This window comes from Rhodococcus sp. OAS809 (genome assembly GCF_040546695.1).
Taxonomy (GTDB): Bacteria; Actinomycetota; Actinomycetes; order Mycobacteriales; family Mycobacteriaceae; genus Rhodococcus_F; species Rhodococcus_F qingshengii.
In genome coordinates, this window is the sequence record NZ_JBEPOI010000003.1 from 57,672 (window position 1) to 113,256 (window position 55,585).

The window sequence follows — 55,585 nt, forward strand, 5'->3', positions numbered from 1 at the left end:
CCTTGGCTGCGGCTGCTGCCAGCAACGACGGCAGCCTGCCACTCGAGCGCACCTTTGCGGCTCGTTCCCGCATCGACGCGATATCGGTGATCGCCGCGCCCAACTCTCCCGCTATTTCCTCACTCTGGCCCGACGCGATCATCCACTCTTCCGCGGCCTCTACGGCTTCGGTGCGAGAACGAGCGACCTCCACGAATCGCGCGGCCGTGCGTGGCCCAACTTTCTGGTCCTTGTCCCAGTCCAAACCGAGCTCGTGCATGTCCACGCCCTTGACCAGTTCGAACGAATGCTCTGGCAGTGCCGAGACCACCACATGCGCTCCAGGCTCGTGTATGTCGAGAATCGGCCCGTCTCCGCGACCTCCCGGGAGCAGCATCTGGCCTGCCGCCATCTCGCTCCCCGGTTCGATCGTGGCCACCCGTACCGCGGATCCACTTCGCCGCCATGACTCCACAAGGTCGTCGACCATCGTCGAGTAGCGGCGGGTCATCATTTCCAGACGCCCGTCGATGACGGCGCGGCCTGCTCGTCCTTCGGGGCCGGTCTGTGCCAACCTTCCGCCGCCGCCCTGCCCGTACAACTCCTTGCCCAACAGCTCGGCTGCGTTCGGATCCTTCATCTTCGGTATCGACTTGTCGGCGCGCAGTGCGCGCAGCCCGGTCAGGCGCCGTCCGTAGTCTTCTACCTTCTGCCATTGCTGAGACCATTCGGAGAACCGTGCGCCGCCCATGTCCAGGTAGTGCTGGTACTTGCTGACACACCGGCTGTGGTAGTCCGCTTCGCTGAGATAGAACCGGTGCATCGTCTCCGATCCCGGTGCGGTCCTGCCGATTGCATCGGCGTCTTCCCAGCTGCGCGCCTTCAGCATCATTTGTTCACGCAGGGTCTGATGCCGATCAAGCCTCTCGGTGTACGAGCGCAGTCGTAAAGCGAAATGCCCCGTACTCATCCCGACCTGTCGGCCGGCTGCGGTCGCAGAGAGTTGATCCGCGGAGACCTGTTCGATCAGCTGCCCCAGATCCTCGCTCATCGACGACATCATCGGTGTGCGAACGCTGAGCTCGTCGTCGGCGACCGCCGAGAGCACCGAATACACGCCGTTCATCGCCTGCAGCACAATGCGTTCGCGGCCGTCGGTGACCAACTTTTCGTGCTCAGTCTTGCTCAGACCCTCTTTCGCCTTCCGCTGCGCGGCATACTCGTGAACTTGCGCCACCGCCTCTGGCATCGGCGATCCAGGTTGGTGCAAGTGTTCCTCAACCAGCTCGCGCACCAGACGATTGGCCTTCGCCATCTCCTTGTTATTGCTCGACGCTCGCCAGAGTGCTCGATCTTCGGGCAGACATGCCAGCACAAACTGTGCACGTGCGCTCACGCCGAGTGATTCGTAGGCCCAGCGACGGACGTACGCGCTGACGCTGCGACGTTGGTACCCCACAGCGCTGGAGAGATGTTCGATCTTGCGATGACGATCGAGCGAGGAATCAAGCCCTCTCCGCAACAAACCCATCTCTCGTGCACTGAGTTTGCCCTTCTGGGTTCCATCGATTGCGCGCCGCCCGAATCCGGCATCCACCATCGCCAGGTGCACGTGCACATGGGAAGTGTCGACCTGGATTACCCCCACGTACTTCAGCTCACCGAAGTCGGCGACTCGGCACATTCGACTGAGCCCGTCCATCACTGCAAGTCTGAGCTTGAGTTGATCGAGTTGCCCTCGGTAGGCCCCTCGACGCACCGTTCCGGTGTCAGGATCTAGTTCCATTCCCGCCGGGATCAGCCCCATCGACAGCAGGTAGTCGTGGTCGAAGCTGAGCACCGTCTTCATCACAGTGTGCCCGCTGTCGAATAGTTCCTGGATCTGCCGGGCATCGCGGTGCAGGCATTCGTGGCTCAACGAGACGCCGTTGTGGCCGAACGCCACTCCTCCATCGCCCTGCGCTGCAGCGAATTCCGATTTCAGTTCGGTCGGGCCGACTTGTTCGCGTTCGTTCCCTCTGACAGCCCGTCGCGCCTTCTCCAAGGCCCTGCGCGCGCTGCGTTGAATGCGCCTGCCGGACAGGGTCGGAGCGTCGTAACCCGAGGTGCGCCCGGCCCCTGCGATCTCGGCCGCACCCGTGCGGTGTTCTGCGAGCATGGATTCCACGGCATCGGCCCGGGCCATGTATTTGGTGACGAAATTGTCTACATCGGTCCGTTTCACAGGTGCAATCGGCTCGGTCGCCAACTCCCGGGCCATGTACCGCGTGACGTACGCGCCAGGACTACCGCCGCGAGAACCACCGGTCTTCCCGGTGTCGGTTTTGATCGTGTATTCGTTCACCACGATGATCGACTGTTTGAGGGTCATCACCATTTCCTTTGCTACTGGAACGAGGCTGCGACCGAGATGGTCGCAGCCTCGTCACGATTCTCAGCCTCCTAGTTGCGGGCCGTCGTTGTCCGTTGTCGGAGCTGCATTTCCGCTGGGAAGATGCCGTGTGGCGCTCAGTTGTTGGTTCTGCCTGGTGCGCCGCGCAGCAGCTTCGCGGGCCACCCGCGCCTTGCGGGCTCTTGTCTTGTCATCGTCTTCTGTGTCTGCGGCGCTGACCTCGTCGTCTTCGGCTATCACGGATGCCACGATCGGTTCCGGTGTCGAGATCGTCATCGTCGGTATGAGATTTTCGTCGGTATCACCGGGCGTCTCGTCGTCGCCGAACGAGAATCCACTCAAGTCCAAGTCCTCGAGATCGATGTCGTCGAGTTGTTCTGCGGCTCTGCTCAGTTCGTCGATACTGGGCTGTGCGGGCGGTGCCTGGTGCACACTTCCGGTGGTCTGGTCGTAGAGTTCCGACAGTCCCGGTGAGGCCAGGTTCGCCCGAGCGCGTTCTGCGCGGGTTTCCTCTCCGCGCAGATCTTCACGTAGCCCGCGCAAGGCCTTGGGTGCGGTAAGCGGAACATCCATCAGCGTCGACAGCCGCTCGGCTATGCTCTTGCCGTCCTGCCCGATGACCGAGCTCAGGTCGATCTCGTCGCGGCCGGCGCCGAACGAGAATCCGCTCAGATCGGCCTGTCCCTGTAAATGCGAAGGTTCGACGCCCAGTGGCTCGTTACCTGTGATCGCACCCGCTTCGATTTGTGCTGCTCGATAGTCCGGGAAATATCCGGCCAATTCGTATTGTGAGGATTCGAGACTCATATCGAAGTAGCGCATGGGTGAGAGGTCTGCGATGGCCAGCGGCGGTGCGCCGTCACGATGTGGCGGCATGACTCGCAGGTCGATGTTCGTGTCTACCTCGAAAGGGAGGTTCACCCAGTCTTCGGACGGACCGAATCCGTCCATGTACAGCCCCTTCTTCACCAGCACTCCGAGTTGGTCGGTGTTGAAGGGATAGTCGCCCACGACCCGAATCGATTCTTCTTCGCTGAGCGCGATCTCACCGATGCGATAGGGCATCTCTTCCGGATTCTCCGGAATCAACCTGGCTAGGCGACCCACGAGACGCAATTGGGGCACATGTCGGGAACCGACGAAATTGAACGTGGTGGATTCGAGAATGAATACCGCCAGCATTGGTACCTGCTCCATGCTGATCATGCCGGTGGGTTTTGACGCGATCAGCTGCCTCGCCAGCGGTGTCGTCGCCGAGAATCCTGCGAGTTTGATGGGCTTGTCCATGCTGTGTGCTCCTTGTGGTGCCGGTTCAGAAGGCTCTCGGGTAAGTCTGTGTCACCTGAATGTGGCCGCGAGACTTCTGCTCACAGTCGTTCGTCGGCGGCTGCGGCGTTGATCCTGTCGGTTTCTCGTGAGGCCTTACCTCGCACCTGTTCCTGACGGGCGGCGTTGCGAACGCTCTTGCTGCTGATTCGTTCGGCTTGACGCTCACGGCGGTCCACCAGCACATTCGTGCCGTATCCGGCGAAGAGGCCAAGGGCCAGACGTTTCGTCCATGTCAGCGCCCAGATCGCCAGCCGTCGCAACGCCATGCAGGTGAGTCCGGCCAGCACCAGTACAAAGAACACGACTGGGATCACCCAGGTGAACAGGAATCGGTCTGTGGTGCTCGCCGCGAGTTCCACAGGTACGTCCAATTCGCCCAGTACGGCGGCGGGAATTCTTGTCACCACATTGACGCCGAGGATCCGAATCAGCGTCGTCACCAGGGCGATCAGCACCGTCCAGCCGACCGCTGCCAGGCTCGCGAACAGAACGAAACCACCGATGTGGCCGAGAACTGCATGTGCCCGTACCGTCCATGCGGGGACGCCGGCATCGACCAGGTCGCGGCCGGTCGACCCCAGTTCGTCCCTGCGTTCGGCGGCTTTCACCGCCAGATTCGCTCTGATGTCCTTCACGGCAGAACTGACCTCGTCGCGGGCCGTCGATGCCCCGTTCGTGCTCTTTTCCAACGAAGTGCCGGTCTTGCGGCGTCCATTCTTGGCAGCCATGTCTTCACCTTGTCTTCCGCCGGCACAGGCGCCGACTCCGGTTTCTCGTCGACTGGCCACGACCGTTCCATAAACAACTCAGACTATTGTCTGGAATAAATCGTACCATCAAGAAAGCCGCAGGATGAACTATAGTTCACCTGCGGCTTTGCTAGTTTTTTTCGGTGTCGACTTTCTCTCGACAGTATATTTATCCGGAGCGCTGAACCCCTCCCGGAATTGTGTAAGCGTCCAAATTTCCCGGCTTTCCGTCGATCATGTCGTAGCTCAGGGACACGTAGGCCGTCGAACTGGCCGCACCCGAACCCGATGCCACACGCATCTCCACGATCGAGAAATAGCTGTAGACGTCGCCAGCTGCGTTGGTGACCGAGCTGTTCAGCGAGACGAATTCACTCTTCATGTCCTTCTCGAACGCCTCGTACGTCTTTCCCGACGGCGCGGTGCGCCGCACGCCCTCGGTGTCGCCGGGCATGAACACCTCCATGAACTGGCTGTCCGCAGCAAAGCCGTAGGTCTTCATGACCTTTTCGCGCTGGTCGAGATAGTCGCTGAGACCGTTCCACGTCAGCGCGACCTTCATCAAGTCTGTGATCGTCTTGTCGTCGTCGTCCTTGTGGTCGATGTCCATCCCACCGGTCGCCTCTTCGACTGCTGCGCCCTGCTCGCTGTGTAACTCGTCCTGGCTCATCGACAGCTGCCCTTTGAGACTCAGAATCTCCGCTCGCTGACTCGACAGGTCCGCCTCTCTGTCCGATGAAATCCCACCCAACACCAAATACGTCATCACGAACACGATGGCGGTGACGATCACAAGCAGGTTGCGCATGACGAACTTGCGCGCGCGTTCTTTCTTCGTATCCGCCGCGGTGGCATGAAAACTTCCCGACGTCGTGCTCTTCTGTGTGCCCATGTCAGTTCGCTCCGTTCAAACCTGGATCGGCCATCCCTGGATCCTGGGTATCGGTGCCCGGCGGCGCTGCGGTGGGTCCTCCGGTCGGGGTGGAAGTGGGTGTCGACTGAGGTGTCGTCGTGCTCGTACCGGTGCTCGGAGTCCGACGTGATGCGGAATCGATCAATTCTTTTTCGTTCGGGGCAGGTACGAGGGTTTTCTCCGAGCTGCCCTCGGGTGGGCTGGTCGTCGCGCCCAGCCGATCGTTTCCTTCGACGGTCCGGCCCCTTTTCATGTCGAAGAACTCGCCACGTTGGGGGTCGTACTTCCCTGCCACCCAAGCCAGTAGCATTCCGTCGTTCTCTCCGCCGATGAAGCGGGCTTCCCAGATCGCGGTGATGTTTCCTGCGCTGTCCACCGTCTTCGTCGGGATGGCCTGCCATCCCCAGTCCTTACCGGATACGCGGATCCACGCCGCTTGGCCCTTCTCGTTCTTTCCTGGCTCGTGCGGCTGGTACCACTGCCCGTGCGGCAGGAACGCGCCTCCGCTCAATGTGCCGGTTGTGAAGAATTTCTTTGCCTCGTCGACCATGCCGCCGTACTCCGCGAGAACACCGCTGCGGTCGCGAACCTCGAAGTTCAGCCCGGCCATCCTGTTCTGCAGTGCGGAGAGATCCTCGGCTTTGGCGGCTGCGGCACTGAATGCCGGCCGCAACTGCTCGGAGTCGGGCACGTTCTTGGCGTTTGCCTCTGACTCCGCCAGCGCCTTCTCGAGTTCCTTGATTTCCGAGAGATTCGATCGCACAGCGCTCTCATGGGCCGAACTCGTCCCCGTGAAGTACACGATCATGCCCAAGCTGGCCACAGCGAACAACACCACTGCGGCGTAACGCAACACCGACGCCTTCGGTGCCCGACGCCGTGCATTGTCGATCCGGCTGCGCTGCGAAGCCTCCTTGGCCTTGCTCATCCGCTCGGCCATTCCGGACTCGCGGCGTTGCTCGGCGCTCGGGGGTGGTTCCGCTCCCTGCGCTCCTGTCGACATGTCCTCATCCATGGAGAACATCCTCTCATCCAGTATCTTTGGAATAAACTCTGATTAGTTTTACAGTTCAAGATAGATGCAGGTACGAGCACCTTTTTGTCATTGTACGGATATTAACACGAGAAACTTCCGGGGCATCTGGGCTATGTACCGCGATCACGGGCCGGGCGTAGTCGTTGCCGCGTGCTTGTCGCCCTTCCCCGGCTTCATCGCAGCCGGCGCCATCACGTCGGTGAAACCGGAGTTCTTCTCCTTGCTCGTGGACCGGTAAGCGACAAAGCTGCGGCCGTCGTCGCTGATGGCCCCGAAGCTGTCCAGTGCCGGAGATCTGTCGTTGAGCGACGCATGTCCGATCACAGCGTTGGGTTCGTGCTCGGCGGCGTTGGGCCACACCTTCTTGACCGCGTCTTCACCGACATACATCTCGACGTGATTAGGCGCTATCAGTACGTCACCGGGCTTGAGATCGGCTTCGTTCATAGCTGATCCGACCTTTTCCCACTTGTCTCTACCTTCGCCGTTGACGTACTGCTCTTGCGCGCTGACCGGACCGGCAGGGAACGAGTCGTCGGTTCCACTCCACCGCACAGCGCTGCCCACACCCCGGTCACAGCTCGCGTAGTACGGATCGCCGCTGTAAACCTGGTCGTGAACGTACTTGTACAGATCTGTGCCGTCATTGCCGCGGCTGTCGTCGAGGAACGGCCAGGCGAACGTGACCATGGCTTCGGCTGCGGAACTGTTTCCACCCCCGACGCTGCCACTCTCACTGAGTCCCGGGCAGTCCAGTAGTTCCGCTACCAACGCTTTGTTGTCGGCTGTGCGTTTGGTTTCACCTGCAAGAGCGAGCACTGAGGAGCCGAGTTTGCTCTCGACCGTCCAGCTCGTCATTTTCACGTACCACTGTTCGGCCTGCTTGCGGCGCGTGACGTCGTTCGGCCCGCCTGGCGCCTGCTCGGCCGGGTTCTCCCATTGATCGAGGTAGTAGTACGCGGCGTCCCCCGGATCGTCCGATCCCGGACTCGTCCCCGCGATCATGTCCTTGAAGATTGGTGCGCCCGAGTCCTCGCTCATCGCGAACGCCAGCTGGATTTCGAGGTCATGCCAATCGCCGCCCTTGGACTTGGCGTAGTCGAGTAGGTGCTGTGCTCGCGGACCTGTCCACTGCCCCAACCCGAGGCCGGTCGAGTTTCCACCCATTCCGCCTGCGGCGATTTTTGCTTCCTTCTTCGGTCCGACCTTGTAGGGCTCATCGAAGATGTTCTGAATCGAGGTCGGGTCAATGCCGGACTCGGTCTGGAAGTTTCCCAGGACGCCGGCAATGTTCTGGTCGTTCATCCCGGCGTAGCTGAGCACCGAGTACACCCTCTTGGCCTGTTCCTCCATCCCGGCGTCGATGCTGCCTGCATCACCGTTGCTCGATCGAGTCTTCGGTGACTCGGTGAGTTCCTGGCACAGCTCGATCAGCGCATCGCGGCGCTGACCTTTCGGCTCGATGGCCTGACCTCCGAGCGAGACCACGAGGGCCAGGATCAATCCGCTGCCTCCCACAGCGACACCCGTGCCGGCACCGACCGAGAGTGCGCCACCAGTCAGTCCTGAGACTTTCGCGCCTGCCTGCACTCCCATCGCGGCGAGTTTGCGGAAACCTGCGCCCATCCACCGGGAACCACCGCGTGCGGCGTTCATTGCCAACCCGGCGCTGGTGAAGGCCATGTTGCCGGTCGCCGCCCCCATCTTGCTCAGTGCGCTTTCGCCGGCCTTCGATCCCGAGTCGTCCTTGTCTGGCCCCTGTTCATCCCGCCGCGGTTGAACCGGCCCCATTGCTCCACCGCTCATGACCGAAAACTCACCGCACTCGGCCCCGACGCCTTCGTCGAACCCGCGGCTACGGAGTCCAGGGTCTGCTCCATCACGAGCAGTTCGAGCAGATCCACTGTCTGATACGAGCGCTTGAGCGCAAAGTAGGTGTCATACGCGGCCATCGCGTTGTTGCGCAGTTCGATCAGCGGTTTGGCCGCGGTGTCGCCCGGGCGAAGGTCGGTGATCGTCTGGCCGTTACTCAATGGCCACCGCAGCTCGCGTGCGCTCATCGACGGCACCGGCTGAGTGGACAGTTTCGCCAGGTATGCGCTGATGGACGGCTCACCGGTTCCCAGAGTCTTGAAATAGCCCTCCGCGACCGAGCGCTGCCGCCAGTTGAAATCTGTACCACCCGACATCGGCCCGGCCGAGTTCAGCACGTACGTGTTGACCATGTATCCGTCGGAGAAGCTGTCGAGGCTCCTGGCTCGTGGGGTCTTGTCCCCGATCCCCTCGATCTGGTCTGCTGGGGTTCTGTCGAGAGCGCTGCGTAATGCCGCCGAGTCCATGCCTGTGATCGAGTCGCCATCGATCGCACTGGGGAGTGCGGGCGGCAACAATCGCACGCTCGGGTCATCACCTACCCGCACAGCGGTCTGGGCCATTGTCGAGGTGAAGTTCGAGATCCGAGTCAGCTGCGTCTTCATCGCAGCGAGCCTGCCGTCGAGTACCTTGCGCTTCGCCTGTTCCTCACGCCAGGTCACTGCGTACGCAAAAACCGCCTCAGGTTCCGGTATGCGTTCGGAATCGAGTGCGGGTAGATGTTGCGCCCCGCTCGCCGCGGGGTTGACGACAATCCGCCATTGATCGTGTTCGGCGAAACTGCTGTCCAGCCCTGCCGATCCCGGCTGATTGCGCGGGGTCATCAACTCTTTACATGCGCGGACCGTGAGATTGATCAACTGAGAAGCGAATCCGTCAGGCGCTTCGAGGATGATGCCGAGATAGCCGGTGTTCGCGAACGAATAGATCGCGCCGGCCAACGGCTTCTCGAGCTTGGTGGGTCCTCCTCCGGGCCCGCCATCTATACCGGTTCCGTACACGTAGTAGTCCGCCGCGTCCGAGCTCATTTGTGAAGGGGTGTCGAACTTCATCAGAACCAGTGCGCGGTCACGATTCTCGTTCACGTAAACCGGGCTCACCGTGCCTTTGACGCCGGTTCGCGAGGCGACGAAAGTGCTGTTGTAAAGCGCGGTTTGGCCGATGACGGCGTTGCCTGCATTGTAGGCAGTCCACACGGTCAGTCCGATCACCAGCACACCCGATAGCGACAGTGCAGCGACGATGATCGCGAACCGTTCGATCGTGTAATGCGACCCGAGTTTGAATCTGCGATAGAAGTGCTGCCATGCAGCTTTCGCACGTTCCGTCCACAACTTCACCTGCTCGGTTCGAGATCGCTCCACCGTTTTCGCCATCGTTCGCCCCTCGAATCTTCGTTCGTCTCGTTCGTCACCACCTCCAGGGATGGCTGTCACAAAGAACAAACCCCCGCTCTTGAACCCGATACGGGAAAGTGCAGGGGTTTGTTGCTCGCCGCAGACCTACAGCTGCACGTGAGCTCCGTTGCCTATTTCGATCACATTCGAGACGCCGACACCCTGCGAGACGACAATCGCTCCGCCTCCGTTGTCGCCGAAGTTGTCCACCGTGTCTTTTCCGCCCTCGGCCAGATCGCTGAGCATCTGATATCCACCGAAGAGAAAGACACCACCGAGCGCGAACAGTGCGATGACCTTGCCCCAGCTCTCGCGACTCTGCTCGTTGGTGAGCTTCTGGAATGCTTTCCAGCCTCCGAAGAGCAGGCAAATGACGCCAATCAGGCCGAGAAATGCTCCACCGGCCTTTTCTGCGTAACTCTGTCCGTTCGTGAAGAACTCGATGAGGTCCCAGCCACCGCCGCTGTCGGTATTCCCGACGTTCCCGCTCGGCTGAGCTAACACTGTCGACACTGCGCTCCCGGCCGAGGCCGCAATCTGAATCCAGCTCATCAGCCGTCTCTCCTTGACTCATCGGCTTCGCCGACGTTGTCGTCGTGTGAATCTTCCGTGACGTCTCCAACAAACTCTCGCCGGAAACTCGAACCCTACGTATATAAAGTCAATCTCGATAATACATTAGCGCCTCTGTCCAGGTTGAGCCAACATGAGCGCACTTTTGAATAACTCGGTTTGACTATTTTTGTCCGCCAAATACTTACTCCGGCGGCTTTCAGTGGTGACGGCGGTGAACCTGTGAAGGCCCACCGCCATGGCCTCTGATCGTGACCTGTTCGCGGATCAGTTCTGCCGAGGAGGTTGCGCCGGCGGGTTGTCCCCACGCTCACCAGTTGCCGGTCGCTGAGGACGCGGATCCTCGTTCTCATTCCTGCGATTGTTGATTGCGGCCGCCGTGGCGGCGGACTGTATTGCAGTCCCTCCGGTGCTGCTGCGCCGCTGCGGTGCGGACCCGCCCATCGGGCTACTGCCGCCGCCACCTTGTTGTCCGCCGCCGCCTGTTTGAGCACCTCTTCCGGACGGCCCCATCGCCTCAGGAGGTCGGCGTCTCTGAGGCCCGGCCAGTCGTTGCGTGACCATCGACGACGCAGTCAGCGCCGCCGTGTGACCGAGCATCGATCGGTCTCCGTTGTCTCCGCCGTTGGCGATGACGTCGGAGCGCAAAGGTCCGCCCACCTGACGCGTAGTCGGGGTCTGGTCGGAAACCGACCCACTTTGCTCCGAGGTCGGCACGGTCGTGCCCATCGGCGCCATCATCGGAGCGCCGAGCGGTGCACCATTCGGGAAATCAGTGAGTCCTCGGGTAAGTACTCCCGACGCCACTTCTCGGTCACCTGCCAGCCGAGACGCGGCTGCCGCTGCCGGTTGGCTGGTCAACTCCTGTCCCTCGGCGTCGGTGAGGACGTTGCCGTTCTCGTCGAGCATCCGCCCCTGTCCGTCGAAGCCCGCCACATCACTCGCTCCCAACGGAGATCCGTCCTCGCCGAGAATCGGCGCACCAGTGCCGTCATGAACATTTCCGGTCATGGCGTCGATGGGCATCATCTCCCCCGCCGTCAACGGCTTGCCCGCAGCGTCGGTCACCGGGTTGCCCGCCTTGTCTGTGAGCTGACCATCCTTGCCCACACTCATCGAACCGTCACCGGCTCCGGGTGCTCCGGCGACGCCGAGCCCACCGCCATCCGGTCCGGTGCCGTCGGCATCCCCCGCGAGATCTGCCCCCGCGGCGCCGTCGTCTCCGCCGCCAAACCCGCCACCGACCACTGCCGAGGTAGTAGCCATACCGATGCCACGGGTAAGCCCCGTGCGCAGAGCGCTGGGTTGACCGGGATCCATACCGCCTGATGCCTGCGTGTCCATGAACTTGTTGACCAGCCGGGTAACCGCCTGATCCACGCCGTCGAGCAGCGACCGGCGAATCTTCAGGGCCATCATGGTGAACATGATCAGTCCCGCCGAACTGAGCGCAGTGATGATCAATACCACTGTGTGCAGGTTGTTTTCGCCTGCCAAGCTCACCACGCCCGCGGCGCCGACGCCGGCTGCCACCTTGGTTCCTTCAGAGACTCCGTCACTGAACGCTTCGGCCAACGGCCGTTCCAAGAGGCTGGGTATCACTACGATGAGTTCCTGGACGACCTTGTAGATGAAGAGTGTGCCCAGGATCTCCAAAAACATTGCGGCAGTGTAGATCACACACTTTGCAATACCTGCGACGAAACCTAACGTCGCGAACGGCACTGCGCTGATCAACTGAATCCCACGCTTGATCGTCGAGAACATCATCATCATCGCGTACGCCAAACCGATGATCGTGAAGGAGACGAGCATCGTCAGAGCGGAGAACCAGTACATGAATTGAGCTGGACCCGAGCCGATCGCTGTGACACTTGCGTGCGCCTCTCGCGCCCACGAGCTGGTGGTCTGACCAGGGGTGTAGATGTTCATGCTGCTCGGGCCGAACGAGGTGTTCAGGTAGTTGAACATCGCCAGGGGGCTCATGTTGCAGTTCGTCCGAGGCTCACTGTCAGCGGTGCCATTCCAGTTCGGATTGACCGCTGTTGTATTCAGGCACGCTTCGGTACTCAACCCCTTGCTGAATGTCATCACCGAATACTCGGTGTTGGGGTCGCGCAAGGACTGAAAACTCGCGTCGTCGGCTACCTGGATCAAGGGGTTCCGGAGATCTTTGACATCACTCTCCGACATCGAAGCCAGCGTCTCGGCGGAAGACAGGTCCTGGAACCACGATGCAATGGTTGCCTTCGCCTCCTGTTCCTCCGGAGTACCCCGGTACTTGTCCATCTCCTTGATCAGTCCGGCCTTGATGCTCGACTCGAATCCACCGGCGCTCACCGTGGCCCCGCTGCGAAACTTGTTGAGCAGTTCCATCGTCGTCGTGAAAACGCTGGGGTCGCTGGCCCCGTCACTGTCAGTGGTACCGCCCGAAGGATCGCGCCCACTGACCGAGGACGCCCAGCTGGTGTCACTACCGTTCGTTGCGCTCTTGTCGATGTTGGGATCCGTGAAACTCGACCACACAGCTCTGTTATTCGAGTTGATGTTCAGGGCGAGTTTTCGGGCGACTGCCGCGGTTGCACCGTTGGGGGCATCGTTGTCCTCGTTCCACCAGAACTCGCCTTTGCTCTGCCCTGTGGTCGGCGGTTGTAGTCGTGGTCCGTTCACCCAGGCTTCGAAGTCGACGTAGGTACTCAACACCACCTTGGTCGAGTGCGCGCTCGCCGCGTCGCCGGAGGCCCCTTTCATCGCATCAAGGCCTGCTGTGTAGCTCGTTCCCAGCAGAGGCAACCCCACCACCAGGAACGCAATTCGTATCATCAGCGCTTTCATCTTGCTGCTGGTGTCGAACTTGCGCAGCAACAACATTCCCGCCACCGTCATTGCGATGAACATCGGGATGGTGACCATCCACCCGAGCTTCACCATGTGTTCGTACACCGTGCCGAAGAACTCGCGAATACCGTCGAACGCCCCGGGAGGCTCCTCCGCGCTGCCCTCCATCCCGGTCGTGAACGTAGGGTCGGTATTTTTGCTGACCGCGTCGACCATGAACCTGAACGGGTTGCTCCACTGCAGCACCGAGACGACTGAATCGAAAGCGACGTCGACGGCGCCCGAGCCGGCGTATCCCGCCATCATCAACAGGCCGGACAGGTTGCGTCCTGCGGCCGAACCGCCGTCGGCGGCCATTACGGTGTCGAAACCCATCCCCGAGAGAAGAGCGCCGTAGAGCAGATACCCCTCGACTCCGCCGTCCACCGTGTTGGTGTTCTGCTGGCCAGGGTCTCCGGCAACGGATTTGGTGTCCCTGTTGAACGCCGAGTAGTTCACGCTCGACACGTTCGCGGCATCCGCCGCACTGAAAAGCCAGTCGGTGCTTTGTTTCTTGGTTCGGTCCGGGCTCCCGACGAACGATCCGGCGCTGCCAGGTTGGTTCAACACCGAACTCCACGCCTGCAGACCCGACTTCGTCGTGGTCGCTTCCGCGCCACCGCTCTCACTCGCGGTATCGGACTTGTTCTCGGAGTTGTCCAACGGTGACAGGGCGTTGACGTAAAAACTTGTCAGTGTCGAACTCAGCTGGGCGAGTGACAGATTCGCTACAGCTGGGTCCGTCGTCTCCTTCTCGTCCTGCTTCTTCTCCTGCTCGCCGAATCCCTTGGTGGCCATGCACTTGAGGAACGCTGCACTGTCCAGCTTCGCCGGGTCCGGTTCGGACTTCTTGTCCTTGTCCATGCAGACCTCAACCGCTTCCCAGAGCGCTGGGTCGTCGAGACCGCACTTGCCACCCCCGACGATCGGGCCGTCGAGTCCTGGGTCGTCGGTGCCCTCTGGTGGCTCCGACCCTCCGGTTCCTGCAGCTCCGCCGTCTCGGCAGAGCTTGTCTATATTTTCCGTGGTGAGGTCGACGTACCCGCGGCCGTACTTGGCGCTCGCGTCGGCGGGAACCGTCGGTTGCGCACCTGCCGGGCTCGCGGAGGCGATCAGACCCGCTGCGACCATCAGCATCAACAGTGTTGTGAGAACAACCCCTATCAGTCTGTGGCCGAAGGGCCTTGCCGTCATCGTCACCCCCATCTGATAACCCCGCCTTCGCCTCGTCGTTTCGACAATGTCACTGACACACCAATCTTCGTGATCTTGCGGGACTCTCATCTCTTCGACCCGGTAGCCTTCGAGGCCTCCGGTCTGCTCCCGTCGTCTCGATCAGGAGTCTCGGTAAGAGCGGCTCGACGGGCCTGCGCCCGTTCCAGTTCGGCCTGCTCCAACGCAGCGACTTCACTGTTGGCGGCGATCTTGTTCGCCCGGTCGATCTCGCGGACCCGCGCAGCCACCCCTTCCCCACTCTCGCCGGCCGCGGCTCCGCGCAAGATCTTCAGCCCCAGGCTCAACTGTGTCGAAAAAACTACGTTGACCGACCCTCGTCGCAGATAACTTATCCCGAGATCCGTGGCTGCCAGCAGTGTCTTCAGTTCCCGAGGCACCGCGGTGTGCAAGGCCGCCTCGTAATGGGTGATCGTTTCTTTCGCCATCGGTCCGAGCACTGTGTAGTCCGCCCGCTCGAATCTGTTGAAACGCTGATTGGCAAGCATGGAATCCGGATTCTCATAGAGATATCCGACGCGGGCTCCCAGGCGAAAGAGTCGTTCGAACTGCGAATCCAGATATGCCTGAACCTGGTCGTCAGTGATCTGGTCGGCGCCGTGGATCAGCAATACGTCGCCCTCGCTCAACGAGGCCACAGCAAACCCGACGACGTTGACCAACTGGGCCATCGCCAGGCCCTTACTCCGATTCACAAGTCCGGAGAAGTCGTAGATCACTCGACGTGCGGAGGTCGCCGAGTTGATCGCATCCGACGTCGGCTGGTTGAACAGGTCCGAGTTGGCCGAGAGCATGTCCTTGAACACGCCTTGCAGCGTCTTGATCGCTTTCTGAGCCTCGACATCCTGATTGCCCTGTTGGAGCAGCCGCTTGTACATCGTGTCCAGGTATGGAACGAAGTGTTGCAGCAAGGGCACTTCGTTGTGGTCGAGTCCGACCAGCCGCAACTTTTCCTGGTTCTTCTCAGCTGACCGAGCCCACATCTTCTGATCGACGTAGAACTCCGTGAGTCGATCTTTGAGTTCGCTGCGGATGATCGAGATCGCAGCCGGGTCGGCTGCGCCCAAGGCTTGTTCGGCCATCAGAACCAGCTTGGTGAGATGAATCCCGTAGAGGCTCAACTGGTCCTTACGTGAGCCGAACAGCTCGAACATGTTCACATCGCCGCGAGTCATGTCCAATCGCGCGGTGAGATTGGTAAGCGGTGGTCCCAGCTTGTCGAGGTCGGCACCATTGAGCACCAGATGGACGACCCGGTGGTTGTTGAGCAGTGCAGCTTGACTGATCTTGCTCCCCCACATGTCAACCACGCGGGCTCGGTCGAGTGCATGGTTGAGTGCCTGATCGGCCAGCACGACATGGTGTTTCCACCTGTCGACCTCGAACAAGATCGCCGAGTTGTTGTAGTCGCCGCCCATCTTGCCGACGAACTCACCGGCTGGGTCGCTCAGTCCGTTGGTCACCAAGGAGTACGAGCCGGCGAACTCCGTCGACGTCATATGAAAGCCATTACCGCGTTTTTCGTCGTTCTTCGCGAACAAGCCGGCCAATTCCTGACGCTGTTCGCCGTGATACGGCGCGGCGTGCAGCGAGGAGAACGCGTCGATGTACTGACGGGCTAGTTTGTCGATGGTCGAATCGAGCATTTCCAAGCTCGGAGCATGAAACAGAATCCTGTTGTGTACCGACAGGTACGCTGCGCCGTCGTGCAACTCCGCGACTGTGGTGAACAGATCGTCCGCCGCCTTGGCGGCGGTGCGCTTGGTGCTCATCGTCCCGCCGTCGTTCTGCTCGCGTTCTTCGAGGCGGTCGAGCTTGTCGGCCTTCTTGAGTGCGTTCTCCACCCACTTTTCGTCTTTGCGCTCTACCTGCTCGAAGACGATGGCTGAGACGCCTTCGGGCAGGCCGTCCGGGATCCGGCTCACTCCCCAGAAGTTCGGGAACTCGTCGCGGGCCTCGTCGCGATGGAACAGCGCCAGAATGCACGCCACCGCTCCGGATCCGTCGATCTCGTAATAGTCCGAGCGGAAGACGTATCGCTCACGCGGCTTGATCGCCACCAGGTGCGGATAAAGCTCGAGGGATTCCCCCAGAGCTTCGATGTAGAGCTTTTTCTGCTCCTTCGACATCTTCTCGACGTCGAAGGATTCCTGTTCGGATATGGCGGCTTGTTCAGCCGCGATCCGGGCCGTGACCTCGTCCAGTCGGCTGGTGCTGAACCTGCCCGACCGCTTGCTGGCAGGGGTGCCGATCGTCGGCGGCTCGCCGCGGCGCAGGCTCTCCACCCGCGAGGCCACATCCTCGGTGACAACGTTGAAGATGCTGTCACCGAGGGCTTCCTCGAAATTGATCTCGTCGGGATCTTCGACGGAAGGATCCCAGTCGGATCGGGTATCGATTTGCTCGAGCGGGCCAGTACCGGCGACCTCCCTGGGACTCGCCACCTCCGCCCACAGATCTGCGTCGATGCTCTCGTCGACAGGGTCGGGTTCGATACCGAAGATGTCGTAGATCTCGGCATCATTCCCTCGGTTGAACAGCCCCATATTTGCAATCCCGCCCTTGTCTCCGCATTTGCGTCGAGTCTAACACGGGGAATTACTCACAGGCCGAGTCGATTCTGTGTGTCTTCCCTGTTCAAGGCGTAGATACTGAATGCTCATACTTTCCGGCGGGAGTTCTCGCGAACATAGAATTCGCGCCGATTTCTTCAGCCCGAGCACGGTGGACACCTGGCAAAACCCAGAGCCTCGATGCAGGCGCGCTGCATCGAGGCTCTGGGCGGGACGGCGGCGTGGACAGCCGAAGATCACTCGTTCCAGTCGCAGTAACCGACGATCTGGGACGGAACCCCGTTACTGGCGAGTATTCCGTTCACTTTCTCCAATTCGGCTTCGTCGTCGGCGTAGACCATCCAGCTTCCGTTCGTCAGTACCTTGGTCGAGCGGGAGGCCTGCCCTTGATTGCATTCTCGCTCGCGTTCGCCGGCTTGGCGGATCCACGTTCCCTCTGCCAGCTGGAAACCGACTCCCTCAAGCGTGCAGTTTCTCTTGTCGATCGCGCCCGAGGCCTCGCAACTACCGCCCGCTGCGGTGATGCCTTCGGTGACTGGGCGACCTTCGAGCATCGCGTGGACATCGACGTCCTCGCTTGCCGAGTCCGCACCGCGCCCGAGGAGCCAGAGCAGTGTGACAATCGCGAGAACGGCGACGAAAACCGCACCTGCCAGTGTCAGTACCAATGTTCGGCGGCCGGTCCACAACTCTCGCACCGTGGTTTTCGTCATTGTGTGCTCCGACTCTCGTGGTCTGCGGGTAACTGGATATCCACGTTTTCGTTCCGTCCCGTCTATATCGAAATGTTGTATGTTACTTCGTTCCCTGTGCCCCAACAGATTTCCTCCGATGGGGCATTACGGCGGGATCGATCTGGTGATGACTCTCCGCGTCCCCGCGTATTCTCACCGACATGGCCAAGCGAAAGATGAACAGCAATCTCGACCCCTATCGCCTGGTCGGCGACAAGCAGGTTCGCAAGACGATGCGCCTGCTCATAGACGACGGCTGGACCTTTGTTCGGTTGTCGAGTTCACAGCACCCGATCCTCCAATGGCCAAAAACCGGCGACCAGATATCCCTGCCATTGACCCCGAGCGATCATCGAGGCCTACGCAACGCACTCTCGACCGCCAGGCATATCAGCGGCATTGATCACCGGCCGTGACAGCTCGCCGATCTCGAACGACGAATAACTCTGTTTGGTCACGCACACGACCACTGCATTGAGAAAACGTGCCAGATCCGGCACCTGTACCGACCACCTCTCGCCGGTGCGTGTATTCCACAACACGCCCGATTCGACGTCGGCGCCGGCATAGCGAGCCATCACGACGTTCAGCGCGGTCTGCAGGAACATCTCGTGATCGAGCGCACTGGTGAACTTGAGTTCGAAAATCTGGCGGCCGTGGATCACGTCGGCAATGCCCGAGAACGTAATCGGGCTCCAGTGGTGCTGTCCTTCGAATGCGGTTCCCGTCAGCGCTAGACCCACCTGCACCTGGCAATCTCGGGGTAGGAATGTTCCCAGCCGTTGCTCGAGTGCCGCTGTGACCTCGAACGGGATCGTCGCACTGACTTGGTTGTGGTAGCGCATCTGATGGGTTTCGATCGCGGCCAGCACCAGCGAGTCCTTCCAGGGATCGCCTGTGATCTCCGAAAGAAGCGTCTTTGCCAGAGTCGACGTCTGCAGCATCATCACCGCCTTCGCCTGCGCATCATGGCGCTCGAAGAACAATGCCTCCTGGTAGGCGCCGATTGCAGGCGAGAGATCGATCAACCCGTCCGCGCGGTCGATCACGATGTCGTGTTCGGCGCCGTCATCCAAGCGTTCGATCTTGATCAGCTTCATCGCCGCGGCAATGTTCTCCGCATATTTGAAGCTGAATGCCTCACTTGCGGTGAACGGGCGACTGTACTGCGGCCGTGTGGCGTTCGGCAGTGTCACAAACTTGCTCACTGGTAGTTGGCCGATCATCGGTTCGGCGCCGGGTTCGTTGGGCAGAGGGTCTTTGCGCATCGCTCCACTGCGAACGAACACCACATCGTTCTTGCCGCGACTGGCTGCGACGAGGAAGACGTTACGCAGGACCTCGTAGTCGGCGTTCGGGAATTTGCACCGCGTCTTCCAGTTGTCGAGGCTGTAGTCGAAAACGACGCACACCGGACGCTCCATGCCCTTCGATGCGTCGAACGTGGTGAACACGGCAACCCCGTCTTGCGGCCTGATCGTGGAGTCACCGTCCCGGATAGAGGCGAACACTGTGGCCTTGTTGTACCGCTCGGGGGCACGTTTTTCCGCTTCGTTGAGCGCGTGCACCATTGCGCCGGTTCGTTTTCCCAGGCACAGCAGATCGCCTGGTTCCGTGCTCGCGATCAATGCGATCGCATCCTCATGATCGAGAACACGCGCGCGTTGCTCGACGTTGACGCCCGTGATCGGCTTGTTCCACGCTGCACTCAGTAGAGCACCCATCGTCGGGCCCATTCGGAAACTCTGTGTGAACGGCAGCATGACGGGATCCGCGCAGAACTCTCGTGCGAAGGCCTGCACGTCGAGGGTGGTGTCGCTGCGGACTTTCTGTGCCATGTCGCCGACCAACACGACCTGCATTCGCGGATTGGTGCTCTTGATGTTGCGCAGTAGGTCTGCGTACTCGGTGTTGATGTCCTGGTATTCGTCAACGACGAGGAGGTCGTACGTTTCGAAGTCGGCGCTGATGTCAACGAAGTTGTCGTTAAATGCTTGCACCGACTCGCCGACACCGCACTGGATACCCAAACGCAGCAAGTGCGGGTAGACCACTCCGTGGTAGTTCTGCACTTTTGCGCCGCCAACGCGGTCTTGCGCATCGGCTTTGAGCAGCCGGCTGTAGGTCAGGTACAGAATTCGGGTGGTTGCACTCAAGCGGGCGCACAGCTGTTGAATCGTGCTGGTTTTGCCCGAACCTATACTCGCGTCGACGATGACGTCGTTGCCGGCGAGCACAGCATCGATCACCGCTTGCTGTTCTTCGCTGAGCGTGACAGTGGGTGGCCCCGCTAGCGCGGCCGCAGCCAATCCCGGTGTACTCATCTGCGCCTCTCGGTCGAATCTACGATTTCGCCCATCAGATGAGCGGCGGTTGTCTCCAAAGCACGAGCCAGTGCGCTCAAGTCGTCGACATCGACCCTGCGCCTGCATGTCTCGATCTCAACGATGGCTTGTCGACCCAGTTTTCGGCCTTCGCGGGTCACAGCTTCACTCAAATCGCTCTGGGTCATTCCTAGAAGTCCGCGGCGAGTCGCCAGATTTGACGCCACGAGACGACCTGTTGCGCCCATCGGGATTGCGTGTTTCGGCATGTGTGTGAGCCTATATGGATCGTTCAACACGCCAGCTCGTGTTTCGGTTGGATCAATATCCGACAAATCCTGTGGCGCTTGCCTTTTCATAATTGTGATCAAGCGATCAATCCTCCCTTCTCCGTGCTCGGCGTTTGATATACCGAGCGGAGCACATCCAGCGCATCCGCACCGTTGAGCAGTTCGCAGCGTCTGAACATCAAGGAAGAGTTCTCTCGCTCGGAACGCAACACCCTGTGTGCAGCCTTCAGTTCCTTCATTCCGGGAGCTCGGACCAGCAGGTATTGGTGCAGGGAACTGAACTGTCCACCGACGTCGTTGACGAGTACGTCGAGCTTTTCCTGCTCGAGAGCGAGCAGTTCGGGGTCACGGTGACGCAACGCCCTGTTCTGGTGTTCGATGGCAGCGATCTGCTGAAATACTCGCTGGGACTCCTTCGTGGTCAGGAAGATCCACGAAGCTCCACTGTCGATCTTCTGATAGAAATTGTCGACCCGGCGGAGAATGGCTGTGCGATCACTCTCGAACAGCAGTGCCGAGGCGCTACCGACGACCGAGTACAGCTGCCCCACGTCACCGTTGACGTATCGGATGATTCCGCTTGCTTCGATGTCTTTGATTCCCACGATCGACGAGAAGCCGAAAGGTCTGGATCCGAGACGAGTCATCACCCGACGTTGCCTAGTGGGCAGATACTCCAACAGGGCGGGTAGTTGCATGAATTTCATGTCGCCGGTCTTGGTCTGCTTGCCCAGCACCGCTGCGGTGATAGACATCCAGATCACCAGCATCACTAGGACGATCCACGGTGCTCCTGATAGGGGGCTCTGCAAAACGATCCACGCGGTAATGAACAGAAAGCTCAGCCAATACAAGATGATCTTGATCGAAAGCGGCTTGCTCTTGAGCTCGAATGCCTGCAGCGTGATCTTGTGATCGAGCCTGCTGCGATCGATGCTCACCGGAATCTTGTACGAACTCTTGGCCATTGCCCCAGTACCTCTCCCTCATCAACTGGTGAATGAGGTCTTCTCGTCAGTGCCTAGTGTCCGAAGTCGGGCTGAAAGCCCACATAGCGCACGACCCGACCTTCGCTGTTCTCGAACGACAATTGTTCGAGTTTTCCAGTGGCCTCGTACTCCCCGCCCTTTGACGAGGTTGCGATGAAACCGACGAACTCGTCAGCGAGCAGCGCCTTCACCTCACCTTCGCTGAAGGTGTGACTGCCGAACGAACGCTTGAACCGAACCTTAGTGCCGGTACGCGCCCAGACACCTTCTGCGTGGGTGTCGCTGTTGATTTCCTTGACGAAACCGACGAATGGGATCGGACTGCTATCTCGTTCCCCCGGATCGAATAGTTTGCCTTCCAAGTGGCCAACCACTGTCTCGGTACTTCCGTCCGGGCGGGTGAGCTTGAACGTGATGGTCTTCTCGGCCGCCAGAGCTTCCACTTCTGCATCGGTGAACCTGTGCCCGCCCCAGACCCGCTTGAATCGGGTCGCAGTGCCGTACTCGGTTGCGTAGTGCATCTCGTCGGGGAGTTCGACGTACTCACATTCAACAGACTTGCTCGGTGCAGTCATCTCAGTCGCTTCCTTCGTTGTCTTGTCGGTGTCGGTGGTGCGCACTACTTGCCGACCTTTCGCTTCCGGGCTCCTGTGGCGGGTGCGCGGTCCTCGAATTTCAAGGTGAAGCTGACGGTCTTGCTCCCGTTGAAGGTCTTTTCGGCCAACGCACCCTTGGCCGTGTACGGTCTGCCGGTCTTACCCTTGGCGGGGAATTCGATGGTCTCTCCGGCCAGTAGCTTCATCACTTCCTGCTCCGTGAAGTCCTTGCCGGGCCAATGCTCGTTGGCGCCCCAGCCGCGACCCTTGAACGAGACCTTTTTGCCCTTCCATACACCACCGACCAGGTCGGTTCGCGGCTCGAACTGCGGTGTGAAACCTACGTAGGGGTACTTGTCCTTGCCCTTTTCCATTACTCCGGATTCGAGTTTCCCCTTGCACGTGAACGGCTTGCCGGTCTTCGGGCTTGTTGCCGTGATCTCGATGACCTCGCCGGCCAACAGTGCAGTTACCTCGGCATCGGTGAAGCGATACCCGCCGAACACCCGCTTCGCGGTGGTGACGACGGTGCCGTCGTGGGTGAACTGCATCGCCGGTGGCAAGGCGATGACATCCATCTGGGGCTTGAAACTCACGTACGGGTACTTCTTCCCGTCCTTCGCCATGACGCCGGATCCGAGTTGGCCTTTGCAGGTGAACGGCTTGCCGGTCTTCGGGCTTGTTGCCACGATCTCGATGACCTCGCCGGCCAGCAGCGCGGTCACCTCCGCGTCGGTGAACCTGTGCCCCCAAAACACCCGCTTCGCGGTGGCGACGACGATGCCTTCGTGCGTGAACTGCATCGCTGGAGGCAAGGCGATGGTCTCGGCCGGTTCCCGGGTCGTTCGAGCCTTGAGCTCGGCTGGCAACCTGCCCGCGTTTGCCTTCATCATCTCGAGGTCGTGGCGCACCAAGTCCTCGACAAGTGCGAGGAAATCGGGAGCCGATGCTGTGCCCGCCTCGATCTGAGCCATCTGCTCGAAAACCTTCTCGGTGATGCTCAGATCGCCGATGTGCGTTCCCGGCAGAATTCGGTGGTTCAGTTCGCCGATCTCGCTGAGCGTGATCTTTCCGCGCTTCTCGATCATCAGCGCCTTACCGGTGGCGTTGTCGGTCACTTCGGCAAAGGTGCTCGTCAGGGTGGAAGCGGTTCCCACGCTGCGCTTTTCGAGCTGCTTCATCAGCCACTCCTGCGTCGGATGCGGTGGGCGTGACGGGAACCCCTCGTGGACGAACGGCTTTGCAACGGTGCCGAGCGCGGTAGCTCCTGTGGCTGGTGCGTCGCCGTCTTCGGGTTCGTCGTCTTCGATGACGAACACACCCTTCCATCCGAGCACAGCTGGGACGTTCAACGAACCGACGAAGCTCGGGTACTTCTCGACATGCCCACGATGCTGGTCGTACTCGTAGTCCGGAGCGAGCATCGTCAAGTAGTTCTTTGCCAGGAGTTCGTAGATTTCCTTACCGAGTTCACCGTAGGTCTTCTCTACCGCGGCCAAACTCTGCGGGACATTCGGGCCGGGTCGGTTGGCGCCGTGTGCGCCGCCGGACTTGATGTGGGTCTTGCGGGGGCTCCGGTGACTGAGCGCTGCCGGATCCACTCCGACGACGGCGGCGATCCCGTCGACCAGTGGGAGCAGTTCGTTGAACTGTTCGACCGAGATGAACTTGTCCTCTGTGCGAGGGTATGAGACGACCTGGGCCTCGTACATTTTCTGGTACGTCTCGAGCACCTTTTTGGCGCCGAATCCCTTCTTCGACAACAGCGACGAGAGCGCGGCAAGGTCCATCAACCTCGGCGGTCCGGTCTTCTTACGAGTCGTCCCGTCATGCGCGACCGGCGAGGGCTCCAACCCGCCGGGGACATCACCCTTATTCTCGAACCTGTCAATGTCCGGGTCGGTGTAGGTGACACCATTCTCGTCACGAAAACGGTTCTCGTAGAACGCCTTCTTCACGTAACCCTTGTGCGCGTCGAGGCCGTCTCCGACGATCACGACCATGGCTGATTTGAGTCGACCGTTGCGCAACACCGTGCCCGAACCGGACGCCTTCGTCGCTACTCGTGTGAACTGCATCGAAAGCATGTCCCACTTCGACCGGAAGTCGGCCTTGCGGTAGTCACCTTCCGATTCGATCGAGGTCACCGAGCGACGAGTTTTGAAGGCCTTCCGCAGCGACGCTGGAGTTTCGTCGAGAAATTCCATTCGCTCCAGTTTCTTGCCCTCCAGGTCCAGGTACTCCACGATCTCCCAAGCCAGCAGTGAGCCTTCGCCGGTCGGGTCGAGATCGGCGGCGTTACATACTGTGTCGCACGTCGAGAGGGTCCTCTTGAGCTGATCGAGCAGACTCTTCGCGTCTGAGTCGGTAACCAGCTTTTTCCCGGAAACCTTGCGCCTGACCTCGCGTTCCCATCGAAAGTCGCCGGCATTCCATGGCAGGTGTTCGAGGTCCCAGCTCTTGTACTGATCAGACAGAGACGGGGGGACCATCGCCGAGGGGTCCTTCAATTCCAACAAATGTCCACGGGCATTCACGATGACGTATTCAGTCCCATCGAATGTGCCGCTCATGCCTCCCAGTGCGGCTGCGAAGTTTCGGGCTGCCGACGGCTTCTCAGTAAGAATTCCGACTTTCCCCATAGTATTTCTGCCCCGTTCTGATCTGGTCTATTAGTGCAGGTCCAAGGCTCAAGATCCTCGAAACTAAATTTTCCGATTAAAAAATAGCATAACAGAATTAGTTCTCTGTGCCGCCGATGACAGTGGGTGTTCGGAGGTGCGAAAACAGCGATGCGCCGCGCGAGTGAACGCGCGGCGCATCGGTATCGGGTTTGTTCTTGAGAAACGTCTGCGAGAAACTACAGGCGGGGATCGTGAGGGTCAGAAAGGGTCGACGGAGGCTTCGACCGGAGCGTGATCGATCAGGACGTCCTCGGCGCGTTCGGGTTCAAGACCACCGCCCCAGGAAACCCCTTGCATGACTCGATATCGACCCCTCGCACCACCGCGGCGAGATTCGGAGACTCCCGGAGCTCCACCGCGACCAGTGCTGAATTCGGCCCGACGCTCTCGATTCGCTCGGCTAGCCAGCCGGCTATCCACATCGCAATGTTTTCGGCCGTGGGCCGAACTTGCCAACGGCATAGGGGCAGCCGGGGTCCGGCGATGCCGGTCGGCCACTCGACCGGGCGTCCCAATTCCTCGACGTCCTTGTCCCACCACAGCATCCGATGGCCGAGAATCGTGGCCACTAGTCCGAGCAGGTTTTGCAATGCTGCCGCATCAGGACCCATTCCGATGTCGCGACCGTCGGTACGTATCGGGGCGTTGACTACTGCGGTGATCGTGAAATCGTGCACCTGCGGATGTCTGCGTACGGAACCGCCGCGGTACTGCACTGAAGCACTGATCGTCGACGTCGTCGGTCCGCGTCGCGAAACCTCGATCGCTTCGAGGGGATTACTGTGTGCCGTTGATTCCACCACGCTCATGGTGATCAACTCTAACGAAGACCGCGGTGATCAATGGCCCAGCCGGTGGCCCCTCATTGTGAATCCGTAGAGCGCTTCTCGGTACGTCGCACGTGACAAGCTCGAAGCCTCCGGATCGCTTCAACTCCGTTACATGGTCTCTGTCGATCTTCACAATCTTGCGGATCCGAGTCAAAGACGTTGGCGAGCAGCTGGTCTCGCGGACTCCTCGGAGCGCAGTGACAAACTGCGGCAGCGAAGCCGCCACCGAAGACGTCGTGACCAAGGAACCGTCACCAGGAGGCATCAATGGCGAACGACCGCGGCGACAAGAATATTCGAGTCTTGCACCAGGAATACAACTGCGCCATCGCGAACGGACTCGTGATCAAGGCCCGAAGGATCTCAAGGCAGATCGCTCGGTTCGAGGAACTTGATCGGCACGAGCGGCAATGAACCAATATCCGCGGAAAAGATCACGCGCAGTATCAATTTCACCAAATTCCACGCCCGAATTTGCGGCGGACCGGGCGCGCGGTGTTCTCACCAGCGCGATCCCTCACCACACCCATGGCTGGGCCAGAGCGACGACAGCGTTGTCGTCGCTTCCGTGATCCCTGCCGACGCTCTCGAAGGAGTTCGCATCATGGCCGTCACCGAACTGACTACACAGAACCCGATGCACCGCGAAATGAACAAGGGTCTAATGGTCGCTTTCATCAATGCTGACCTGCTGGAACGGGCTGCGCTCGATGTTCGTACATCCATTGTCTTGTACGACGCGGACGGAGACTTCCTGTACGCGGTCCCCGAACTGCCCGATGAGAAGCTCATGGCTTCTCTGGAGGCCCGCGCCGGGGTCACCTTCTGGTCGAAAGGGATCTAGTCCTCGCCATGTTCTTGTTCGGCACTGAGCCCCATCGCGGAGACCACCAAGAGCACCGCGCCTGCGCCGATCGCGGACACCGGGAGTGAGACCAACAATCCGACCACGCCTTCACCGATGATGACCACCATCGAGATAAGGCCGGCCACCACGGCAGACACCGTTCCGATGACAACCAGTCGGCGATCATTCTGATCGTCGGCTGGTTGTTTTTCCGCTGGTGACGACTCCTCGTCAGTGTCAGCTTCGGACCAACCTTGCGCGAAAGCCTCCGAGTTCACCGCCAACCCCAGCATGGCGCCGATAGCAGCCCAGAGGAGTGCACCCAGCACGATCAACATTTACTCTCCCCAACCTCGTGACCCGATACGCAAGAAAGCCCCCCGGTTTCCCGGGGGGCTTTCTCTCAAGTACGAATACCTGCGGTTGTGACACCGAGGCTATCAGCCGTTCCGGATTCTTCGCAAACTGTCGTGCTCAGGCTGGAGCGACTGCCACTCCGGCCTCTCGGCCGGGCAGTGTTTCACCGGTATCCGCGTCGATGCCGTACAGGTTCTCGAACAGCGTCGGAGCAACCCACGCCTGCGCGCTCATCGCCATGTTCGCGTGCTCCTTCGCCTCCGCCGCAACGTCGGGATCCTCGGAGTTGCGGCGCGGTCCGACGATGTCGATATGCATACTCAGCATCGCGAACAATCCTCGCTGAATGCCGTCGATGGCCTTGCCGTACTGAACCAACGTCTCAGTTGCGTCGTCTTCGAGTTTGCGTCGAGCTTCCCTCTCCTTATCGAGGTTCTGCTCGAGTTCCTTGGCGTTCTTCAAGATGCCGTTCAGCAGCGTTTTGATATCAACCTTTTGGCCTTCTGCGCCTTCGTCCGTGGACATGCACAGCTCCTGTTCTCTCCCCCGGCACCCAGGTCCGGAACGAAGGTCACACGGTGCGTCGAGAATCCTCAACCAATAACCGCCCGACCCGATGAACTAACAATTTCAGTTGTGACTATACACGGTAGACCTGCACAGACAGTGTTATAAAGACTGCGGTGTACATGTTCGCTGAATAACTCAAGATATTCTCGCATCGAGTCAGGTGGACGTCCCTCTGCCGGTCCTGTCAGGACCCGGACGGCCCTGTGTATCAACACGGCGGGCCAGCTCTCGTCGGGCTTGCCCCTCCATGTTGGCAAGCAAGCGCAGCGCCTTCGGCTCTGCCACATCGACCTCGTTCTCGGGGCGGTCCGTACTGGGGCGGACGACACGCAACCGCTCGGCTAGTGAGAAGTTCGTGATCAGATTCGTCAGGAATCCTTGTTTTTCGATGAGCACCGTCTTGCTGTGAATGGATCGGCCCGTTGCCTCCATTCGATCAAGTTGGTCGCCGAGGAGGGCCAGGCGTGCGTCGATGCTCGCCGTTCGCGCGAGGTCGCCGGTGTCAGAGAGTAGTTCGACCAACAGCTCCCCCTCCTCGTTGAGGCGTACACCGGTCACTCCAGCTGCTCGTACGACCATCGCCAAGGCCGCGGTAACTACGGCGGGGCGCGAAACCGTCCCGGACTCGGTTCCCATGCCCGAAGGTTCGATCCCGGCCGCGCGCAACGACACACTGACTCGCTCTCGTAGCAACTCCAACAGAGCTTCGTCCACCCGATCGACCTTCTTCACCGAGCCCGCGAGGTCGCTCAATGCCCGCGCACGCGCTGCGCTGACGCCAATGCAAGCACCTGCTTCCGTACCTACCTCGATGACCTTAGGACTGAAGGTGGCTTTCTTGCCCGCATACTTGCTCACCAGCAGGCCAGGGGCAGCCCCTGACAGCCGTTCCTGACTCCGCTGGCTCAGCTCTGCGGCCACCGAACTTGCGTGGGTCGCGGTGCCGGTCTCGGGTGAGTCTTCGGTCCGGGCATTGTCGAGGTCTCTGACCTGTTCCCGCAGAGAGTAGAGCTCGTCGATTCCAGTCAGGTACGCCTCGATGGCGACTTCAAGTTGCTCCGTCTGCACGCCCTTGAACAGACGCATCAACCGATTAACCCGAGATCCCGAGACCGTTTCCCAGACCTCATTGTTCTGTGGTGTGCCCCAACCGGTGAATCCTGCAGCGAACACATCTCGACTGTCGTTGCTGACGAACAGATCCCACAGCTTCCCAGCTCGGTCGAGCAGTTGCTCGCGGTCCTGTAGGCCGGATGTCTCACTCATCGAATATCCCCCTCCGAGTTGATTCCGTCATCGCGGTCACCGTCTCCCTATTCGCCGAAGTTCTGCTGGGGTGCCGGCGAGGTAGCGCCCTGCCGGAGGCGCTCCAGTTGTAGTGCCAAGTCGGTGCTGCCGTGATCCTCCGATTCAACTCGGGGATCCTCCGATGCCTCTTCGGTGATCTCAGCGAGTTCGAATTCGTTCGCGATGTCCGAATCGGCAATCTCCTCGAGTTGTTCACCAGCTTCGGGGGTCTCGGAGGGCATCTCGATATCGCCGGTCTCTGAACCCGCATCGTCGTGATCCATGGTCAGCTCGCACGCGGCGCCGCCTTCGGAGTCGTCGTCACTCTCGCCGCGACGGGCGGCCGCCAGTTCCGCGGTTGCGAGCTCGAGTCGACCTTCGAGCGTTGTGACCTGCACGGTCAGCTCAGCGACGCGAGTGGCGGCCACCTCTTTCGATTGGTCTGATTCTGCGCGTATCGAAGCTAACTGCTCTCGCAGTTCGGATGTTTCTTGTTCGTAACTGCTGACCGCGTTGAGCGCCAATTCCTGCGCGCGCATCGACTCTGCGCGGGCCTGCGTCGAGTCGATCAGCCCGGCTTGGCTGCGAAAGATCTCCGCTTCCAGCGGGCTCAACGCCGCGTATGCGTCCTGTGCTGCAACCATGCGGGTCGTTGGTGTGATGGTCATCTGGTCCTCGTCCTGTTCTAGTCCGGGATCCTCGGATATCTGATCCGAAATCACCGCGGCGTCTTCCTCGCCAACCACTGACATCACTGTCTCGTCGCCGGCGAACTCAGTTTCGGGAATCTCGACCTCGTCAATACCGTGCATGGTCTCTGTCGCAGCAGGGTCGGGCTTCGAATCCTCCTCGGGGAGGGCAGGTTCGGGGTCTGTTGCGCTCGTCGGGGGGATCGACAGTCCTAACAACCTGTTCAATCCTGTGTTCCCGTCGGTGTCTGCCATCTTTTTGCCAGCTCGCACCAAAGGGGAGACTGGCCGCTGTTGCCATCTTTGGTCGAATGACTCCATCTCCTCGGCCATCTTCTCGCTGCGTGGGTCGGCTCCGACCTGGCGGCCGGGTTCGATGAGAAGTCCGCGCACGCGCTCGTAATCGCTGCTGGCAGAAGGGGAATCCTCTGCTGCGCGGTCGGTGGCCGCGACTGGGGAATCGCTGGCGCCTGGAATCGATCCGAAGGTGACCACAACATCGGCTTTGCGTTCGGTAGGGGTCTGCTCGTCTGTCACAGCGGTGCCTGACCTAGTTCGCCGTCCTCGTCGTCGTCAGTGAGAATGTTGTCCCCACGAGCGAGTTCGATCAGCGTTGCGAATGTTGATCCCACCATCGAGTTCGTGGCTTGGACTTGAGTTTCGATCGACTTCACAGCATCGGCCAGCTGGTTGATACGGCCTACCAAGATGTTGTCGGCGTCGATCTCGAGGCCGGAACGGCGAGCGATTTCGTTTTCTACCGCGGTGGAGACGAAATCGTTGAAGTTCGGCGTTGTGCCGGCTGCCTCCGCGTCACGCGCTGCCCAGAACTTCGCCCGCTCGTAGGTTTCGATGTTCATCCTGATCGTGGGGCGGGCCACGGACGCCTTGTCCTTGTTTTCGGTTGCCACGTGTGAACAATCCACCCTTCTCGTCTATCTGCCAGTAGTTTGTCTACTGCCCCTATGTGACGTCATACATTACAGTATTTCACCTGCACAAAACCCGCCAAGTACGTCCGTCTGGAAAAACAAATGCTACTAACTCATTTCTGATGGATTCCTCCTGTTGGAGCGTCGCAGGATCCCATTTTTCAACGTGGCCACACGGCGTAGCCGCTGGCGGGGAGTACTCGATATCCCCCATCGAGAGAGGACCACCATGGCCGACTTCAGCACGATCAGTTCGTGGACCGAACGACTGATCGCCGCCCGCATATTGAGCCCTGGCGCTCGGAGCATGACGCCCGAGGCGGCCGCCGAACAGTACAACGCGGCAAATGCTCTCGAACCCGGCGATCCCGATTTTCTCGTTGCTCCTGTAGTGCAACCGATGCGGTCGAGCCGAAGCACCTGATCTGCTGGCGCACTGAAGGTGCGTGAGGGTTGATGGACGCACAAATCTCAACGTCACCCGATGTTCAGGGTCGGATCGATATGGCAATGGTCGGTCACAGCATCTGCTGTGGCCGACCATTTGTCTTTAACTTGCCGCCGCCATCAGGCACCCGAGGGAATCCGCTGGGCACCATCCGATCTGAGCCCACATCGGCTGGAAGTTTCTATCTCTGAGCGGCCGCGTACATGACGTTGGGATCGACGAAACGCAGTAGCGATCCGCAGTTCACCTCCCAGCGAGTGCGTCCTGTATTCGATACGCTGCGGACATGCGGGTTGACGGCATCAGGGATGAGGCTGTAGCAGAGGCTTGTGACGCTCTGCTGGAGTCGCTCGACGTGCTGCTCGAACGCCTCGCCAATCGCGTCGAGTCCGCGCCGGCCGCCGGCAGCGCCGAATGGAAAGACCAGTGGAGTGCACGAGAGTCCGCAGATGGACGCGAGCGACTCCGGCGACATCTCCTGGTCAAAATCGCAATCGCCACCGCAGCCCGCATCGATCCGACTCACGACATCGAGATGGCGCGACAAGCGGGAATCCCAGCGGACGACATCGCGCGTGCGACTGGTCGTAGAACGCAGCGGCGATCACCCCGCGGAAACGTCGATCTCCTGCCCACCCAGACGACGCTCTGGTAGTCGTAGGTTCGCCAGTAGGTACTGCCGCGCGGCCGCCCACAGATCAGGGTTGCACCGGCTTCGGCCAGGCTGTGGCGTCCTTGCCGGTCACCTTGGGGTGGGCGATGACGGCGGCAATGAACGCCGACATCGACATGCCCAGCCCGTGTGAAAGTGTCGCTGCCGTCGTTCCGCCTTCGAGCCAGATACTCGGATCATCTTCGAGGGAATAGCGAAATTCGGTATTCGACCGATTCAGCGGTTGGGCAACCACACCAGGTCCGGTCGTGCCATTCCACATCCACGCCACATACCCCAGGTAGCGGCCACTGCGGTGCATCCGACACGATCCGATCACCTCTGCCGCATAACCTTTCACCGCGTCCTGGAACCGACTGAAGGTCACCGACGCGCCTTCGTAGCGCCGCTCATCACCGGACATGACGGCGTACCCGTTCTCGGTCTTTCGCACCCCGCGATACCCGACGAAGTAACCACCGCTACTGCGCGGAAGTTCCGTCACGACGTATCCGTCGCCGGAAAACACCGGATCGTTCCACTCCAACGCGAACGCGGCAGGAATGACGGAGCGCATGTAGTCGACGGTCGCGCTGAACGCGGAGACCTCGGTATCGGTCAACGATCCCACACCGTGGGGGGCGTTCTCTTCCGCCTCACGAAGAGGATTCCTCGTCATCTCAGCTCCCGGGTAGTTGTGCTGTCCGTACCGGCACTCACCGGCGTTCTCGCGTCGCTTTTGATTTCCCAGCGCCGGAGATTCATCGAATCTCTGACTCCGGTGCGTTCCACGTGTCGCAGGAGCTGAGCCCTTCCTGCATCCCTCGGTTGAACCACATTCTGTTGTTGGCCTGACTTGGATGGGTGTCTTCGGGATCTTCGCCAGGGATGTCGATGTCGTCTTCCATGACGGACTCTTCGGCGTGGTACGGCAGGATGTGGTTCGCGCTGAAGCCGGACAGGCACTCCGCCTGGGCCTCGAGGCGCTTGGTCCACAACATCACCTCCCATGGGTCCTCTTCCAGTCTGGACAGCAACGACAGCTGTGAATGGAGCCCCATCGCCTCCTGAAGATGATGGCCGTATTCGTGGGTGGCAACTCTGACGAGGTCGAGCTCGCTGAAACCGTCGTACGTCCAGATTCGAATGGTGCGGTTGCGGGAGCAGTAGAAACTGACGCCGTACTCCTCGGCGCCTTCGCCGCAAAGAATAGGTGCATCGTCGCCGTAGAAACGCATGTCCACGTGAGGGGTCACCAAGTTGCCGCCGTCAAGTTCCTTGTCCACGACCGGACTCCACATCTCGTCCAGACAGCTCATCAGGCCCTCCGCGTACCGCTTCTGACGAGTGATGTCACCGCGCCATTCGACTGGCGTGCAGTCGACCTCCGGGAATTGCGTGTCCGTATCGGTCAATCGCTGGCTGGTTTCGGAGACCGCGGCATAGGACGGCAGCACCCGTCTCGCGAAGGACGCCGCAACATTGATCCCGATCACCAGCACCACGACAAGTCCGAGGGCAGTCGAGGTCACGATGATCGCTATCTGTTTTCCGGTCAAGCTCATTCGTTCACCTCAGGGCATGTCGTGGATCTCTTAATGTTCTGCAGTGCAGGGGATTTGAGTACTTGTGGGCGAGCTGGCTCATTCGTCGGGGTGCGTGCCTCGAGCCTGATGGTGGCCGGGTGTGTAGCCCGGTTTGTCGTAGCGGTTCACGGGCCGCTTATTCCGGTCGATGATTCGTGTCAGCCACAGCATGTCGACGTAGTCGAATCCGTTGGGATGCTTCTTCGTCAGGAAAGGAGTCCACCGCCACGCCATCCACACCGCGAGGAAACCGCCCCACACCAGGTAGGCAAGGATCGGCTGCTGCGTATCAGCGAGCCACAGGAAGACGATCGCCGCTACCCATGACGACCAGTAGATCGATCCGGCGTGGCGACGGTGCATCAGCGGCGGCGTCGAGACGATCATTGCTATCACAGCGGCGGCGCCAGCGGCCGCCGCGAAGAACGTGGTCATGGGCTCTGGACCTCCTTCAATGTCGAGTCCACCGGCCACTTGGGGACGCTCACATCCGGTACACGTCTGTGGGATTGGCCAGCCAACGAAAAATGCTTCGTCCTCCGCACAGCAGGCGACGAACGAAGCATTTTTCGACGGGGCGGGTACTACCAGTTCTGGATGAAGAAGAACTGCTGTGAACCCCGCGGCGGATTGAGCACGCCGAGCGAGATTTCTCCGCCTCGCGCTGCGGCTTCGTCGGCGAACTGGTCGAGGTGTCCTCGGATACCGTCAGTGCCTGCGTAAATCGATCCCGGGGCGACGCGCACACCGATCTGACTCCGCGTGGTGACAGATTCGATCGCATTGCCGGCGTTGATCTGTCCGAACAATGCGGTCTCACCCTGGTTCAGCTGAACCCCGATGCGCCCGTTGTCGTTGATCGGGGCGATAGCTGATGCTGCGCCCGCGCCGCTGAGCGCGATGGCTGCAATGCCGGCGGGAATCAAGGCGGATGCGGTAATCATCTTGCGTAGGCGCGTCATTCAGCTTCTCCTTCATCAGGGCCCGCCCCGATGTGAGTATCCGCCGGGCCACGTTTGTCTGGTTCTTCCGTCACAGTCAACGCCATGTCGCAAACAATGAGCAATCTATTCGGTTGGTTTGAGATGCAGCTCACTATGGGAAATCCGTTGAATGCTAAACAATTTCGATGAAATGGCTGGTCGGGCTCATTCCCCTTTGACGCGCGACAGTCTTCCGTTACAGCTCCGTTACCTCACCGGCTTACGTGTTTCGGCTCGTCCACGCGGCTTTGCGACAGGATGACCCTGATTGTTTCGCCACTGGGCTTCGGCCAGGCGGACATACCCAACGGAATCCGCGGGGATGGCGTGCCGTGATTCTGCAACTCTCAGCTTCGTGGCCAAATCGGCAAGCAAATCCAACGATTCGGACGAGAGGCCGTTGGCGGTGGACAGTAGGCGCTGTAGCTCTGAATCATCCAGTCTGGCAACGATCTTCTCGTCTTCGGCGTGCACAGTTTCACGATCACCGTCCCACGGGATGGTGAAGAAGTATCCGGGAGGCACGCCGAAGTACTTCCCGATCGATGCGACCACCTCGTCAGATGGACTGTCTCGCATACCTGTTCGAAGTTGCGACAGGTACGGGGTTGAGATTCGGCAGCCATGGGCAGCGATGCCTTTGACCGCCGCGCGATTCGTCAATCGGTGCCCTGATTTGGCGAACAACTCGTTGAGCCGAACCTGGAAGACATTCTCCTCCGTCACCCGTCCCACCACGCGGTACTCACACCCTCTCGGTTGAAAGTCAGTCGAATTCGCCGCGGCGCGCAGGAGTTCTGCGTCGTCTGACCCTCGGTTCCGATCACCGGACACCGGGGCACAACCACCATCAGAGCAGGAATCCGCGCTGAGCATCCGCCACGACCGCTGCAGCTGTCCTGGGCGCCCACGTCGCGTCGTCGAGCAGGCTCCATGTCGGATCATCGGTGTCCAAGGGTGTTGCCGCCAACTGGACACGTCGAACAAACCTGCCGACGACCGGGAACGACACTGCGATCCATCGCCACGCACCTTCGTCGGAGGCTATGCCGATTCGACTCATCACGGTCGTCGGTATCACAGACACGTCACCGTCCACTCCAGCGAGAGCAGCCGCGTTGACATTGACTACAGCTGACCACGACTGCACCGACGTTTTCGGACCCCTCGGTGACACTTTCAGGCCAGACCTGGTTCGCTGCGGCTTCTCCATGAATGTCGCGATCGACTGTGCCCAGGCCGCGTCACCGGTACGGCTCTGCGGTAGAGGGTGGGACCGGACCTGTCGCCGCACCGCCCTGCAGCCACCGACAACCTGTACGGCACCAACAGGTTGGGTCGCCAGTAGAAACTGCAACAGCGAGCCCACATCACCTGTTCTGCGAACATCCGAGATCGCAGCGCCGCTTGAATTGCGCGTTGGATTCAGCTGACGAAGCAGTGTCGGGTGCCCATATTCGAGACTCATTCTCCCCCTCCGAACTCTTCCTTCTCACAAACTGACCTCGCCCCCATGCGAAGGTTTGCGCCGCTAGCGGTTGCTTTCGAGTTCACCGACATAGAGTTTGAGTGAATCCGGAACGATGAAATAGACCTTGGCCGAACCCTCGCGCGGCTGCGCGGCACTCAAGACCATCACTGTGGTCGCGCCCGTGCCCTTGTCTGTGCCAAGTACCGAGGCAGGAAGCTGCGCGGAATCGACGATCGCCATCTTCTCGCTTTCCACAGTCAATGCACCGTTCGCTTCCGCACCAAGTCCGGGGCCGTCTGCCAGCGCGCTGGCGACCCGTGGCGCCGATCCTGAAATATCGACGACGACGTCGTATCGGTTCTTGCAGTCAGCGCCTTCCGGCTTGTCGCGCATAGTCGCGCATGACCACCACAGGCGCAGGGTGCCGTCGGCTGAAGCGAACAGACGGGCTTGTTGGTTGCCTGGGAAGCTCGAATCCGTGGCTGCCGTCTTCGCGATTTTCGGCATACTTTGCTCGGCCGGCCCGTAGCCGATCGACTTGACGGTCTCGGTCAGATCGAGACTGTCCGTGATTTTGATGCGCTGCGGCGGAGTCACGATCTCGTTGGTTTTCTTGTCGCGCCACACCGAGAATTCCGCGCTGTAGATCTCCGGGGTGAAACTCGGGGCATTTTCCGTGGAACTTGCATTCGCCCCAGTAGTGGCGTCACTGCCATTGTCTGCATCACTGTCGCCGGCAAGTACGACAATCACGATTGTGACCAGCACTATCAGCATTGCTGTGGCCATCGCACCGGCAATGACGACCGCCCGAGGAATGCTCGCCCACCATCCTGACTTGGGGAGTGGTGCCTGTGGGGTCGGCTGGCGGGGGTCGTTCGGTGCGGTCATTGCTTCATCTTTCCGTATTTATTTCCGAGACGACCTTTGCGTGTCGGAAATAGTGAACAGTGCAGTGGGTGTGCCTGCTTCTGTCCGATACGAAGTATCATCCGTCAGTTTCAAAATCACTATCTCACACCAATAACAAACTCGTACAACTTGTCCTGACCTGCCACGGTGACCCAGCCCTTCCCCGCGTCGTTCTTGTCCAGTGTCAGGCTGGTGATTTGTGCGTTGTCGGCAACGCCCTCACCGCGAAGCTGGAATCCGGCGACCGCGACACCGGACCCGAGGTCGATCGCTACCGCGTCGAGGCGGTTCGGTCCGGATGGTGTGGCTGCGCCCACAAGCGCTCCGGTGCTGTGTGTTCCCGTCGGCTGCGCGTTTCCGGCGGCGTTCTGAACAACCTCCGTGCCGCCGGTGTACCACCCGTCGGCGAGAGTCCGATCGACGACCGCAACCACCGACGCTCCGCGTCCTGACCGGAGCCCGTCTGTGACACCTGCCGTGTGCAGTTGTTCGACCTGCTGATCGTCCAGGCACACCAGGTCAGCGAGCCCTCCGACGACAAGATCTTTCGCCGGAGCCAGTGACGGTGGAGCTCCAGGCCCTGCCTGTTCCGCGATTGCTTGTTGACCTGGCCGTACGCCCAGTTGCGGTCCGGCTTGCATCAGAACTCGTGAGGGGCGTCCGTCGCCGGGGCCGGTCGCCGCCGCTACCCGGCGTTCGAGTGTGTTCGACCCGTCAGCGGTCATCGTTCCTGCTGCATCGTCACCAGTGCCCGGAAACCAGCACGCTCCGCTGACCGGGGTGATCAGGGAACCGGGCTGGTCGGTAACCACACCGAAGTAGTTGCCAGGCTCGTCAGGAGAGCGTCCCAGGTCCTTGACTACGCCGAACCGGTTTCCTGCGCTGACCGCGGTAGATCCTGTCGGGCCCACCGCCACCGACCACCCGTGGGCGACCTGAATTGATGCTTCGTGCGCTGCCGCGTATTCCGATCCGAAGGGGATCGGATAGAGAGTGCTCGAGGGGTCGACATCCGTGGCTGCCGCTGTATTCACCGAGATGAGTTCTCCTGGTGCCCCGCTTGTCACATCGGGTGCCGCAATCGCCAGAAGGTGACCGTCAGGGAGTGTGTCCATGCCGGTCACTCGGCCGGCGCCGGTCATAGGCCACGTTTTCGTCACCGTCATCGAAACGATCTCGGGGGCGCCGGCCGGGGCTGTCGCCTGGTCCGTCGCGGGTGAGGAGTAGTCGATACCTGCCGTCTGTACCAGGGAGCATCCAGCGGTTCCCGCCATCGCGACAGACGTTGTCACCATCGCCACAAGGATGCGTGTCGATTTATTCATCAGAGAAACTCCAGTTCGTCACAATCTGCCCGTGCCGTACGAATCGTTGCAGTTCAACTGGTGTGACGTTCCGTGGAAACGTGCGGCGAGAATACAGAAACAGTATCAGTTGAAGTTTGTCGTCAGCAGCTCCAGAGCACTAGTGCAAAGAATCCAGCAGCACAGCTGCCGGCAAGAAGACTTCGACCGGACAGTGCGCGAGAACACAGCGCACCGAAAGGCGCAAGCAACAAACCGCGAGAGGCAGAGCCTTCGCCGGAGAACAGCATGAACCCCACAGACACACCTGTCGTCGGGGTCGACCAGCCGAATCAACCCAGGGCAGCCTGGCACGAAATCAGGAGAAATCATGACCCAGATCAACGCCAACAACTTCGCCAAGGTCACCGGCCGTCTGACCCGCGACCCGATCTTCTTCGAGAACTCGAACGGCTCGAAGACCGTCAAGCTCACCCTCGCCTACTCGGAAGAGTTCGTGCGCAGCGGCAACGCCGAGCCCCAGGCTCGTTTCGTCGAGCTGACCGCATACGTTCCCGAGGGCAGCGGCGAAGGTCCGTACGCCTACGTCGTGCGTGGCTCGAAGATCGCCGTCTTCTACGAGCCCTACACGCAGGTCTTCAAGCGCGGTGGCAAGACGGTCTACGAGCCCACCAACGAGATCAAGGGTGTCACCCTCGAGGAGACCAAGGCGGAGACTGCCGCGCGACGTCAGCGCAACGAAAGTGAAGCCGGCGCGCCCGCCGACCAGGCTCCTACTCAGCAGGCTCCGGTGGAACAGGCTCCGGCCCAGCAGGCGTCGGAGGATCCGTGGTCTCAGGCCCCCCTCGCTCAGGGCGAGTACACACCGTTTTCCTGACCCGCTGAAGCAGCACCCACAGAACCGGACATCCCTACGCGGGTGTCCGGTTCTGTGGTTTAACGCCCACTTCCAGCGCCATGCGGCCGACGTTGATCCAACTTGGCCGCACGATCCCCTTCTCCCCCTGCAGCGCCCGCGGCAGGGGGTTCTTGCTGTCCCCAGCCTCCTCGGCTCACAAAGGAGTCCACGCCATGAAGAACATCGATCGAGGTCTCATACTCTCCGTGCTTCGCAACGCAGAGGGCAACGACTACACGCTTGACGGAATAACTGCGCGGGCAACGAAACTCGTCCTCGTCGGTGTTCTAGACAGCACTAAGAGTACGGCTCGCACAGTCGAGCCGCTCGACGAACGCAGCCGAGTCTTTCCCGCCGCCCCGGATAGACCGGCAGTGGCAATCGAAGTGCGCCGCCGGGCCTTCAACGACAAACACCACGTTGCCCTCGTGCCGGTGAACTGGGATGCCGACGCGAACACTTTCGTTCGTCCTACTCAGTGGTCGATGTACGGCGGCAACTTCGCTACTGCCGGCGACAGTCGATTCGCTGAACTCGTCGAACAGCTCCTGGGTTATTGGATTCCAGTTCTCGCGGTTCACGATCGCATCGAACGCACGGGCTAGGCTTTCGGGTGAAAACCGACCAAATGGGCTTCTTGATGATGAATCGGACTGCAGTGATACTGATATTCGCGCTGATCGTGATGTTCGTGCTGGGTGTGTGGGTCCTCGTCAGTCTGCTGCTGCAGGCCCGCCGCGACGCGGCAGTCGAGAAACTCGTCCTCACCCGAACCAGCGCCCGCGGCGCCGAGGCCTCCGGGGGCGAAGAAGCACTGGTGCAACGAGTCCAGGAGATCCGAGGCAAGACACGCGAGCGCCAAGTGTTGGTGGCGTGCCTGGCAGTGCTCCTTCTGGCCGCAGCGGTCGTGGGATACCTCGCCGCGAGCGCCTTCTCCACGATCTCCGGTATCTGAAAGTCCGATCCCGAATCATCTGTGAAGGAGAGTCGATGACTCGACCCCGCCGAACCCTTGCCGACGAATTCGTGACCGGCATGTTTCTCGGCTTGATCAAACACTGGCTGCGCGGCAGAACGCGCTCTCGACGACAAATCCGTCCCGTACGAAAGTGAACCCGCCATGACCCGATTCCGGAGCTCGTCAATTCCTCCCATCGCCGGACACGGAGCCCGAACAACACTCGAGCACCCTTCGGCCAACCAAGTCGGTCCGTTGTGAACGACTCGAACAAGCCGGACGACGAAACCAAGCCTGGAGTGATCCGGCACAGCATCCTCGGAGTCATAGCGCTTGCCGTCGCAGCCCTGGATTTCACCTTCGGCACCCGAAGCATGATCGGCGCCGGAATACTCGCTCTCGCAGCGTCCGTCTACAGCTTCACGCGAGCCTACAAACTCCGGCGGTCACAGCCGAGAACAAGGAACTAACCCCTCCCCTGCTGCCTCGGGGGTGGTTCCCAGACCCGAACAAGACCCGATTCGTCTCCGCTCCATGGAGATGAATCGGGTTCTTTTTTCTTTGAATCGCAGCATGTTTCGGTGACTTCGCTGGATCAGCGGCACAGCCGCTGCCAGAGAAATCTCGATCAATTCTCAGATGGTCCAGGGCTCGAATTCTCTCCGTCCACGACCGCATCGAACGCGCTCTTGATTGCTGCTCATAAACGCGTGCCACCGGTACTGTGATTTCGTCTCCTGCGACGGATCGACAAGGGCGGGTCGGAATCATGGTGCGTTGGTCGGGGTGAACAACAAGGGACGCATCACCATTCACGCGATGTCCTCACCGGACTTGCCGGCATCGCACAACAAACCAGCCAGCGACGCTGGCCAGAAAACAGGGGCGATGAACACCAACAATCAAAACGTCGACGAGCTGCACGCAGTGAGCGACTATGTGCAACGCATCGAAGAATTCGCTCGCGCGGACGGCCAACGGCATCGACCACGCGTCGAGGTAGCCGAAATCCCGAAGGGATACCCGGCCCAGGCAGTTCTCTTGGACGGCATCAAGAGAGACCGCAGAATCAGGATCGACCCAACTCGCCTCGTGGAGGCGGGCGCAGACGGACATGATCATTCCCAGGTGCTGCTCGCCCGTGCCGTTGTATCGCTCCACCCCCGCAGCCCACTCGCGATCGCATTCGTGCTTCTTGCGATCGCCGCCATGGTGACTGTGGCCGTCCGCGTCATCCTGATCGCGCCAACCCAGGCAACGCTCTCGCTGGTTGATGTCTTTCGGCAGTATCAGTCGGTTCCATACTTTTGCATGACGGCGATCGCCTTCTCTGTTGCTGCCTTCTGGGTCGGCGAACGCAGTCGTGAGCGGCGCACCGTGTCACTTGTCGGGCGCGAGGCTGTTCTGCGCTGGCTTGAGCAAAAGCATCCCCAGGATTGGGAAACTCGGCAGCGGATCAAGGCCCTCGGTGGAACGCCCCGGAGCAGACGCGCAGAACAGCCGCTTTTACGCCCGCGTACCGAACTATCGTGGCGCACGACGGTTGCGTGTGTCTTTGTCGTGTGGGTGATCCTCTTCCTCGTGCCGACAGTTACTGCAATCGGCGACCTCGTCGAATCAACAGTCGAACCCGATGACACGTCCACTCCGTGGGCTGCCCTGACAACAGCGGCCCGGCTGATCGTCAGTTCACTTCTCGCAGTGCTCCTGCTTGTCAGCGTACGAACCTGGCGCAATCTCACCTGGACCCAAGTAGGAATTCCGTATCAGCGTTGGGCTCACGGGAAGTGGTCGAAATCGCCTCTGGTCAGTCGTAGACGTTTCGCCACCGCCTACGCTTTTCTGATCTTCTTCATAGGATCTTTGCTGGCAGGCCTGGTCGCCTCCGTTGTCGGGGGGATCGACGCAAATCAGAACATCGCGATCGACAATCTCCCTGTCGCCGTCATTCAGTGCATTCGCGCCGGAATCTTCGAGGAGATCGGGTTCGTCGCTATCCCAGCTGCGCTCGTTTTGTACCGCACACAGGTAGATCGTCCTACTGGTAACAAATGGCCAATCGTCGCACTCGTCATCGGGTCGGGGATCGCGCGAGCGTTACCTCATATCTATTACGGGCCAGGGGCGCTCGCATGGGCATTCACCTGGGGATCGATCGTGATGCTCACGTTCCTTTTCACCCGCAGGATCCTGCCCGTCATCTCCGCACACATCGTCTTGGATCTCATCGTCATTCTGGTTCACCACTGACATTGAGACGCACGACAGTGAACTTGCGGCCAAGCCGCGCTCAACTAAACGAAGGGAATGCCAACCATGACTACCAACCACCACAGTCCGGACCGATCCGAGAGCCCGACGGCAAATCAGTATCTGCGCCGCTGCGCCCTAACATTCAGCGTTGCTGCCGTCCTCGTCTCGAGTATCGCGGCGTGCAGTTCCGACGGCGACGCCTCCGCCCCACCATCGCAAACATCAACGATCGCAAGTGTCACCACGCCCCCAGCGTTCCCCGCATCCTCGGCGCCGGCAACCCCGGCCGCCACCGCTGCGCCCGAGGTGTGCGATACGAACGCGGACATGACAGACGCTGTGGCTTCCGCAGTCGGCACCCTCGCAGCTCCGAGCACCTGGTCGTGGCAGAAGAACGCCGATACATCATCGTTGAACCCCTGCGCGGCACTGAGTTTCGCGACGACCACCATAGACAGGGCCACCAATTCCAGCCCCGTTGCCATTCTCCTCTTTCACCACGGTGAATTCGTCGGACCTGCCTCGACGTGTTACGCCACCATCTCAGCCGTCGAATCCGCCAGCGACGACACAGTTGCCGTGACGTACCGCTATCCCGAACCTGGTGACAGCAATGCCGGTATGACCGGTCGGGCCAACTACACCTTCACCTGGAATGACGGGAAGGTCGAGAAGGTTGGCACTATGCCTGCCCGCCTCTCCGAATTGATGGATTGCACGCTGTAACAAGGCTCAACGTCACGGTCTCTGCCAGGAGACCGTGACGAAAATTCATGCGAACGAAAAATAGGGGGGAACCCACCATGCTCCGAAACAACGCGCACAGGTATTTGGTCGCGGCAGTCGCTGTGACGGCATTCGCAGGCTTTCTCACCGCGTGCTCATCCGATTCCGCTGACACCCAGTCGTCTAGGTCCATCGCCAGCTTGCCATCGAGTTCGGTGTCGAGCGTTGCTGGATCCAGCACGACCACAGTTATATCCAGTACCGCGCCGGCTTCGGTGACGCCAACCCTTGTGCCTCTCGACCCCGTCCAACTCGCAGATATGTCGGATCTCACCGAGATCTCTTCTGTTCCTTACACCGGAAATGCGTTCGGTACTCATTTCAGCGCACTCGACCGCACTATCGGCTGCAAATTCGTTCCGGCGCAGGGCACCTGCTATATCGCCAATCCGCCGCAATGGCGCAGCGACGACTGGTGCGCACTCAATCGCAACGACAGTGTCGCTGACTCGGATTTGATCGGCTGGGGTAATGGCTCGTACAACCAGGCGCCGCAACACTGTGCGCGCCAAGGAACAAGCGGTGTGGGACCGGACTACGCTTCCGGATCGGCACCATTCGAGTACGGCACGAAGATGACGATCCTGCTGTCTTTCGAGGACGACACATCTGTCACCTGTGGGTCGCGAGAAACTGGCCTAACCTGCGTGCTCGAACCATCAGCCGCACACGGTTTCCACATCTCCTCGACCAATTACCTCACGTGGTGAGCCCGATCCGCTCTGTCCGTAAGGCATTCGACCCCAGTACCTACACTGGCCTCATGTTCGCGAAGGTACGCAGAAACCGCTACGTCGTCACCTCACACCGATCGGGGACCGCCATAGAAGTTCTCGACACAACCAACCCTCGTGATGCGCAGATCGCGGCCCAGAAAGCCCGGACGGACCGAGTTGAACGTGTGCGGATCACCCGCTACCACCGTGATGACGAGCTGGGATTCGAGGAATTCTCACCGCTGGATCCGAGTGATCTCAACGACGCGGAGGTCGGGAGCGAAATCGTCCTCGATCTGCTCGGCCAACCGGCCGGAATCATCATTCCCTCCGGGCGCCAAGGATGGTCCATCCATCTGTCGAATCCGTTGACATCTCCTCATCTGCAGGCGGAAACCCTTGCACCTCCGACGTTAAGTGATCGGTTCCACGACTCGCATCGTCTCGCTCGGGATCGAGTACTCCAGTTCTGGTCGGAGTCCCTCGACGCGCGTATTCCGCCGGCCGAACACGCGGTCCCTGTCGACATGGCTTTCAAACACATGATCGATACCGTGCACGAAACCGTCTGCGACCGCGCAGCCAACACCCCTGTCGCGGGCGTGTCCATTTTCGGAGCCACCTCGATACTGTTCGGTTCCAAAGATGGTGTGGTCCTCGAAGAATCGGCAATGCCGGCGCATATCGGCGATCCTCGCGCTCTGTCGGAGCATGTCAGTGCAGTGGCAGCGGCCGAACATTACCCGTATCTCACCGCGCTCCATGGCGGTGTTCAACGCGTACTGCCGGACCCCTCCGAGGACAGCGACCAGAGCGAGCTCCCGGCCAACCCCACGCTCGTGTTCATCTCGGTTGGACCAGGTCGAACTGTCGCGCACATCGCCCACCTCCGCGAACAGTCAGGGCATATCGGTGTCGGAAAACTCATTCCGGTGGGCCTCGACGACACGCACTTGACCGGGGCGATGGACGCGGCCGCGCTTGCCGCGCTCGAACGTCACTTCTGACTCGAGTGCGTCAACACTGAGCTTGGCTTCATCGTCGAGCACGACCCGACCCATCTCCGTTTCCGCGGAGGTGGGTCGTTTTGTGCTCGACGATGATTTCGTCGGCTTGCAGTGACCTAGCGGCACAGCCGCTGACAGAGGGTTTCTCGACTGAACGGAGGCGAATGATCGGCCACCGCGACACCTGACTTCTGCGAAAGCGAGCTCGTCATGCCTGAATACCGGATCTATTCGATCCCGCCCGAACACGTCGGACGCACACGTGTCCTCACCTCGGGTTGTAGACACGCCGGCAGCGCTGCCCAATCACGGGCGGGCACTTTGGCGCTCACCGCAGCCCGGATCCTGCTGACCACCGACGCTGTGGTCGATCCGGCGCCGCTCCTCCTCGATCACGGCGGCGCAGACGGAGCTGACACCGCGGTGTGGCAGGCCGCTGGCGACGCGGCCCCAGGCTGGGAGACGGTGTGCCACCCAGCGCAGTGGAATACCCACGTCTTCGACATGCCGACCTTTACGCCCGACGACGCCGAACAGAGCGTGAACCTGTGCCCACCTCGTCACCGAGAGAGGACCAAGTGCGCAATGGCCGGGCATCGCCGGAATTCGGCGATGATCGCGCTCGGACCCAAGCTGCTGCTGGCCATGCCCACCACATCCAAGGCTCAAGCTCAGGAACAAGGCCGGTCACGAGGAACCTGGGGTTGTGTGGATGCCGCTCTGCGCGCGGGAATTCCGACTCTGATCGTGTGGAGTCCAGACGGTGGCGAACGCACTCCGTTCCGGCTGTTCTGGTCCGACGAGCGGACAGCGCAGATGATCACCAGCCACTGGTCTCTTCGACATCTCCATGCACGCGAACTTGCCGGCTCGACGGCCACGGCCGCACTCGCTGTGAACTCGATCGACTTAGCCGAAGCGGCCGTCGAAGTTCCCTTTTGAGCCCCCTGAAGCCGAGTGTGTGAGTAGGACACACTCGGCATCGACCTCGGTCCGTCGAGTCGACGCCGTCTGCTCAACCACCGAAGACCGGAACCGTGAACGATATCGTGAACGAACTGACCTCCCGGTGACGAACTTTCACACTGAGCATCCTCGACAAGCCTGAGACATAGGAGCGCCCCACATGGTTAGCGTCACCATCCCCGAATCAGTCCTTCAGCGCATCGGCCACCTCATCGTGGAGGGTGATGCTTTCGTTCCCGGCTGCGACCGGTCCGGGAAGAGAAATCCCTCCAATACCTTTGCTTTCCTCTCCCCGACAGTTTTGTATCCGGTAGACGGAACCACTGATCGCTATCTGATCGCCGTGTACGGAACCCAGCTCTGGACTCTGGTCGGCTTGGACTACCTCGCCTGCCACCACTACTGCGAGGACACGACCTGTGTCGCCGTTCGTGAGCGTGCAGCTGAACGGTTCGCCGGCATTCCCGACGACGGGATGCTATTCGCCCGCGCCCAGGTGACCCCAGGCACCGACCTACTCCCAGATCCGACGCCCTACCTCATCCATATCGACGACCAGCAAAACTTCACGGGCACTGTGTCTTTGCCCGTCGAAGTGGAGCTTTTCGAATAACCGAACGGCCGCGGCTGCATGTGTAAAGCCGTGTACGTCAACAGAACACAAAACGAAGGGAACAGAATGACGGTTTATGCGGATGGTTGGTCGCGGCTGGACAGCGAGGTTGGTTACATCGCCGGCTACTGGCTCGACGGGTTCCCTGTCGCAGCGACTCCGGAGGAGCAGCTCCACAGCGCCCGAGGCCCCGAAAACCGCGTCAGCCCGATCTACGACTACAACGATGGCGGTGTCGGGGCGATTCAGTGGCTCAACGTCACCCACAATGTCGCCGCAACTCTGGTCTCGGACGGCGGATGGAAGACCGGCGGCATATTCCACCTGTGGGTTTCCACCGGCGTCGGAACGATTCCGTACGAGGTGCCGCTGCTATACCCGATCAAAATCGACGCCGGAGATCACTCTGGTTGGATCAAACGCCAGGAGGACGCAATCTTGGCTGCCGAAGCGGTTCTCGGTCTGAGTCGACTCTCTGAGTAACCGAACACGCCGCATCGACCAAGACCCGGTTCACCCCAGATTCATGGGGTGAACCGGGTCTTTTTCATTGAACCGTGACACTTGTCTACTACTCCGGTGAAACAGCGGCGCAGCCGCTGACAGGGATTTTCTCGACAGAAAGAAGAAAGTCCGCACTGATCACTGGGAGACATCATGACGTTCAAGACCATTCAATTCTTCGAGACCGAGGCCGAAGAGGCCCAGCGTCTCGGCCAGGCCCCCGTCGGCTCTTCATCCCATGGACTCTCGCTGCTTCCGGTGACCTACGAGCACCCCGACAAGTACCACCTGGTCGAGTTGCCATGGGCGAAGATTCACCCCTGCTCGGGTGCCACCGGCGGCTTGAGCCACCAGTGCGACGGCAGCCACCGCTTGGTGGTGTTGCCTCTGAGATACCACAAGGGATCCCCCAACACGGACCTGCCGCAGCGCCACGACGGCAGCTGGGACTGCCGCATTATCGCCAGCGACCACCCCAGCTACCCGGTCAGTGGCTACGACATCTGCTGCTCGGAATCCGAACTGCGCCGCGGCGTCGTCGTGACGGTGTAAGGGATGTCCACGTACCCGCAGCCGGAACCGGGCCTGACAAGAGTCGTGATCGTCCCCACCGGCACTGACCTTCCAGCGCAAGAGTTCTGGGCTGACAGCTGGACGCTGCTCCCCCAGGACAACGGATCAACCCTCAAAATCGTAGCCTCCGGAGACGGTTCACATCCCCGCCGCAAGCGCGCGTCCAGGCTGGCCGTGGCTCTCGGTGCAATCACCGGTGCAATCACCGGCGGCTGATCTCCGCTCACTCACCCATCCACCGACGAACAGGTGCATCATGTCTGACACTCCGGATACAACCATGCCCAAAACACGCCGCGACCTGCTCTCTATCCTGATCTGGTCGACGATCGCCGTGGGTGTGTTCCAACTCGGCCACATCCCTGGCGTCGTCAACTCCGCGACCCTCATCGCCGCTGGTTCCGCGGGTTGGGCTGCACTCAAACTCGTAGCCGTGATGCGCCGAGCCCACCGTCGGGTCACAACTCGGGTCAGGAATCGGCTCTCCAACAACAATTCCCGGACCCTGTCGTCGCCATCGTTTCCTCCGCGCGTCCTGCAGCCCGGTGCACTGAGCTCTGCCGGCGTCAACTCGGTGTCATACCGAATGAGCGAATCCTTGGTCTCCCACCCTCGTGGAAAGGAGTGAGCAATGAGGTCTCTCACCGCGTCCCATCTGATGTGCGCTCTGTGTTCGAACAAACGTGAATGCAGCTGTGACACCTGGGATCACCTTCACGAAACCGGCTGTGAGATCAACGGCGTCCTGTGTGAATGCTGCCGGGAAAGCGAAGTCGATCGCATCCCTGACGGCCCGGAGCCGGATCCGTATCTCGATCACGTCAAGGAACTGTCCGTGGTCGACCTCGACGCCCTGATTGTCGAGTTTCCGACTCTGCTGCCGCCCACTCTGCCGTGGATCCCGACTGCCGCATGACCTGCACAGCATCTTCACTGAATCCACAGGTTCCTCGAAAAGAACACAGCAGCGGAGCTGCTGTCGAAAGTCGCATCGAAGAAGCCTGATCACTCCGAACGAAAAGGAAATCCCAATGCCTTTGTGCCCGAATGGATGCGCAGACAATTCCGACGAGCCCATCGAGCTGGGATTCGGTTTCGATCAGAACCGTAAGCCTGCCTACATCTGCTGCGGCTGCGGCTACCGCGACCTGCAGGTCGATCTCTGTGCAGCGTGAACATCCGAACCGCGTCAAAACCCCGGAACCTCTGTCGAGGTCCGGGGTTTTGATTTCTCGCGCCACCGGCGCGCAGATGGGCGCACAGCGCCCATCGGAATGAAGAGTGAACAGAATGGTTGTCGTAACCAGACCCCATCACGGATGTGGTTTCCACGAAACCTTGTTCACCAAGAACCGGACGGCCTGAGTGCCGTCACTGCGAAGAAGTGTGCGAGTACGGACCCGTTGTCACAAGCGACCTAACTCGTACACGCCTCGCTCGCGGTACACCTCGATAGTGGGAGGTGTGCCGCGCAAAAGACTTCTCTGACCGGACTTCCAACGTCCACCCATGGGACCGCAACGCTTGCTACACAGCGTTGCGGTCCCATGTTTTTTTACTGTTCCAATCGTATTGGTGCACACGAACTTCGGGATTGCTGTGACGCTGCGTCAATGGGCAGCGGAGCAGCCCTTCGGCGACACACCTGAAACCGAAATACGCACTCGATTCCTTTGCTCGCCGGCGTCGTCATCGAGCCGAACAAACAGTCGTGTCCACACAATTCAGGAGTCCACCGATGACCAACAACTTCGCCGGTAAATCGAAGGCCTCACCTTCGTTCGCCTACGCCATCGTCGAATATGCGCACCAGGCAATCGGCCCGTACGGCACGCTCGCGAAAGTTCATGCCGACGATGCGCCGCTGGTGAGGGCCGCGTTCATCACTCGACTCGCCGAGACCGCTATCGAAATTATGAACGGAGAAGCAAAATGACTGATCACATCACTGCCGACGAACTTCGTACTGCCGCAAAAGTTGCGTTCGCGTACGACGATCGCGACAACGCGCGCGCCTACGAACGAGCTGCTGCCAAGGCCGAATCGAACAACGCCCCCGATCCCGCTACCAAGCTCGCCATCGATCTGGGAAGAGCCGCGCTGGAAGCGAGCGACTCGGTCGCCTACGGCTCCGGAGTGGAGGCACATCATCGTGCCGCCGGCGAGGCTGTCATCGAGTTCTCGCAGCAGAATTGCCGACCTTTGCTCACTGCGGGACAGATCGAAGACATCAGAACGGTAATGGCGGCCGCGAAACCATCCGGTGTGCTCGCCCACCGCCTCAACACCATGCTCTCGTTACACGAGCACGTGACACCCATCGCACCCGTGGCAACAAAATGCACCATCTGTGACACGCCTGAGCTGTGCCACTTTCCACGCCATCACCCGTTCACCACTGAGCTCGGCCCACTCGACGACGCAGGCAACGACAGAGTGAGTGAACCCGTCGCGGATCTTCGCGTGCACAATCACGAGCCGTACCGAGGCGCGGGACCGGACGGGCACTGCCCCGAGCGCACCGTTGATGGTCGACTGAGGGGTGCGTGCATGACCCATGCCGCATCCGGCGAGATCCGGGTCAGCACCGGCAACCCGGATGGCACCCTCACCAGCGAATCCGACGATTGCGACAACCCGCTGGACCCCGGCGACCGTTACTGCGCCTCGGCTCCCGTCGTCGAGGAATCGAAGACCGAGAGCGCTGGAGGTTTCGATCTGACGGCGTTGATAGATCAGGTCGCTCGAGTCACCTGGGACGAGCGCCAGAAGAATGAAATATCGGCGGGCAGATGGTGTCTCGACTGGAAAGGGTTGGGCAGGATCAGCCAGGAGCTCGAGCATGTTGCGATCCGTGCCGCGCTCGCTGAGCTGCAGCAGCTGGGCTTGCTGACATTGCCGAGCGCCACCGACACCGGACCGTGGCACACAGTTGCCGAAATCCCCGACACTGTGACGTCGGTGTTCGATGGCGGCGACGACCGCTGGTGCAAGTCAGAGGGGAAATGGTACCTCGCCGACATCACCGAAATCGGCGACCGGTTCGCCCCATTCACTGCGACCGAGAAAGGGTAATCATGACCACTGACATCGGAGTGACATTCGATCGCATCGGGCGGACTCATAATCCTCCTGAGCTGCGAACCGGCCTCATCGACGGAACCCGGGACGGTGGATCATTCGCCGCCGCTCACCCTGAGTGGGGTGGTCTTGCGAAGCTCACGGCAACAGACCTGTTCAGTGGCGCTGGTGGCAGTTCGGAAGGTATGAGACAGGCCGGTATTCACGCTGTCACAGTGGCAAACCACTGGCCTGTCGCAATTGCCACCCACCAGAAGAATCATCCCGACACCGAGCACATCACCGCAAATCTCAGTGAGGTGGACTGGCGCCGATTCCCGTCCACCAACATTCTCTGGGCGTCGCCGTCCTGTGTGTGGCACGCCCGCTCCGGCGGCCGTAAGCAACCGCCTGCCGAGGAAGAGATCCGCCGCACCGATCCTGGATCGGTGGATCGTGCCACGGCATTCGCGGTGATCGCGGCCACGGAGGTGCATCAGTATGACGTCGTGATCGTGGAGAACGTGATCGAATTCCAGGCCTGGTCACTGTATCCGTGGTGGCTCGACGGGATGCGGGCACTCGGCTACCGCGCGCAGGTAGTCCACCTCAATGCCGCCGACGTCGGGGCTGCCCAGCGCAGGATCCGGTACTTCGCGGTATTCACCCGCGACGGCAACGTGGACTTGGAGATTCGGGAGCCGAAGCGCGCTTCCGCGCTCAGTGTGCTCGACCCCAACCCCGGCAAACTCGTCACCCGCAAGCTCTACGTCGCCGATCAGATCGAGCAGATCACCGAACTCGACACGCCACATCTGGTGACGTACCGGCGCAACGCGAAGGCTAAACGAGCGGATGCGCATCCTCTTGCGACGATCACAGCCGGCGGGAATCACCACGGTGTGGCCACGCTCACCGACGAAGGCCCGAGGTTCCGGATGCTCAATAATCGCGAATGTGCCCGGGGACAGGGATTTCCGGACAGTTACCAGTTCACAGGGAAGGTCGGCGAGGTGAAGAAACAAATCGGCAATGCAGTCTCTGTCGATGCTGCACGTTGGCTCGGTCTTCGCGTCAGAGAAGCGTTGGGTGTTGCGGCATGAGTATGCAGCACATCCGCGACCACTATCGAGTGCCGGCCAGACGAGGTGCCAGGGTCAAATTCACCTGGCGTGACCCCGGGCGACTGGGGACTGTCGTCGCATCGTGCGATCAGTACTTGCGCGTCCGGTTCGACGACAACCCGAAGGTCATCGAGACAGTCCATCCGACATGGGAACTCGAATTCATGGAGGTGTCGACGTGACCGGAATCGACATCGAGGACGTCAAGGCGCAATGGATGAGACCCCGCTCCCACCGCCTTCTGGTCCAAGGGTGGAGCTCCGACCAGGCAGACAAGCAGCTGGACCAGTGGTGGTTGACCTCCACCGAGGGGCGACTCGTGGCTGAAGTGGAACAGCTTCGGGCACGAGTCGCGCAGTCTGCCGTTCCTACCTTGGTTGCGGAAAACGAAGCTCTGCATGAACGGCTGATTGCTGCGCTCGGGATCCTTCACTCCTACAACGATTCCGACGACGGTGAACTGCCGGAGTGTGAGCCCGAGGACTGCTGGCGGCTGTACCGGGACCTGTTGGCCCTACTGACACCCGAAACATCGTCCGAGGAGCCATCGTGAACGCGCCCGATCCGGGGTTGTGCACCTATTGCGCCCTGATGTGGCACGGCTGGGGCGGACGTGGCTGCTGCGAAGAGTGCGACTTGTACGCCCCTGCCGAGCTCACCACATGCACCTGCCCAACCAACAAAGCTGAGGAGACGCTCATGAGCGAATCGACAATTCAACATCCAGATCCGAAGAAGCCCACCCCTGCACTGATCGAGGCGGCCTACGTCGCGCAAGACGATCTATCGAAACCGCCTGAACAGTGCATGATCGACGCAGCGGCCGAGATCATCCAGGCGTATATCGACGGGCAGGGACACACGAAGGTGCACGTCCTGGGACATCCGGAGGCATCATCGTGACCGCGCCGGCTTCCCCGTGGAGCGATCTCGTCGCAGCGCACCTGGTAGAAACCGTGACGCCAACCGGCGACAACACCTTCGTCATCGACTGCACCTGCAGTGCGGAAGTTCGATTCACACAGGACCAGCTCAACGCTGCACCTGTCGATTCGACCGCCGGCGCCTTGCACTACATGCTGCGTGAACATATCGCCTCGGCGCTGGACACGACCCACGTCGTCATCCCACAGGACGGCTCGGAGGCGTGGACCGAGTTTGGTATCGAGCGAGATGTCCTGACCGGCGGCCGTGATGTTGCCCGTGTGATGAACAGGAACGAGGCAGCCAATGTCCGGATCGCCTGGGCTGCACGCAATCCGGCCATCGTCTCCCGCGCGGTCACCGCTTCCGCGTGGGTCGCTGCTGACGTTTCAAGGGAAGACTCAGATCCGAACTGACAGCCCAAACCCTTGCGCCTGTCTGGGTTTCCTGACATACTCGGATTCTGTCAGGAAACCCTGGCGTTGAATTTGATTGACGACAGGAGTAAGTCGATGACCTGGGATTACAACAATCACGAAGGCCGCGCCGCGACGATTGTCGACGGTGGACGGAGGGTTGTTTCATACGCGAGCGATGGAATGGTGTTGGAAGACGGAACCTCCGTCGCAGATTCCGACGCCATCGGCTGGCGGGCAGAGTGCTCATGCGGTTGGAAGGCCCCGCTCATGTTCGAGCGAGTCTCCGATCCTTCTGCTGCGCTCAAGCCCTGGCAGGTATTCGAGACCGAAGGCGGATGGGCTCCAAAGGAAATCGAAGACATCTGCCATACCGAATGGCTCGACCACGTTCGTCCGGAAATGGGTATAGACGCTGTGCGACAAGCCGCTGAAGATCACCGTCTGAGCGGGGAAAGGCTCGACGGCTCTGTCGCCGAGGCTCGTCAACGCGGAGTGTCCTGGGCCGATATCGGCAAGGCTGTGGGCGTGACCCGCCAAACCGCGCATGAGAGGTGGAAGGCATTGTCACAGAATCCCAGGTGATGGACTGACGACCTGAAACATGTCGGCCACCCGAAGTATTCTCAACACCGCGACGAGCACCACGTCGCCACATCGACCAGACCGAAGCGCGAGCGGACGTCCTGATCTGCAAGAACCTTGCAGTTCGGTCGTGTGGCGGCGTGGTGTTTTTCGTGCGCAGAGGCAGCTGCTCAGCGTTTCGTCGTGGTATCGCGCTCAGGCATCTTCATCATGATGAGCTCCGCACCATCCTTGTACCGATACGCCCACCGGCCGTCCTTCGTCATCACCGTGCCGGCCTGGCCCTCGTCCGGGGCTGGGCTCCACTCTTGAGTCTCATCCGGTTCTGTAGTCTCGCTCATTCCACTATTGTCTCAACCTCCGAAAACCGGCCGAAATCAGTACAAACCTGCACGTACACGGCATTCTCCAACAATGGTGACAACATCAGCGCATCACGGACCCTCCCACTGGATTCGCACCAGCACTGGAAAGTCTGGGTCACTCTTCTGAACCTTCGACCGTAGGTAGCTCAGTCGATGGCGGCCGTCTTGGATCGTGAGGTGCCCGTCCGTGGAGAACAGTTTTGGGGGTCGCCGAGCCCACTCGTGCTGTTGCCACTTCGACTTGCTGCTGGAGTAGCTGGGTTGGGGCGGCAGGTTCGCTGCGAAACGCCCAATATGATTCTCGCCCTCCGGTATTGCCACACCGAATGCCGGGTTGCCGTCTGCAATCTCCAATCCTCGGCGTGCGATGTCCACGATGTCTCCGTCCTTGGCAAAGAACGGGGTGAGGTGCTCCGCTACGACAGCTTGATACGGCCGGGTCCAGAAGTGAGCCTCGTGAACCTCGGAATCTGACGCGCCTGCCCCCAAAAGGTTCTTCACCGCAGCCTGGAGCCCCTTGTGTTCCTCCTTTCCCAACCCTTCCGGGTATGGCAGATCCTCCACTCGAAGACTCGCGTACTTGGTGTACATCTGCATTCAGGTGCCCCCTCATCCTGGTGCGAAATCTGTCCGCACTCATCGGTTTTCGTATCAACACGCGCCGATTCGGTGACTACCGCCGGATCTCTACGCGCCCCATGGCGCTGTGTCAGCTCAGATCATCACATGTCGCGGGCCGCCGTGGTCAGACCCGCGTTGTTCAATGGGGAAAGCGACGCGCCGACCCACTACAGCGTCGACTATCGGAAAGAGGGCTGTCATGGCTGGGACGATCTTCTTGTCGTCGGGAGCACGTTGGACTGACAGTTCGTCGGTCTTTGCTCTCGCTCTGGAGGCGCTGATTCCGATGATCTCGGACCTCGAGACCCGCAATCTTGTCGTTGCCCTCGACGAGGGCAACATTGGAATGCTCGACATCGAGGATTTGCCGCCGCACGGAAGAACCGAGGTGTTGCAGATTCTTGCGGACGGGCGGCATTGGGAAGCGGCAAAAGCGATGATCACCGGTGGCCAAGAGTGGATTGATGCACTCGAGAAACCGATGGCGAGGTTGTCAGCTCTCGCAGCTGTCGCGATGCGAGAAGGAACTGACGGCTCATCGGATAGCGCAACGCGTCCCTGCGATCGCTAGCTCCGGTCAAGATCGGAAGACCTGTGCGGGCGTCGGCCCTGCGTTGTTCAATAGAGGTGATACTCGAGGATGAGGAGATCAGGCTGTGTGTGGGCGCTACGCATCGACAACTTCCGACAAGGACTTGCAGTCGATCTTCGACACTATGCAGACAGTCGGCGACGAACTTCCGCCGTCCTACAACGTCGCACCCACACAGCCCGTCCGTGTGATCCTCGAACGAGCCCCACGTGAAGGACCGGACTCCGAGCCCCAGCGCCAACTCAGATCTGTCAAATGGGGATTGCTGCCGGCCTGGGCGAAGGATCGGAAGATGGCATCCAAGCTCATCAATGCGCGCAGCGAAACCGTCACGGAGAAACCAGCATTCAGAAGTAGCGCATCCAAACGGCGCGCCATCATCCCGGCCAACGGGTACTACGAGTGGATGAAAAGCGAAGCAGGGGCGAAGATTCCGTACTTTCTCCACGGAGAAAGTGACGTAATCGCAATGGCTGGGCTCTACGAGTTGTGGCCCGATCCTGAACTGCCCGAAGATGATCCGGACAAATGGGTATGGACCTGTACGGTCCTCACGAGGCCAGCAACCGATGCCACGGGACACATACACGACAGATCCCCACTGATCCTGCCCGAATCATTCTGGGAACACTGGCTCGACCCGAACCTCACCGACAAAGATGAAGTCCAAGCCATGATCAACTCCGTTCCGGAGCCGCACCTCGAGCCGTACGAAGTCTCGACTGCTGTCAACTCTCCGCGAAACAACAATCCGAGCCTGCTCGAGCCGGTGACTCGACAGTAACGAGCGAATGGATTCCGTCTGGTTCTAATCGAACCTGTGTTCGAGTACCCTGGGTGTGCGGAACGGCACGCGTAGATCCAGGAAAGTGGGCGGCAATGAGCGAACAGCCCCACTCATCAGCGGAAACGACGTTGACCAAGGCCGAGAAACTTGAACAGTTACGTCGCAAAATGGCCTCGATCCCCGCGCGCTCCGACGGCACCGAACCAGCCACACCGTCTGTCATGCTCAAACCTGTCGGCGAAAAAGAGCCGACTCCGATCGTGGCCACCGCTCAATCGACCCTCCGAATGCTTCCCGTCCCGGCTCCGATCGGTGATCTCCTTCCACGCGGAGGTCTCGCCCGCGGGACGGTGGTCAGCGTGGATGGCGCAGCATCGGTGTTGATCGGACTTCTTGCCACCGTCACGGCCGCCGGCGGCCACGTCGCCG

Annotated in this window: 64 protein-coding genes (2 of these 64 only partly in view); 33 read left to right on the plus strand and 31 right to left on the minus strand. The window is 60.4% G+C overall.

Annotation, left to right across the window (positions count from 1 at the left end; translation table 11 throughout):
- From mobL to ABIE52_RS32965, 11 genes are all read right to left on the minus strand, one after another.
- On the minus strand, window positions 1-2,350 hold the 5' portion of the coding sequence (mobL, locus tag ABIE52_RS32915; protein WP_192713303.1) for a relaxase MobL. Its footprint begins 290 nt before the window's first position; the window shows 2,350 of its 2,640 coding nt (coding positions 1-2,350); it begins with the start codon at window positions 2,348-2,350; its stop codon lies off the left edge, out of view.
- 63 nt (window positions 2,351-2,413) lie between these two features.
- Entirely contained in the window at window positions 2,414-3,658 is a 1,245-nt protein-coding gene (locus ABIE52_RS32920; protein ID WP_192713302.1) for a hypothetical protein, read from the minus strand.
- 80 nt (window positions 3,659-3,738) lie between these two features.
- Entirely contained in the window at window positions 3,739-4,428 is a 690-nt protein-coding gene (locus tag ABIE52_RS32925; protein WP_192713301.1) for a hypothetical protein, read from the minus strand.
- A gap of 190 nt (window positions 4,429-4,618) precedes the next feature.
- Entirely contained in the window at window positions 4,619-5,341 is a 723-nt protein-coding gene (locus tag ABIE52_RS32930; protein ID WP_192713300.1) for a hypothetical protein, read from the minus strand.
- Window position 5,342: 1 nt separating this feature from the next.
- A complete protein-coding gene (locus ABIE52_RS32935; protein ID WP_192713299.1) occupies window positions 5,343-6,377 on the minus strand; it encodes a hypothetical protein in 1,035 nt (344 codons plus the stop codon).
- 144 nt (window positions 6,378-6,521) lie between these two features.
- Window positions 6,522-8,204 carry a phage tail tip lysozyme gene (locus tag ABIE52_RS32940; RefSeq protein WP_192713298.1) on the minus strand — a complete coding sequence of 561 codons (1,683 nt, stop codon included), beginning with the start codon at window positions 8,202-8,204 and terminating at the stop codon, window positions 6,522-6,524.
- Complete coding sequence (locus ABIE52_RS32945) at window positions 8,201-9,646, minus strand: hypothetical protein (RefSeq protein WP_192713297.1); 1,446 nt, start codon at window positions 9,644-9,646, stop codon at window positions 8,201-8,203. Before ABIE52_RS32945 ends, ABIE52_RS32940 begins: the two co-directional genes overlap by 4 nt.
- A 126-nt stretch (window positions 9,647-9,772) precedes the next feature.
- Entirely contained in the window at window positions 9,773-10,219 is a 447-nt protein-coding gene (locus ABIE52_RS32950; RefSeq protein WP_192713296.1) for a hypothetical protein, read from the minus strand.
- A 288-nt stretch (window positions 10,220-10,507) separates the two neighbouring features.
- Complete coding sequence (locus tag ABIE52_RS32955) at window positions 10,508-14,311, minus strand: hypothetical protein (protein ID WP_192713295.1); 3,804 nt, start codon at window positions 14,309-14,311, stop codon at window positions 10,508-10,510.
- An 86-nt stretch (window positions 14,312-14,397) separates the two neighbouring features.
- Window positions 14,398-16,896: a hypothetical protein gene (locus ABIE52_RS32960; protein WP_192713294.1), complete on the minus strand. Its 2,499-nt coding sequence runs from the start codon at window positions 16,894-16,896 to the stop codon at window positions 14,398-14,400.
- A 263-nt stretch (window positions 16,897-17,159) separates the two neighbouring features.
- Window positions 17,160-17,636, minus strand: a complete 477-nt coding sequence (locus ABIE52_RS32965) for a hypothetical protein (protein ID WP_192713293.1) — start codon at window positions 17,634-17,636, stop codon at window positions 17,160-17,162.
- Window positions 17,637-17,818: 182 nt separating this feature from the next.
- On the opposite strand from ABIE52_RS32965, the gene ABIE52_RS32970 reads away from it, so the two are divergent.
- A complete protein-coding gene (locus tag ABIE52_RS32970; RefSeq protein ID WP_192713292.1) occupies window positions 17,819-18,073 on the plus strand; it encodes a hypothetical protein in 255 nt (84 codons plus the stop codon).
- On the opposite strand, the gene ABIE52_RS32975 is transcribed toward ABIE52_RS32970, so the two are convergent.
- From ABIE52_RS32975 to ABIE52_RS32995, 5 genes are all read right to left on the minus strand, one after another.
- Window positions 18,017-19,981 carry an AAA family ATPase gene (locus ABIE52_RS32975; RefSeq protein ID WP_192713291.1) on the minus strand — a complete coding sequence of 655 codons (1,965 nt, stop codon included), beginning with the start codon at window positions 19,979-19,981 and terminating at the stop codon, window positions 18,017-18,019. The genes ABIE52_RS32970 and ABIE52_RS32975 overlap by 57 nt on opposite strands.
- A 367-nt stretch (window positions 19,982-20,348) precedes the next feature.
- Entirely contained in the window at window positions 20,349-21,239 is an 891-nt protein-coding gene (locus tag ABIE52_RS32980) for a hypothetical protein (protein ID WP_192713290.1), read from the minus strand.
- 53 nt (window positions 21,240-21,292) lie between these two features.
- Window positions 21,293-21,835 carry a hypothetical protein gene (locus ABIE52_RS32985; RefSeq protein WP_192713289.1) on the minus strand — a complete coding sequence of 181 codons (543 nt, stop codon included), beginning with the start codon at window positions 21,833-21,835 and terminating at the stop codon, window positions 21,293-21,295.
- A 44-nt stretch (window positions 21,836-21,879) separates the two neighbouring features.
- The gene (locus ABIE52_RS32990) at window positions 21,880-24,498 is read right to left on the minus strand and encodes a DNA topoisomerase III (RefSeq protein WP_354541593.1); all 2,619 of its coding nucleotides are present in this window, start codon (window positions 24,496-24,498) and stop codon (window positions 21,880-21,882) included.
- A gap of 281 nt (window positions 24,499-24,779) precedes the next feature.
- Window positions 24,780-25,349, minus strand: coding sequence for a 6-pyruvoyl trahydropterin synthase family protein (locus tag ABIE52_RS32995; RefSeq protein ID WP_192713288.1), 570 nt, complete (start codon window positions 25,347-25,349; stop codon window positions 24,780-24,782).
- A gap of 288 nt (window positions 25,350-25,637) precedes the next feature.
- Between ABIE52_RS32995 and ABIE52_RS33000 the strand changes: the two genes are divergently transcribed.
- Together ABIE52_RS33000 and ABIE52_RS33005 are read left to right on the plus strand one after the other, a co-directional pair.
- Complete coding sequence (locus ABIE52_RS33000; RefSeq protein ID WP_192713287.1) at window positions 25,638-25,784, plus strand: hypothetical protein; 147 nt, start codon at window positions 25,638-25,640, stop codon at window positions 25,782-25,784.
- Window positions 25,785-25,974: 190 nt separating this feature from the next.
- Window positions 25,975-26,214, plus strand: coding sequence for a hypothetical protein (locus tag ABIE52_RS33005; RefSeq protein WP_192713286.1), 240 nt, complete (start codon window positions 25,975-25,977; stop codon window positions 26,212-26,214).
- On the opposite strand, the gene ABIE52_RS33010 is transcribed toward ABIE52_RS33005, so the two are convergent.
- The 5 genes from ABIE52_RS33010 to ABIE52_RS33030 form a co-directional block, all read right to left on the minus strand.
- A complete protein-coding gene (locus ABIE52_RS33010; protein ID WP_192713285.1) occupies window positions 26,211-26,555 on the minus strand; it encodes a hypothetical protein in 345 nt (114 codons plus the stop codon). The genes ABIE52_RS33005 and ABIE52_RS33010 overlap by 4 nt on opposite strands.
- A gap of 136 nt (window positions 26,556-26,691) precedes the next feature.
- Window positions 26,692-27,099 (minus strand): hypothetical protein, encoded by a 408-nt coding sequence (locus tag ABIE52_RS33015; RefSeq protein ID WP_192713284.1) that lies wholly within the window; start codon window positions 27,097-27,099, stop codon window positions 26,692-26,694.
- A gap of 201 nt (window positions 27,100-27,300) precedes the next feature.
- A complete protein-coding gene (locus ABIE52_RS33020; protein ID WP_192713283.1) occupies window positions 27,301-28,410 on the minus strand; it encodes a hypothetical protein in 1,110 nt (369 codons plus the stop codon).
- A gap of 47 nt (window positions 28,411-28,457) precedes the next feature.
- Complete coding sequence (locus tag ABIE52_RS33025; RefSeq protein WP_192713282.1) at window positions 28,458-29,657, minus strand: hypothetical protein; 1,200 nt, start codon at window positions 29,655-29,657, stop codon at window positions 28,458-28,460.
- On the minus strand, window positions 29,654-30,031 hold the full coding sequence (locus ABIE52_RS33030; RefSeq protein ID WP_192713281.1) for a hypothetical protein: 378 nt from the start codon (window positions 30,029-30,031) through the stop codon (window positions 29,654-29,656). The genes ABIE52_RS33025 and ABIE52_RS33030 overlap by 4 nt, the downstream gene beginning before the upstream one ends.
- A 250-nt stretch (window positions 30,032-30,281) precedes the next feature.
- On the opposite strand from ABIE52_RS33030, the gene ABIE52_RS33035 reads away from it, so the two are divergent.
- Together ABIE52_RS33035 and ABIE52_RS33040 are read left to right on the plus strand one after the other, a co-directional pair.
- Window positions 30,282-30,476: a hypothetical protein gene (locus ABIE52_RS33035; protein ID WP_192713280.1), complete on the plus strand. Its 195-nt coding sequence runs from the start codon at window positions 30,282-30,284 to the stop codon at window positions 30,474-30,476.
- A 310-nt stretch (window positions 30,477-30,786) separates the two neighbouring features.
- The gene (locus ABIE52_RS33040; protein WP_192713279.1) at window positions 30,787-31,155 is read left to right on the plus strand and encodes a hypothetical protein; all 369 of its coding nucleotides are present in this window, start codon (window positions 30,787-30,789) and stop codon (window positions 31,153-31,155) included.
- 43 nt (window positions 31,156-31,198) lie between these two features.
- Here the strand turns inward: ABIE52_RS33040 and ABIE52_RS33045 are convergent, their stop codons facing one another.
- The 8 genes from ABIE52_RS33045 to ABIE52_RS33080 form a co-directional block, all read right to left on the minus strand.
- A complete protein-coding gene (locus ABIE52_RS33045; RefSeq protein WP_192713278.1) occupies window positions 31,199-31,831 on the minus strand; it encodes a hypothetical protein in 633 nt (210 codons plus the stop codon).
- Window positions 31,832-31,913: 82 nt separating this feature from the next.
- A complete protein-coding gene (locus ABIE52_RS33050) occupies window positions 31,914-32,717 on the minus strand; it encodes a neutral zinc metallopeptidase (RefSeq protein ID WP_192713277.1) in 804 nt (267 codons plus the stop codon).
- Between the two features lie 78 nt (window positions 32,718-32,795).
- Entirely contained in the window at window positions 32,796-33,173 is a 378-nt protein-coding gene (locus tag ABIE52_RS33055) for a hypothetical protein (RefSeq protein WP_192713276.1), read from the minus strand.
- Between the two features lie 149 nt (window positions 33,174-33,322).
- Entirely contained in the window at window positions 33,323-33,700 is a 378-nt protein-coding gene (locus ABIE52_RS33060) for a hypothetical protein (protein WP_192713275.1), read from the minus strand.
- Between the two features lie 228 nt (window positions 33,701-33,928).
- Window positions 33,929-34,447, minus strand: coding sequence for a transcriptional regulator (locus tag ABIE52_RS33065; RefSeq protein WP_192713274.1), 519 nt, complete (start codon window positions 34,445-34,447; stop codon window positions 33,929-33,931).
- A gap of 124 nt (window positions 34,448-34,571) precedes the next feature.
- A complete protein-coding gene (locus tag ABIE52_RS33070; protein ID WP_354541594.1) occupies window positions 34,572-34,808 on the minus strand; it encodes a hypothetical protein in 237 nt (78 codons plus the stop codon).
- A 444-nt stretch (window positions 34,809-35,252) separates the two neighbouring features.
- Entirely contained in the window at window positions 35,253-36,083 is an 831-nt protein-coding gene (locus ABIE52_RS33075; RefSeq protein WP_192713272.1) for a hypothetical protein, read from the minus strand.
- Between the two features lie 119 nt (window positions 36,084-36,202).
- Window positions 36,203-37,429, minus strand: a complete 1,227-nt coding sequence (locus ABIE52_RS33080) for a hypothetical protein (RefSeq protein WP_192713271.1) — start codon at window positions 37,427-37,429, stop codon at window positions 36,203-36,205.
- 349 nt (window positions 37,430-37,778) lie between these two features.
- On the opposite strand from ABIE52_RS33080, the gene ABIE52_RS33085 reads away from it, so the two are divergent.
- From ABIE52_RS33085 to ABIE52_RS33205, 25 genes are all read left to right on the plus strand, one after another.
- Window positions 37,779-38,285, plus strand: coding sequence for a single stranded DNA-binding domain-containing protein (locus tag ABIE52_RS33085; RefSeq protein ID WP_192713270.1), 507 nt, complete (start codon window positions 37,779-37,781; stop codon window positions 38,283-38,285).
- A gap of 194 nt (window positions 38,286-38,479) precedes the next feature.
- Window positions 38,480-38,911, plus strand: a complete 432-nt coding sequence (locus ABIE52_RS33090) for a DUF8317 domain-containing protein (protein ID WP_192713269.1) — start codon at window positions 38,480-38,482, stop codon at window positions 38,909-38,911.
- An 8-nt stretch (window positions 38,912-38,919) separates the two neighbouring features.
- Window positions 38,920-39,261: a hypothetical protein gene (locus ABIE52_RS33095; protein ID WP_192713268.1), complete on the plus strand. Its 342-nt coding sequence runs from the start codon at window positions 38,920-38,922 to the stop codon at window positions 39,259-39,261.
- 35 nt (window positions 39,262-39,296) lie between these two features.
- Window positions 39,297-39,419, plus strand: coding sequence for a hypothetical protein (locus ABIE52_RS33100; protein WP_354541595.1), 123 nt, complete (start codon window positions 39,297-39,299; stop codon window positions 39,417-39,419).
- 102 nt (window positions 39,420-39,521) lie between these two features.
- Entirely contained in the window at window positions 39,522-39,734 is a 213-nt protein-coding gene (locus ABIE52_RS33105; RefSeq protein ID WP_192713267.1) for a hypothetical protein, read from the plus strand.
- Between the two features lie 418 nt (window positions 39,735-40,152).
- Entirely contained in the window at window positions 40,153-41,514 is a 1,362-nt protein-coding gene (locus ABIE52_RS33110; protein ID WP_192713266.1) for a CPBP family intramembrane glutamic endopeptidase, read from the plus strand.
- 66 nt (window positions 41,515-41,580) lie between these two features.
- Window positions 41,581-42,243, plus strand: coding sequence for an LppP/LprE family lipoprotein (locus ABIE52_RS33115; RefSeq protein WP_192713265.1), 663 nt, complete (start codon window positions 41,581-41,583; stop codon window positions 42,241-42,243).
- Between the two features lie 275 nt (window positions 42,244-42,518).
- On the plus strand, window positions 42,519-43,013 hold the full coding sequence (locus tag ABIE52_RS33120) for a hypothetical protein (RefSeq protein ID WP_192713264.1): 495 nt from the start codon (window positions 42,519-42,521) through the stop codon (window positions 43,011-43,013).
- Between the two features lie 53 nt (window positions 43,014-43,066).
- Entirely contained in the window at window positions 43,067-44,026 is a 960-nt protein-coding gene (locus tag ABIE52_RS33125) for a hypothetical protein (protein WP_192713263.1), read from the plus strand.
- A 210-nt stretch (window positions 44,027-44,236) separates the two neighbouring features.
- Window positions 44,237-44,968, plus strand: a complete 732-nt coding sequence (locus ABIE52_RS33130) for a hypothetical protein (RefSeq protein WP_192713262.1) — start codon at window positions 44,237-44,239, stop codon at window positions 44,966-44,968.
- A 184-nt stretch (window positions 44,969-45,152) separates the two neighbouring features.
- Window positions 45,153-45,605, plus strand: a complete 453-nt coding sequence (locus ABIE52_RS33135; protein WP_192713261.1) for a hypothetical protein — start codon at window positions 45,153-45,155, stop codon at window positions 45,603-45,605.
- Window positions 45,606-45,671: 66 nt separating this feature from the next.
- Window positions 45,672-46,088, plus strand: a complete 417-nt coding sequence (locus ABIE52_RS33140; RefSeq protein ID WP_192713260.1) for a hypothetical protein — start codon at window positions 45,672-45,674, stop codon at window positions 46,086-46,088.
- A gap of 174 nt (window positions 46,089-46,262) precedes the next feature.
- On the plus strand, window positions 46,263-46,661 hold the full coding sequence (locus tag ABIE52_RS33145) for a hypothetical protein (RefSeq protein ID WP_192713259.1): 399 nt from the start codon (window positions 46,263-46,265) through the stop codon (window positions 46,659-46,661).
- Window positions 46,662-46,664: 3 nt separating this feature from the next.
- Complete coding sequence (locus ABIE52_RS33150; RefSeq protein ID WP_192713258.1) at window positions 46,665-46,898, plus strand: hypothetical protein; 234 nt, start codon at window positions 46,665-46,667, stop codon at window positions 46,896-46,898.
- 40 nt (window positions 46,899-46,938) lie between these two features.
- Window positions 46,939-47,310 carry a hypothetical protein gene (locus ABIE52_RS33155; protein ID WP_192713257.1) on the plus strand — a complete coding sequence of 124 codons (372 nt, stop codon included), beginning with the start codon at window positions 46,939-46,941 and terminating at the stop codon, window positions 47,308-47,310.
- A gap of 3 nt (window positions 47,311-47,313) precedes the next feature.
- Window positions 47,314-47,598, plus strand: a complete 285-nt coding sequence (locus ABIE52_RS33160) for a hypothetical protein (protein WP_192713256.1) — start codon at window positions 47,314-47,316, stop codon at window positions 47,596-47,598.
- Between the two features lie 115 nt (window positions 47,599-47,713).
- Entirely contained in the window at window positions 47,714-47,857 is a 144-nt protein-coding gene (locus tag ABIE52_RS33165; RefSeq protein WP_192713255.1) for a hypothetical protein, read from the plus strand.
- 563 nt (window positions 47,858-48,420) lie between these two features.
- Window positions 48,421-48,618, plus strand: coding sequence for a hypothetical protein (locus ABIE52_RS33170; RefSeq protein ID WP_192713254.1), 198 nt, complete (start codon window positions 48,421-48,423; stop codon window positions 48,616-48,618).
- Window positions 48,615-49,757: a hypothetical protein gene (locus ABIE52_RS33175; RefSeq protein WP_192713253.1), complete on the plus strand. Its 1,143-nt coding sequence runs from the start codon at window positions 48,615-48,617 to the stop codon at window positions 49,755-49,757. Before ABIE52_RS33170 ends, ABIE52_RS33175 begins: the two co-directional genes overlap by 4 nt.
- 2 nt (window positions 49,758-49,759) lie before the next feature.
- Window positions 49,760-50,845, plus strand: coding sequence for a DNA cytosine methyltransferase (locus ABIE52_RS33180; protein WP_192713252.1), 1,086 nt, complete (start codon window positions 49,760-49,762; stop codon window positions 50,843-50,845).
- Window positions 50,842-51,048 (plus strand): hypothetical protein, encoded by a 207-nt coding sequence (locus tag ABIE52_RS33185; protein WP_192713251.1) that lies wholly within the window; start codon window positions 50,842-50,844, stop codon window positions 51,046-51,048. The genes ABIE52_RS33180 and ABIE52_RS33185 overlap by 4 nt, the downstream gene beginning before the upstream one ends.
- Window positions 51,045-51,419, plus strand: a complete 375-nt coding sequence (locus ABIE52_RS33190) for a hypothetical protein (protein WP_192713250.1) — start codon at window positions 51,045-51,047, stop codon at window positions 51,417-51,419. The genes ABIE52_RS33185 and ABIE52_RS33190 overlap by 4 nt, the downstream gene beginning before the upstream one ends.
- A gap of 146 nt (window positions 51,420-51,565) precedes the next feature.
- Window positions 51,566-51,769: a hypothetical protein gene (locus ABIE52_RS33195; RefSeq protein ID WP_192713249.1), complete on the plus strand. Its 204-nt coding sequence runs from the start codon at window positions 51,566-51,568 to the stop codon at window positions 51,767-51,769.
- Window positions 51,766-52,206: a hypothetical protein gene (locus tag ABIE52_RS33200; protein WP_192713248.1), complete on the plus strand. Its 441-nt coding sequence runs from the start codon at window positions 51,766-51,768 to the stop codon at window positions 52,204-52,206. Before ABIE52_RS33195 ends, ABIE52_RS33200 begins: the two co-directional genes overlap by 4 nt.
- A 96-nt stretch (window positions 52,207-52,302) precedes the next feature.
- Window positions 52,303-52,791: an Lrp/AsnC family transcriptional regulator gene (locus ABIE52_RS33205; RefSeq protein ID WP_354541596.1), complete on the plus strand. Its 489-nt coding sequence runs from the start codon at window positions 52,303-52,305 to the stop codon at window positions 52,789-52,791.
- Between the two features lie 170 nt (window positions 52,792-52,961).
- On the opposite strand, the gene ABIE52_RS33210 is transcribed toward ABIE52_RS33205, so the two are convergent.
- Both ABIE52_RS33210 and ABIE52_RS33215 read right to left on the minus strand, forming a co-directional pair.
- Window positions 52,962-53,132 (minus strand): hypothetical protein, encoded by a 171-nt coding sequence (locus ABIE52_RS33210; protein WP_192713246.1) that lies wholly within the window; start codon window positions 53,130-53,132, stop codon window positions 52,962-52,964.
- Window positions 53,133-53,225: 93 nt separating this feature from the next.
- Complete coding sequence (locus ABIE52_RS33215; protein WP_192713245.1) at window positions 53,226-53,753, minus strand: hypothetical protein; 528 nt, start codon at window positions 53,751-53,753, stop codon at window positions 53,226-53,228.
- 223 nt (window positions 53,754-53,976) lie between these two features.
- On the opposite strand from ABIE52_RS33215, the gene ABIE52_RS33220 reads away from it, so the two are divergent.
- The 3 genes from ABIE52_RS33220 to imuA' all read left to right on the plus strand — a co-directional run.
- Window positions 53,977-54,348 (plus strand): hypothetical protein, encoded by a 372-nt coding sequence (locus ABIE52_RS33220; protein WP_192713244.1) that lies wholly within the window; start codon window positions 53,977-53,979, stop codon window positions 54,346-54,348.
- An 85-nt stretch (window positions 54,349-54,433) separates the two neighbouring features.
- The gene (locus tag ABIE52_RS33225) at window positions 54,434-55,153 is read left to right on the plus strand and encodes an SOS response-associated peptidase (RefSeq protein ID WP_192713243.1); all 720 of its coding nucleotides are present in this window, start codon (window positions 54,434-54,436) and stop codon (window positions 55,151-55,153) included.
- A 95-nt stretch (window positions 55,154-55,248) separates the two neighbouring features.
- Window positions 55,249-55,585, plus strand: the start of a protein-coding gene (gene imuA', locus ABIE52_RS33230) for a DnaE2-dependent mutagenesis accessory factor ImuA' (RefSeq protein WP_192713242.1). It continues 467 nt past the right edge of the window; 337 of the gene's 804 nt are visible here — the first part of the coding sequence; it begins with the start codon at window positions 55,249-55,251; the stop codon falls past the right edge of the window.

Coding starts and splice junctions, on each gene's coding strand:
- ABIE52_RS32920 (WP_192713302.1), bottom strand. CDS start 3,658: ATGGACAAGCCCATCAAACTCGCAGGATTCTCGGCGACGACACCGCTG.
- ABIE52_RS32925 (WP_192713301.1), bottom strand. CDS start 4,428: ATGGCTGCCAAGAATGGACGCCGCAAGACCGGCACTTCGTTGGAAAAG.
- ABIE52_RS32930 (WP_192713300.1), bottom strand. CDS start 5,341: ATGGGCACACAGAAGAGCACGACGTCGGGAAGTTTTCATGCCACCGCG.
- ABIE52_RS32935 (WP_192713299.1), bottom strand. CDS start 6,377: ATGGATGAGGACATGTCGACAGGAGCGCAGGGAGCGGAACCACCCCCG.
- ABIE52_RS32940 (WP_192713298.1), bottom strand. CDS start 8,204: ATGAGCGGTGGAGCAATGGGGCCGGTTCAACCGCGGCGGGATGAACAG.
- ABIE52_RS32945 (WP_192713297.1), bottom strand. CDS start 9,646: ATGGCGAAAACGGTGGAGCGATCTCGAACCGAGCAGGTGAAGTTGTGG.
- ABIE52_RS32950 (WP_192713296.1), bottom strand. CDS start 10,219: ATGAGCTGGATTCAGATTGCGGCCTCGGCCGGGAGCGCAGTGTCGACA.
- ABIE52_RS32955 (WP_192713295.1), bottom strand. CDS start 14,311: ATGACGGCAAGGCCCTTCGGCCACAGACTGATAGGGGTTGTTCTCACA.
- ABIE52_RS32960 (WP_192713294.1), bottom strand. CDS start 16,896: ATGGGGCTGTTCAACCGAGGGAATGATGCCGAGATCTACGACATCTTC.
- ABIE52_RS32965 (WP_192713293.1), bottom strand. CDS start 17,636: ATGACGAAAACCACGGTGCGAGAGTTGTGGACCGGCCGCCGAACATTG.
- ABIE52_RS32970 (WP_192713292.1), top strand. CDS start 17,819: ATGGCCAAGCGAAAGATGAACAGCAATCTCGACCCCTATCGCCTGGTC.
- ABIE52_RS32975 (WP_192713291.1), bottom strand. CDS start 19,981: ATGAGTACACCGGGATTGGCTGCGGCCGCGCTAGCGGGGCCACCCACT.
- ABIE52_RS32980 (WP_192713290.1), bottom strand. CDS start 21,239: ATGGCCAAGAGTTCGTACAAGATTCCGGTGAGCATCGATCGCAGCAGG.
- ABIE52_RS32985 (WP_192713289.1), bottom strand. CDS start 21,835: ATGACTGCACCGAGCAAGTCTGTTGAATGTGAGTACGTCGAACTCCCC.
- ABIE52_RS32990 (WP_354541593.1), bottom strand. CDS start 24,498: ATGGGGAAAGTCGGAATTCTTACTGAGAAGCCGTCGGCAGCCCGAAAC.
- ABIE52_RS32995 (WP_192713288.1), bottom strand. CDS start 25,349: ATGAGCGTGGTGGAATCAACGGCACACAGTAATCCCCTCGAAGCGATC.
- ABIE52_RS33000 (WP_192713287.1), top strand. CDS start 25,638: ATGGCGAACGACCGCGGCGACAAGAATATTCGAGTCTTGCACCAGGAA.
- ABIE52_RS33005 (WP_192713286.1), top strand. CDS start 25,975: ATGGCCGTCACCGAACTGACTACACAGAACCCGATGCACCGCGAAATG.
- ABIE52_RS33010 (WP_192713285.1), bottom strand. CDS start 26,555: ATGTTGATCGTGCTGGGTGCACTCCTCTGGGCTGCTATCGGCGCCATG.
- ABIE52_RS33015 (WP_192713284.1), bottom strand. CDS start 27,099: ATGTCCACGGACGAAGGCGCAGAAGGCCAAAAGGTTGATATCAAAACG.
- ABIE52_RS33020 (WP_192713283.1), bottom strand. CDS start 28,410: ATGAGTGAGACATCCGGCCTACAGGACCGCGAGCAACTGCTCGACCGA.
- ABIE52_RS33035 (WP_192713280.1), top strand. CDS start 30,282: ATGGCCGACTTCAGCACGATCAGTTCGTGGACCGAACGACTGATCGCC.
- ABIE52_RS33040 (WP_192713279.1), top strand. CDS start 30,787: ATGCGGGTTGACGGCATCAGGGATGAGGCTGTAGCAGAGGCTTGTGAC.
- ABIE52_RS33045 (WP_192713278.1), bottom strand. CDS start 31,831: ATGACGAGGAATCCTCTTCGTGAGGCGGAAGAGAACGCCCCCCACGGT.
- ABIE52_RS33050 (WP_192713277.1), bottom strand. CDS start 32,717: ATGAGCTTGACCGGAAAACAGATAGCGATCATCGTGACCTCGACTGCC.
- ABIE52_RS33055 (WP_192713276.1), bottom strand. CDS start 33,173: ATGACCACGTTCTTCGCGGCGGCCGCTGGCGCCGCCGCTGTGATAGCA.
- ABIE52_RS33060 (WP_192713275.1), bottom strand. CDS start 33,700: ATGACGCGCCTACGCAAGATGATTACCGCATCCGCCTTGATTCCCGCC.
- ABIE52_RS33075 (WP_192713272.1), bottom strand. CDS start 36,083: ATGACCGCACCGAACGACCCCCGCCAGCCGACCCCACAGGCACCACTC.
- ABIE52_RS33080 (WP_192713271.1), bottom strand. CDS start 37,429: ATGAATAAATCGACACGCATCCTTGTGGCGATGGTGACAACGTCTGTC.
- ABIE52_RS33085 (WP_192713270.1), top strand. CDS start 37,779: ATGACCCAGATCAACGCCAACAACTTCGCCAAGGTCACCGGCCGTCTG.
- ABIE52_RS33090 (WP_192713269.1), top strand. CDS start 38,480: ATGAAGAACATCGATCGAGGTCTCATACTCTCCGTGCTTCGCAACGCA.
- ABIE52_RS33100 (WP_354541595.1), top strand. CDS start 39,297: ATGACTCGACCCCGCCGAACCCTTGCCGACGAATTCGTGACCGGCATG.
- ABIE52_RS33110 (WP_192713266.1), top strand. CDS start 40,153: ATGAACACCAACAATCAAAACGTCGACGAGCTGCACGCAGTGAGCGAC.
- ABIE52_RS33115 (WP_192713265.1), top strand. CDS start 41,581: ATGACTACCAACCACCACAGTCCGGACCGATCCGAGAGCCCGACGGCA.
- ABIE52_RS33125 (WP_192713263.1), top strand. CDS start 43,067: ATGTTCGCGAAGGTACGCAGAAACCGCTACGTCGTCACCTCACACCGA.
- ABIE52_RS33130 (WP_192713262.1), top strand. CDS start 44,237: ATGCCTGAATACCGGATCTATTCGATCCCGCCCGAACACGTCGGACGC.
- ABIE52_RS33135 (WP_192713261.1), top strand. CDS start 45,153: ATGGTTAGCGTCACCATCCCCGAATCAGTCCTTCAGCGCATCGGCCAC.
- ABIE52_RS33140 (WP_192713260.1), top strand. CDS start 45,672: ATGACGGTTTATGCGGATGGTTGGTCGCGGCTGGACAGCGAGGTTGGT.
- ABIE52_RS33145 (WP_192713259.1), top strand. CDS start 46,263: ATGACGTTCAAGACCATTCAATTCTTCGAGACCGAGGCCGAAGAGGCC.
- ABIE52_RS33150 (WP_192713258.1), top strand. CDS start 46,665: ATGTCCACGTACCCGCAGCCGGAACCGGGCCTGACAAGAGTCGTGATC.
- ABIE52_RS33155 (WP_192713257.1), top strand. CDS start 46,939: ATGTCTGACACTCCGGATACAACCATGCCCAAAACACGCCGCGACCTG.
- ABIE52_RS33160 (WP_192713256.1), top strand. CDS start 47,314: ATGAGGTCTCTCACCGCGTCCCATCTGATGTGCGCTCTGTGTTCGAAC.
- ABIE52_RS33165 (WP_192713255.1), top strand. CDS start 47,714: ATGCCTTTGTGCCCGAATGGATGCGCAGACAATTCCGACGAGCCCATC.
- ABIE52_RS33170 (WP_192713254.1), top strand. CDS start 48,421: ATGACCAACAACTTCGCCGGTAAATCGAAGGCCTCACCTTCGTTCGCC.
- ABIE52_RS33175 (WP_192713253.1), top strand. CDS start 48,615: ATGACTGATCACATCACTGCCGACGAACTTCGTACTGCCGCAAAAGTT.
- ABIE52_RS33180 (WP_192713252.1), top strand. CDS start 49,760: ATGACCACTGACATCGGAGTGACATTCGATCGCATCGGGCGGACTCAT.
- ABIE52_RS33185 (WP_192713251.1), top strand. CDS start 50,842: ATGAGTATGCAGCACATCCGCGACCACTATCGAGTGCCGGCCAGACGA.
- ABIE52_RS33195 (WP_192713249.1), top strand. CDS start 51,566: ATGAGCGAATCGACAATTCAACATCCAGATCCGAAGAAGCCCACCCCT.
- ABIE52_RS33205 (WP_354541596.1), top strand. CDS start 52,303: ATGACCTGGGATTACAACAATCACGAAGGCCGCGCCGCGACGATTGTC.
- ABIE52_RS33210 (WP_192713246.1), bottom strand. CDS start 53,132: ATGAGCGAGACTACAGAACCGGATGAGACTCAAGAGTGGAGCCCAGCC.
- ABIE52_RS33215 (WP_192713245.1), bottom strand. CDS start 53,753: ATGCAGATGTACACCAAGTACGCGAGTCTTCGAGTGGAGGATCTGCCA.
- ABIE52_RS33220 (WP_192713244.1), top strand. CDS start 53,977: ATGGCTGGGACGATCTTCTTGTCGTCGGGAGCACGTTGGACTGACAGT.